Raw genomic sequence first — 57,671 nt, forward strand, 5'->3', positions numbered from 1 at the left:
ATTCAAACTGAAACCGGCAAACACCGGCCCTGCCGCCAGGGTCAGGAGCGATGCCAGGGCAAAACCGCGTGAAATCTTCATTCAGACATCCTCTTGTGGCGTGAAGACCTTCCGTCAAGGGAGGGTCAAACTGCCCGGTTTGACCGGGCATCCGCCGGCATGTTCCGGCGCGGGCCAGCCATTTTCATACCGAAGGCGTGCATGAAACGTGAAAGTCCGAACGCCGGGCGATGAATGGCAGATCCGCGGTTTTGGAACGCAGCACCCCTCATAAAAAACGGCGACCCAGGGTCGCCGTTTTTTTATTGCCTCATCGCTTACGCCGCACTGAACAACTTGTGCGGATCAATCACAAACTTCTTCGGCACGCCGGCATCGAACTCGCCGTAGCCTTCCGGCGCCTGGTCGAGGCTGATGACCTGCACGCCCACCACTTCGGCGATGTTGATGCGGTCCCACATGATCGCCTGCATCAGCTGGCGGTTGTACTTCATCACTGGGGTCTGGCCGGTGTGGAAGCTGTGGGATTTGGCCCAGCCGAGGCCGAAGCGAATGCTCAGGCTGCCCATTTTCGCGGCAGCGTCCACGGCACCCGGATCTTCGGTCACGTACAGGCCCGGAATGCCGATCTTGCCAGCTACGCGCACCACGCCCATCAGCGAGTTGAGTACGGTGGCCGGAGCTTCGGATTTGACGCCGTCGTGACCATGACCACGGGCTTCGAAGCCCACGCAGTCCACCGCGCAATCCACTTCAGGTTCGCCCAGCAGCGCGGCGATCTGTTCGTGCAGCGGGGTGTCTTTCGACAGGTCGACCACTTCAAAACCCTGAGCCTTGGCGTGGGCCAGGCGGATGGTGTTGACGTCGCCGATGATCACCACCGCCGCGCCCAGCAGACGGGCCGAAGCAGCAGCGGCCAGGCCGACCGGGCCTGCGCCCGCGATGTAAACGGTGCTGCCCGGACCAACGCCCGCGGTGACGGCGCCGTGGTAACCGGTCGGCAGAATGTCGGAGAGGCAGGTCAGGTCACGGATTTTCTCCATGGCCTTGTCGCGGTCCGGCAGTTTCAGCAGGTTGAAGTCGGCGTACGGCACCAGCACGTATTCGGCCTGGCCACCGGTCCAGTCGCCCATGTCGACGTAACCGTAGGCACCGCCGGCACGGGCCGGGTTGACGGTCAGGCAGACGCCGGTGTGTTGCTCCTTGCAGGAACGGCAGCGCCCGCAAGCCACGTTGAACGGAACGGACACCAGATCGCCGATTTTCAGGTTCTCGACGTCGGAGCCTTTTTCGATCACTTCACCAGTGATCTCGTGGCCCAGCACCAGACCGGTCTGCGCCGTGGTACGGCCGCGCACCATGTGCTGGTCGGAGCCGCAAATGTTGGTTGAAACCACACGCAGGATGACACCGTGCTCGATCTTCCTGCCGCGCGGATCCTGCATTTTCGGATAGTCGATTTTCTGTACTTCGACCTTGCCAGCGCCGAGATACACCACACCACGATTGCCAGACATGCTTTCACCTCGCTGTTGTTTTTATGGAACCGCGCCGCCCAGGCAGGCAGCGCGTTAAGTGCTCGGGTTATTGCTTGTTGGTTTTGCGTTGTTATGACTTAAAGAACGACGGTGCGATTGGCGTTCAGGAACACCCTCCGCTCAATGTGATAACCCACGGCCCGGGCCAGGGTCAGGCCTTCGATGTCGCGGCCCTTGGCGATCAGGTCTTCGGGGTAATGACTGTGATCCACGGCCTCGACGCCCTGCGCGATGATCGGCCCCTCGTCGAGGTCGTTGTTGATGTAGTGCGCGGTGGCGCCCACCAGTTTCACGCCCTTGTTGTAGGCCTGGTGATACGGCTTGGCGCCCTTGAAGCCCGGCAGCAGCGAGTGATGAATGTTGATCGCCTTGCCATCGAGCTTGCGGCACAGCTCCGGCGACAGCACCTGCATGTAGCGGGCGAGGATCACCAGTTCGGCGCCAGCCTCCTCGATCACTTGCCACACCTGCCGCTCCTGGGCCGGTTTGTCGTTCGGGTCGAGGGGGAAATGGTAGTAGGGAATCTGGTGCCAGTCGGCCAGCGGCTTGAGGTCCGGGTGGTTCGACACCACCGCCGCCACGTCCATCGACAGCTGGCCGATGCGCTGGCGGTAGAGTAAGTCGTTGAGGCAGTGATCGGCCTTGGAGACCATTATCACGACTTTTGGCCGGTAGTTCGGCGCGGTCAGCTCGAAGATCATGCCGAACGCCTGACCGCGTTCGGCGAGGCCGGCGCGGAAGGATTGCTCGTCGAAACCGTCGGGCTGACGGAATTCCACACGAATAAAGAAACGCCCCGAGAGGCGGTCATCGAACGAGTGGTGTTCGGTGACGTAACAGCCCTGCTCGAACAGAAAACGCGTCACCGCGTCCACGGTGCCGAGAACGCTGGGGCAGTCGGCGGTCAGAATCCATGTGTCTGGGGCGCGGCTCATCGTTTTCTCCTGATCAGGCCTGAACGCTAAGGCCGTATTCGGCGGACGCATCCTGCAACCACAACCACCAGTAATCCGAGAAGCTGCGACGGATCAGCAGTTCCCAGGTGTCTTCGGCGGTATGACGGATCATCAGCTGCGACTTGGCGAACACCGTGCCCACAGCCTTGCCGACCGGGAAGTTGTTCGGGTGCACGTCGTAGCTGGTGGATTTCATCAGTACCTGACGTACGTTCGGGCCGCTCAATTCAAGCACTTGCTGGCCGCCGCTGACGTTGACGATTGCGATGTGCAGATCGCCCAGCGCTTCGCGCAGTTTCTGTTCGGCAGCGAACTCTTCACCGCTCGGCACGATCAGCAGCCACTCGTCCGGGCCCATCCATTGCAGGCTGGTTTCGCCTTTGACGATCACACTCAGGGCGCCCGGCAATTCAATGCCCAGCGCCTTGTGCACACCGGCGGCGAACGCGGCATCGTGGCCATCGCCACGGATGGTCAGATGGCCGAGGAGTTTCTTCTCGCGCACGGTGACACCGGCGGTCTTGCGGCCCTTGCCGACCAGGCTGGCGAGGTCGGCGTGATGCAGCGACGACTCGGCCTTGGCCCCGGTGGTCGGGCGTTGTTGGTAAACGTTGGCTGCGGTCATAAAGCACCCTTCCTGAATTCGGTGTCGCTCCCGCGCCAGGCGCGGGAGCGATCAGTTAGATGTTCTGGCGATCACCTTTCGGGTCGAAGAACACCGAAGAAACGATTTCCGCCTCGATCACGCTGCCGTCTGCCAGCGGTGCGAACACCCGCTCGCCCATGCGCTTGAGACCGCCCTTCACCACGCCCATGGCAAACGAATAGCCGAGGGAGTTGTGCGCGTAGCTGGAGGTCACGTGGCCGACCATGGTCATCGGGATCGACTGCTTGGTGTTGAACACCAGTTGCGCACCTTCCGGCAGCCAGACGTTCGGATCGATCGGCTTCAGGCCCACCAGTTGCTTACGCTGGTCACGCACGCAGTCTTCACGGTTCATGCCGCGCTGGCCGATCCACGAGAACGGTTTGGTGCGACCGACGCACCAGCCCATGTTCAGGTCGTCCGGGGTCATCGAGCCGTCGGTGTCCTGGCCGACGATGATGAAGCCCTTCTCCGCCCTCAAGACGTGCATGGTTTCAGTGCCGTACGGGGTCAGGTTGTACTGCTTGCCCGCCTCGACGATTTTTTCCAGCACGCCCATCGCGTAGTCGGCCTGGACGTTGACTTCGTACGACAGCTCACCGGTGAACGAGATGCGGAACACCCGTGCCGGTACACCGCCGACCAGACCTTCTTTCCAGGTCATGAACGGAAACGCTTCGTTGGCCAGGTCGATGTCGGTCACGGCGCTGAGCAGCTTGCGGCTGTTCGGGCCGGACAGGGTCATGGTCGCCCAGTGATCGGTGACGGAGGTGAAGTACACCTTCAGGTCCGGCCATTCGGTCTGGTGGTACAGCTCCAGCCACTGCAGGACGCGAGCCGCGCCGCCGGTGGTGGTGGTCATGACGAAATGGTTGTCGGCCAGACACGCCGTCACACCGTCGTCGAAGACCATGCCGTCTTCCTTGCACATCAGGCCATAACGGGCCTTGCCCACGTCGAGCTTGGTCCAGGCGTTGGTGTACACGCGATTGAGGAACTCGCGGGCGTCCGGGCCCTGGATGTCGATCTTGCCCAGGGTCGAAGCGTCCAGCAGACCGACGCTGTCGCGCACAGCCTTGCATTCGCGTTTGACGGCGGCATGCATGTCTTCGCCGTTTTTCGGGAAGTACCACGGACGTTTCCACTGACCGACGTCTTCGAACTCGGCGCCGTTTTTCAGGTGCCATTGATGCAGTGCGGTGTAACGCACAGGTTCGAAGATGTGCCCGCAGTGACGACCGGCTACCGCGCCGAAAGTGACCGGCGTGTAGTTCGGACGGAACATCGTGGTGCCCATCTGCGGGATGGTCACGTTCAGCGAGCGGGCGGCAATCGCCAGGCCGTTGACGTTGCCGAGCTTGCCCTGATCGGTGCCGAAGCCCAGCGCGGTGTAGCGTTTGACGTGCTCGACCGACTCGAAACCTTCGCGGGTCGCCAGCTCGATGGCCGCGGCGGTCACGTCGTTCTGCAGGTCGACGAATTGCTTCGGCGCCCGCGAAGTGCCCTTCTCGTGCGGCACCTGGAACAGCGCCAACGTCGGCTCTTCCAGACGGCTCAGGGCTTTCGGCAACACGGCTTCAACGGTCTGGAAACCGGCTTCGGACGCAGCGCGCACTCCGCCTTCAAAACCGTCAGCCAGAGAATCGCCAAGACCGTAGACGCCATTGATGCCACCGACGCACACGCGTTTCTGCGGTGCTTCGCCCGGTACGAAGCCGAGGATGTCTTCGCGCCAGATCGGCTTGCCGCCGAGGTGCGACGCCAGGTGAACCACCGGGCTGTAACCGCCGGAGCTGGCGATCAGGTCGCAGTCGAGCCATTCGCCCGGGCTGGTGACCTTGTGGCCTTTGACATCGATCGCCGCCACGCGGGCAGCGGTCACGTGCTTGCTGCCACGGGCCTCGATCACGGCGCTGCCAGTGAGGATGCGAATGCCTTTGGCGCGCGCTTCCTCGACCAATGCGCCACGCGGATTGCTGCGGGCGTCGGCGATGGCGACGACTTGCAGGCTGGCGTCGAGCCAGTCCAGCGCCACGCGGTAGGCGTGATCGTTGTTGGTCGACAGCACCAGCTTTTTGCCCGGTGCCACGCCGTAACGGCGCACGTAAGTCGACACCGCACCGGCGAGCATGTTGCCCGGAACGTCGTTGTTGCCGTAGACCAGCGGACGCTCGTGAGCGCCGGTCGCCAGCACCACACGCTTGGCGCGGACGCGGTGGATGCGCTGACGCACCTGGCCGATCGGCGCGCGGTCACCGAGGTGATCGGTGAGGCGTTCATGAATGGTCAGGAAGTTGTGGTCGTGGTAGCCGTTGACCGTGGCGCGCGGCAACAGCAGCACGTCCGGAGTGTTCTTCAATTCAGCGATGACGCCGGCCACCCATTCCATCGCCGGTTTGCCGTCGAGGCTTTCGCGGGAATCGAGCAGGCTGCCGCCGAACTCTTCCTGTTCATCGGCGATGATCACCCGCGCACCACTGCGGGCAGCAGCCAGTGCTGCGGCTAGACCGGCCGGGCCGGCGCCGACGATCAGCACGTCGCAGTGCTGGTTCATGTAGTCGTAGGTGTCCGGATCGACTTCGGTCGGCGAACGGCCCAGGCCGGCAGCCTTGCGAATGTACTTCTCGTAAGTCATCCAGAACGATTGCGGGTACATGAAGGTTTTGTAGTAGAAACCCGGCGGCATCAGCTTGCCGCCGACCTTGCCGAGAATCCCCATCATATCGTTGTTGACGCTCGGCCAGCCGTTGGTGCTGGTGGCGACCAGGCCCTGGTACAGCGCCTGTTGCGTGGCGCGCACGTTAGGGATCTGGGTGGCTTCGGTAGCACCGATCTGCAGGACAGCGTTCGGCTCTTCGGCGCCGGCGGCGAAGATGCCGCGCGGACGCGAATACTTGAAGCTGCGGCCAATGATGTCGACGCCGTTGGCCAGCAGGGCTGCGGCCAGCGAGTCGCCTTCAAACCCTTTGTAGGTCTGGCCGTTGAAGGTGAAGCTCAGCACTTTGTTGCGGTCGATCCGTCCACCGTTGGACAGGCGATTGGTCTGGCTCATACCTTCTCTCCCAGCGCCGTCGTGGCTGTTTTCGCAGTGTCAGCCTTGTCGGTGAATTGCGGCTTGGTGCCGATCTTGTAGGTTTCGAGAATCTCGTAGGTCACGGTGTCGCGGGTGACGTTGAAGTACTGGCGGCAACCGGCGACGTGATCCCACAGTTCGTGGTGCAGACCGCGCGGGTTGTCGCGGAAGAACATGTAGTCGCCCCACTCCTCGTCGGTGCAGCTGTTCGGATCCAGCGGACGCGGGATGTGCGCCTGGCCGGATGCGTGGAATTCCTCTTCGGAGCGCAGTTCGCCGCAGTGAGGACAGAAGATATGCAACATGGGGATTTCTCCTGTTAGTGGGCGACAGCCGCAGCGCCGTGTTCGTCGATCAACGCACCGTTGTGGAAACGGTCGATGGAGAAAGGTGCGGCCAGCGGGTGCATTTCACCCTTGGCCAGACTCGCGGCAAACACGTTGCCCGAGCCAGGAGTTGCCTTGAAGCCGCCGGTGCCCCAACCGCAGTTGAAGAACATGTTCGGTACCGGGGTTTTCGAAATGATCGGGCAGGCGTCCGGCGTGGTGTCGACGATGCCGCCCCACTGACGGTTCATGCGCACCCGCGACAGCACCGGGAACATCTCGACGATGGCCTGGATGGTGTGCTCGATCACCGGGTACGAACCGCGCTGGCCGTAGCCGTTGTAGCCGTCGATACCGGCGCCGATCACCAGGTCGCCCTTGTCGGACTGGCTGATGTAACCGTGCACGGCATTGGACATGATCACGCTGTCGATAATCGGTTTGATCGGCTCGGACACCAGCGCTTGCAGCGGGTGGGATTCGATCGGCAGACGGAAACCGGCGAGCTTGGCCATGTGCCCGGAGTTACCGGCGGTGACCACACCGACGCGTTTGGCGCCGATGAAGCCCTTGTTGGTTTCAACACCGATGCACACGCCGTTTTCCTTGCGGAAACCGATCACTTCGGTCTGCTGGATCAGGTCCACACCGAGGGCGTCGGCGGCACGGGCAAAGCCCCAGGCCACGGCATCGTGACGGGCCACGCCGCCGCGACGCTGAACGGTCGCGCCCATCACCGGGTAGCGGGTGTTTTTCGAGCAGTCGAGGTACGGAATTTCGTCCGCGACCTGCTTGGCGTTGAGCAGTTCGCCGTCGACGCCGTTGAGGCGGTTGGCGCTGACCCGACGCTCGGAATCACGGATGTCCTGCAGGGTGTGGCACAGGTTGTAGACGCCGCGCTGGGAGAACATCACGTTGTAGTTCAGGTCCTGAGACAGGCCTTCCCACAGTTTCATCGCGTGTTCGTACAGGTGCGCCGACTCGTCCCACAGGTAGTTGGAGCGAACGATGGTGGTGTTGCGCGCGGTGTTACCGCCGCCCAGCCAGCCCTTTTCGACCACGGCCACGTTGGTGATGCCGTGCTCCTTGGCCAGATAGTAGGCGGTCGCCAGACCATGCCCGCCGCCACCGACGATGACCACGTCGTAGACCTTTTTCGGGGTAGGCGTGCGCCACATGCGCTGCCAGTTTTCGTGGTGGCTGAGGGAGTGTTTGAAGAGGCCGAAGCCCGAATAGCGTTGCATAGTCATGTACTCCAGAACGCTCAGCGATAAACCGGGAAGTCAGCGCACAGGGCCGAAACCTGCTGGGCGACGTTGGCCTCGACATCGGCATCGCCGAGGTTGTCGAGGATGTCGCAGATCCAGCCGGCCAGCGTCACGCACTGGGTCACCTTGAAGCCGCGAGTGGTCACCGCCGGGGTGCCGATGCGCAGGCCGGAGGTCACGAACGGCGACTGCGGGTCGTTCGGTACGGCGTTCTTGTTGACGGTGATGTGCGCGCGACCGAGGGCGGCGTCGGCGTCCTTACCGGTGAGGCCCTGACGGATCAGGCTGACCAGGAACAGGTGGTTGTCGGTGCCGCCGGACACTACATCGTAGCCACGTTTGATAAAGACGCTCGCCATCGCCTGGGCGTTGTCGATCACTTGTTGCTGATAGGCCTTGAAGCCAGGCTCCAGTGCTTCCTTGAAGCACACGGCCTTGCCGGCGATGACGTGCATCAGCGGGCCGCCCTGGGCGCCGGGGAATACCGCCGCGTTGAGCTTCTTCTCGATTTCTTCGTTGGCCTTGGCCAGGATCAGCCCGCCACGCGGACCGCGCAGGGTCTTGTGAGTGGTGGTGGTGACCACGTCGGCGTACGGCAGCGGGTTCGGGTACAGACCGGCAGCCACCAGACCGGCGACGTGAGCCATGTCGACGAACAGCAGCGCACCGACCTTGTCGGCGATCTGACGGAAGCGCGGGAAGTCGAGGGTTTTCGAGTAGGCCGAGAAACCGGCGACGATCATTTTCGGTTTGCACTCGACGGCCAGACGCTCGACTTCGTCGTAATCGATCAGGCCGGTCTTGGTGTCGATGCCGTACTGCACGGCGTTGTACAGTTTGCCCGAAGACGAAACCTTGGCGCCGTGGGTCAGGTGACCGCCGTGGGCCAGGCTCATGCCCAGAATGGTGTCGCCCGCTTGCAACAGGGCCAGGTACACGGCGCTGTTGGCCGAGGAACCGGAGTGCGGCTGGACGTTGGCGTAATCGGCGCCGAACAGCTGCTTGGCGCGCTCGATGGCCAGGGCTTCGACCTTGTCGACGTGCTCGCAGCCTCCGTAGTAGCGCTTGCCCGGATAGCCTTCGGCGTATTTGTTGGTCAGGCCGCTGCCTTGCGCTTCCATCACGCGCTTGCTGGTGTAGTTCTCCGACGCGATCAGCTCGATGTGATCTTCCTGACGTTGCTCCTCGGCATTCATCGCCGCCAGCAGTGCATCGTCGTAACCCTGGATCTGGTCTTGCTTGCTGAACATCGCGTCTCTCCCAGCGGCATCTGTGCGCCATTCGTCTCGGTAAGGCACGGCGTTCAGCCAATGCCCTTTGATGCGATGGTATGGCCGGCGCAGGGAGGTCAAATGCCTACGGACGCCACGCAAAGGTGCGTTTACGACATGGCGGCGGCGACGGACTCAAACAAGTAGCTGGCGCAAGGCCAGAAGAACCATGAAATGCGCGGGATAGAGCGCATACGCCCAGCGCCGCATGGGTGGCGCGTGGAGGTAAGTGGCTTGTCGCAACAGGAACATTCCGAGCAGTGGCGCGATCAGGCAAGTCACAATCCCGAGGATGGCGACAATGTTGCCGAACTGCGCGGATTCGTAGAGCGTCCGCCATTGATTCGCGGCCAGACACAGCAGGCCCGGCAGCAGGCTGAAAAACCAGGGTTTGCGAAACACCAGCAACATCGCCAGCGGCAGCAAGACGCCGAACAGACCGAACATCAGTCGCTCCGGAAACAACGCGGCCACCAGCAAAGCACTGACGCCGAGCAGTCGCGAAATCAGCGCTGGATCCTGCCAGCCCCGCGCCACCAGCAAGCCCAGCGCCAGCGTGGGCATCACGTTCAAGGTGTCGGACTCGGGAATGTACAAGCGGTAGGGAATCTCGCTGAGCAGGCTGAACAGCAGCAACCAGCCCAGATAACGCCATTCGGTCTTGCGCGCGCCGTCACGGGCCAGGTTCGCCGCCATCGCCAGACAGAACCACGGGAATGCCAGCCGTCCCGGCCCATACAGCCAATCGGCGCTGATCCCGACATATCGCAAGTGATCGAGCAGCATGCTCAGCAGCGCCAGCCACTTGAGCAGATCGAGTGCGCCGTCGCGCCGGCTCAGGTGCATAATCGGCTCGCATCCTTGTAAAGTTCTGACAGCGACATCCCGTGTGCTCCCCGGATGATCTTCGGTACAGTGCGCACCATCATTGACCCCACGAAGCGCCACAAGCGCCTCGATCACGGAAGCCGGCCATGACCGACAAGAGCCAACAATTCGCCAGCGACAACTACTCCGGTATCTGCCCCGAAGCCTGGGCTGCCATGGAACAGGCCAACCACGGCCACCAGCGCGCCTATGGCGACGATGAGTGGACAGCACGCGCCTCCGATTATTTCCGCAAGCTGTTCGAGACCGACTGCGAAGTGTTCTTCGCCTTCAACGGCACCGCCGCCAACTCCCTCGCGCTGTCGTCGCTGTGCCAGAGTTACCACAGCGTGATCTGCTCGGAAACCGCCCACGTCGAAACCGACGAATGCGGCGCTCCGGAATTCTTCTCCAACGGTTCGAAACTGCTGATCGCCGGTACTGAAAACGGCAAGATCACCCCGGCCTCGATCCGCGAAGTCGCGCTCAAGCGCCAGGATATCCATTACCCGAAACCGCGCGTCGTGACCCTGACCCAGGCCACCGAAGTCGGCAGCGTCTATACCCCGGAAGAAGTCCGCGCCATCAGCGACACCTGCAAGGAACTGGGCCTGAACCTGCACATGGACGGCGCGCGTTTCTCCAACGCCTGCGCATTCCTCGGCTGCTCGCCGGCGGACCTGACCTGGAAGGCCGGCGTCGACGTGCTGTGCTTCGGCGGCACGAAGAACGGCATGGCGGTGGGTGAGGCGATCCTGTTCTTCAACCACAAACTGGCCGAAGACTTCGATTACCGCTGCAAACAGGCCGGGCAACTGGCCTCGAAAATGCGCTTCCTGTCGGCGCCGTGGGTCGGCATCCTGGAAAACGACGCCTGGCTCAAATACGCCCGCCACGCCAACCACTGCGCGCAACTGCTGGCCGAACTGGTCAGCGACATCCCGGGCGTGGAACTGATGTTCCCGGTCCAGGCCAACGGCGTGTTCCTGCAACTCTCGGAACCGGCCATCGCCGCCCTCACCGCGCGCGGCTGGCGCTTCTACACCTTCATCGGCAAGGGCGGCGCCCGCTTCATGTGCTCGTGGGACACCGAGGAAGAACGCGTACGCGAACTGGCACGCGACATCCGCGAAGTCATGTCGGCCTGATCGCCTCCTCCTTGATCGTTCCCACGCTCCGCGTGGGAATGCCTCCCGGGACGCTCCGCGTTCCTGCCGCACCACTGATGTAACGCCAGGCACCGTCATGACGCGGAGCGTCAAAGGCTGCATTCCCACGCGGAGCGTGGGAACGATCGGCGATCAGGCTCCCTCCCGTTTCAGCTCCATCGACTACATTGTCTGTCGAGCCATCGCTCACATAACAATAAGCAGGAGCTTGCGCATGTCGCTAAAAGGCAAAACCTTGTTCATCACCGGCGCCAGCCGTGGCATCGGGCGCGAGATTGCGCTGCGGGCTGCACAGGACGGGGCCAATATCGTGATCGCGGCCAAGAGCGCCGAGCCGCACGCCAAGTTGCCCGGCACCATCCACAGCGTCGCCGCGGAAGTCGAAGCGGCCGGCGGCAAGGCCCTGGCGCTGCAACTGGATGTGCGGGATGAGGAGGCGGTGCGACAGGCGCTGGCCCAGGCCAATCAACATTTTGGCGGGATCGATGCGCTCGTGAACAACGCCGGGGCGATCAAGTTGACCGGTGTGCAGCACATCGAACTCAAGCGTTTCGACCTGATGCATCAGATCAACACCCGCGCGGTGTTGCTGTGCAGCCAGGCCGCCCTGCCCTATCTGAAGAAGTCCTCCGGGCACATTCTCAACCTGTCACCGCCGCTGAATCTGGCCAGCAAATGGTTCGCGCAATACAGCCCCTACACCGTGACCAAGTACGGCATGAGCATGCTGACGGTGGGCATGAGCGAGGAATTCGCCAACTATGGAATCAGCGTCAATTCGCTGTGGCCGCAGACCATGATTGCCACGGCGGCCATCGAGTTTCAGCTGGGCAATCGGGAGTCGTTCAAGCATGCGCGCACGCCAGCGATCATGGCGGATGCCGCGCATGTGATTCTGAGCAGCAGCGGGCGGCGGATTACCGGGCGGTTGTTGATTGATGAAGAGATCTTGCGCGAAAGCGGCGTGAGCGAATTCGACCACTATCGGTTTGAGCCGAAGAGTGACGCGAAATTGATGACGGATCTGTTTATCGACTGAGCATTTTCAGAATCGACCTACACCAGGACCTACATAAACCAAACAGACTTCGCCATAGACTGCCTGCTCCGTTTTCGAGGAGTGCTGACTATGGCGAACCCTGCCTACATGACCATTACCGGCAAGACTCAAGGCCTTATTTCAGCCGGGTGTTCGACCCCGGAATCGGTCGGCAACAAATACCAGAAAGCCCATACCGATGAAATCATGGTGTTCGCCTTGAGCCATGAAATGCGCCGCGACAACAACCTCGGCAAAGCCGTCCACCAACCGGTCATCATCACCAAAGCGGTCGACAAATCCTCCCCCTTGCTGGCCCAGGCGCATTCGAACAGCGAAGAACTCGAATGCACGATCAGCCTCTACCGCACTTCGCCCCAGGGGCAGCAGGAAAAATTCTATTCGATCACCCTCGACGGGGCGGTTCTCGCTGAACTGTCGCAGGATGTGCCGCACGTGATTCTGCAAAATGATGCCCAGCCTCAAGAACAACTGGCCATTCGTTACCGCGGCATCAGTTGGGTACACCACATTGCGGGCACCACCGGCCATACCTCGTGGGGCAGCCAGGATTGAACCCTCGACCACATGATCCCTGCGGCGTTGAGGATGCCGCAGGCAACCTGCTCGGCCAGGCGCTGACCGCCAGTGCTCGCCATCTGGCGTTCGGCATCGCGCGGGTGCAGTTCAATCAACAAGTCGCATATTTCGCCAAGCACATCACCGATGAGGTTGCCGCCGGACGCCTGACTCCGGAGCAGGGAATCCTTGCGCTTGTGCAGGAACAACACAACCTGCTGAACCAGTCTCGGATCCTGCAGCAAAACAGGCACGGAGCGATCACCGGCACGGCCAAGGCACGACGCTTGTCGATGCTCCCACAGCCTGCAGCAACTCCCGATCCGGAACGTCTGCTGCGGGCCGCCCACCAGCAGAACCTGAAAGTGACACGCCCGAACTCAGCCCCGCCCTCCTCTCCGCGTCCGGTCAACGACTTGCGAATGGTTCCCCGCGAGCATTGGCCGCAGGAGCTGCCGGCGCCCGCAGAGCCGGGGTTCTACATCGTGCCGAAAAGCGTGTCCGCCGAGAAACTACAGGCGCAACTGTTTCCGTCGCCCAACCCGAATGTCATCGCCAAATTCAAAAGCCTGAATCCACTGGAGGACGTGGTGAAGGCCGGATCGATGATTGTTCTGAGTGATCCAGACAATCAGCAATGCACTTATGAAGAATCACTGCTGATGGAAACCGCGCACATCGTCAGCATGGCGCTGGCGCCGTTGACGGTGGAAGAGGCGGACTTTTTTGCCCAGCACTATGAGGTCATCAGAAGGACGCTTTCAGATGGGTCAAAAGTTATTGGGGTTGGTACTGCCATGGCGGCTAATCATCTGGATGGCATAAAAGCCGCTTTGAAAGACATTGAGGCATTGCATATCAGCACTATCGAGACCAATGGCAGCCTGAACTCAAAAGCATTCAAAAAGCGGCGCGCCGAATTACTTCAACGGCTGGACGGACAGCTAACCGGATTGACGAAGAAAGTCATTGGCCTCCCTGATCACCCAAACCTCAAGATCGCTCTAGGAATCGAGCATCCGCACCTGGTGCACCGCTGGAGGAAGGCTGGCGGCATCGGCCAGCCGCCCGGGTACGCCACTCACATTCAAGGCGTGGTGAAAGCCTCGCAATACGTAAAATATGGCGGATGGATTGGTACGGCCGTGGCTGGCGGAGCCTCGGCAATGAAGGTTCAGGATGTCTGTACGAACGAGAACGCCGAGGAGTGCGAAAAGATTAAATTCACCGAAACCGGAAGTTTTCTGGGTGGAGCTGTCGGTTCTGCTGTAGGTGCAAGCACGGCCTCCACCATTTGCGTAGCACTCGGGGTATCCAGTGCAGGAATCGGTGGGGCACTGTGCGGGATCGTGGTTGCGGGAGCCGGATCCTTTACGGTCGGCTATATGGGCGAAAAAGGCGGCGAAATCGCCGGTGAATTGATTTACGAGAAAACCCGATGAGTTATGAAACTGCAAGAGATGCCTTTATCATTCTAAACATCATAAACGTCGCCGCACTCATAATAATCAACTGCATCGTTTTATATATCGCAAAAACAAAAATAGAACTAATAATGAACAGCCTTCAAAACAGTTCGATCGCCGGAGGCCTTATGATGCTATGGCATGGAGGCGTGCGGGGGCGGATCTACATGATGGGGGAAATTTTTAGCTTCCTGAAACGTCCAGCAATCTACCTTTACCAAGGGAAACTGAGCGCAAAAGATATTAAAAATTTTCCGCCAGACTTCAAACGCACGCTACTTACACTATATAAATATCAGAGAATTTCCGGCTTAACTTTTTTGCTCTTTGGACTTCTCGCCGCATTAGAGATTATTTAAAAACAGCAACTAATGACTTCATACGATCTCCCCTACGAGAGATCGCCCCCAAGCCTGCAAACTGAATTCAATATTCGATCCGAACATCCCCCTTCGGCACACTGCAGCAAGAAAGAATGTACCCCTCCGCCTCGTCGTCCTCGGTGATCCCGCCGTTGTGATCCATCTCCACCTCGCCGCCCAGCTTGAGTACCTTGCACGTCCCGCAGATCCCCATGCCGCAGGCTTTCGGGATCATCAGGCCGACCTTCGCAGCCGCCGCATGCACGGTCTCGCCCGGCGCAACACGGATGCTCTTGTCCGAAGAGGTGAATTCCACCAGGTGCAGATCCGCCGCCGGCACTTCCGGTGCTTCCGCTGCCTGTTCGGCCTGCTCCACCGCATCGGCGCGGGCTTCCGGTGGCGTGGCGCCGAAGGATTCCTCGTGATAGCGCTTCATGTCGTAGCCGGCGTTTTCCAGCAGGCGTTTGACCGCCGTCATGTACGGCGTCGGGCCGCAGCAGAAGACTTCGCGCTCGAGGAAGTCCGGCACCATCAGTTCCAGCATCTTGTGGTTGAGGTAGCCGCGATAGCCGGCCCACGGCTCGCCCAGCCCATGCTTTTCGCAGATCAGGTGCAGGCTGAAGTTGTCGATCCGCGACGCCATGTGTTCCAGCTCGCGGTGGTAAATGATGTCTTTCGGTGAGCGAGCGCTGTGAATGAACGTCATGTCGACGTTGCCGTTGGTGTCGTAGAACCAGCGCGCCATGGACATCACTGGTGTGATGCCGACACCACCGCTCAGGTACAGCACTTTCGGGCTCGGGAAATCGATGGCGTTGAACAGCCCGACCGGGCCGTGTACCGCCAGCTCCTGGCCTTCATGCAGCGTGTCGTGTAGCCAGTTGGACACCTTGCCCCCCGGCACGCGCTTGATGGTCACCGAAAAGCTGTACGGCACCGACGGCGAGCTGGAGATGGTGTACGAACGCATGATCGGCTGGCCTTCGATTTCCAGCTCCAGGGTCACGAACTGTCCGGGCTTGAAGAAGAACAGGATCGGCTGGTCGGCCATGAAACAGAAGGTGCGCACATCCCAGGTTTCCTGGATGACTTTGACGCAACGGACGATGTGTCGGCCATTGGCCCAGGTCTGGGTGGTGACCGGATTCAGGAAGCTGTTCGACATGCTGTTCTCCACGGCCGACTGTCGGCCTTCATGTGGCGATTCTGCGTATAGCGCGAACGCCCCGTTTACCTATCCGCGACATTCACATACTTATCGCGACCAGCCCCCAACCACCGGGGGTTGCGCGTCGGGAACAGATTGCACCATGTCGCCCATGGATAAGGTTCCGGGCAGCGGCGGCCCCACACTCGCCCCAACACAAACAGATTCTTTACACCTTGCGTAGCACCCCTTAGCCGCACACCCGATCAGCCACTTTCGCGGCCACGCAGATGGCCTTGAGGATTACATCGATGGACACCGCAAAAATCAGCCTGGGCGACCCGCTGGAACCCGCACGCAAGGCCACCGCACAAATGCTGCAGGAACGCGAGCGCACCTACTCCCTGCCGCAGCCGTTCTACAGCGACGAGCGGCTGTTCGATATCGACATGCAGGAGATCTTCCAGAAAGAGTGGTTGATCGCCGGCATGACCTGCGAAATCCCGGCCAAGGGCAACTACATCACCCTGCAGATCGGCAAGAACCCGATCATCGTGATTCGCGGCGCCGAAGGCGTGGTGCACGCCTTCCACAACGTCTGCCGCCACCGAGGCTCGCGCCTGTGCACCAGCGACAAGGGCAAGGTCGCCAAACTGGTCTGCCACTATCACCAGTGGACGTATGAGCTGGACGGTCGCCTGCTGTTCGCCGGCACCGAAATGGGCGCCGACTTCGACATGAAGCAGTACGGCCTCAAACCGGTGAACGTGAAGACTGCCGGCGGCTACATCTTCATCAGCCTGGCGGAGAACCCGCCGGCCATCGATGACTTCCTGTCGACCCTGAACCACTACATGGAACCGTACGACATGGAGAACACCAAGGTGGCGATTACCACCACCTTGATGGAAAAGGCCAACTGGAAACTGGTGCTGGAAAACAACCGCGAGTGCTACCACTGCAGCGGCTCTCACCCGGAACTGTTGAAAACCCTGCTGGAATGGGACGACGTCACCGACCCGCGTGCCGATCAGGCGTTCAAGGATCACGTCGCCGCCTCCGCCGCTGCCTGGGAAGCCGAGAAGATCCCTTACGCCCACGCCAGTTTCGGCCTGCGCAACCGCATCGTGCGCATGCCGCTGCTCAAGGGCACCGTGTCGATGACCATGGACGGCAAACAGGGCTGCGCCAAACTGATGGGCCGGATCAAGAACCCGGACCTGGGCTCGATGCGCATCCTGCACTTGCCGCACTCGTGGAACCACTGCATGGGCGACCACATCATCGTATTCACCGTGTGGCCGATCAGCGCTCAGGAAACCATGGTCACCACCAAATGGCTGGTGCACAAGGATGCGGTCGAAGGCGTGGATTACGACGTCGAACGCATGCGCAAGGTGTGGGACGCGACCAACGATCAGGACCGTCGTCTGGCCGAAGAGAACCAGCGCGGGATCAACTCCACCGCGTACCAGCCGGGCCCGTACTCCAAGACCTATGAGTTCGGCGTGGTCAATTTCGTGGATTGGTACAGCGAGCGGATGCTGAGCAATCTCGGCGCCGAGCCTGCACCGTACCTCAAAGGCGTGCCGGTCCAAGGCTGATTGCATCTGACCGATCGTTCCCACGCTCTGCGTGGGAATGCAGCCGGGGACGCTCTGCGTCCCAAAAGCGGACGCAGAGCGTCCATTGAGGCATTCCCACGCGGACGGTTCGACGCCTCGACGTGGGAACGATCATGGCGTCCTTATAGCAACCGCATCATTGCGATGACCACCTTACCGAGCCATCCTCCCCGATAAACTCCTCGAAAATCTCCTCCCCCACCAACCTGATCTTCGCGTACCCATTCAACACCCGCAGCGGATAGTCCGGATCGTTGGCATCCTGCGTCTCCGAAAACAGCACCCGCGAATGCCCGTTCAGTTCGCTGGTGGTGCCATAGGGAATCGCTCCATGCCCGGCACAGCGCGCATGCAGCCCACCCTGCGGCGCATAGACGATGCCATTGTGCAGATGCCCCCAATACCAGTAATCCGGCTCACGCCCCAGCGCATCGCACACCGGTTGATACAGCGCGGTCTTGTTGTGCCCGGTGATGTCGAAGCCCTGATGGTGGCTGAGCACCATGAGTTTGTTGCGTTTGGGCAGACCTTTCATCCACTCGATCTGCGGCTTGTTCAGGGTGCCATCCATGTACAGGTTCATGACGTCCGAGGCGTACGCCGTGTCCAGTCCGACAATCAGCCAGTCGTCGTTGATCAGGGCAAAGTAGCTGGTGCCCTGCTGCCCCGGAAAACGCGCGGCCAGTTCCTTGAAATAGCCGTGGGCGCCGCTGTACATCTCGTGGTTGGAATTGAGGGTGAACGAACCATGGGTGCCCATCGGCCAGCCCGCCATGTCGGTGTCCTCCTGAGAGTGGGTGCCGGCGTAATAAACATCCCCCAGGTGAATGGTGAAATCGGCATTGGCGAGTTGCATCTGGTTCGCCACCGACACCGCCGGCGCATGGCTGTTGAACGGCCCGGTGCCCCAGTCGCCGGCAATCGCCAGCGTCACTTCGCGATCCATTTTCACCAGCGCCGGATCGGTGCCGAAGGTCGCGTGATGGCGCAGGTTTTCGATCCACTTGAGCAGCGCCTCGCTCCACAGCAGATCCAGCAGCTCCCACTTGCGACAGCCCAGCAGCGTGCCGTCCTTGAGCACCTTGGTCTGCAGTTGATCGGGCGATTGCGGCAGCGGCGTCGCGTTGCCGATACGCAGGATTGACAAACCGTGGGCCAATTCCCATGGCACCGCCGGCTCGTCGTCCGGCAACTCGCCGTGCTTGAGCACGTATTGCGCCTGATCGTGACCGCGCTGGAGCAACTTGATGATGGCCTCGAATTCCTTGGGTTCGAGTTCGCTGATGAGCTTCATCCAGGCCATTTCGATGCGCGTGAACAAGCCGTGCAGGCGCAGCTTGACCTTGTCGTATTCGTGTTTCAGATGTCCGACCGCTGACATGGCGTAATCCTCTATCCGTAAGGGTTCACAGGGTTTTCATGAATTCGATCAGCGCACGCTTGTCGTCGTCCGACAGCGTCGTGCCGTACAGGTGACCGCTGTTGTGGTTGCCTTCCAGGCGCGTGTCGTACGTGAAGTCCGCCGAGGCTTTGGCCTGGGCGCCGCTGGTGACGAAGCCGACGTTGACCGGGTCGTAGACATCGGAGCCGGTGATGAACACCTGCGGACGTTTTTCCGGCGGTTGCAGCAAGTCCCACAGGGTCGGCACCGAGCCGTTGTGCAGGTACGGCGCGCGCAGCCAGATGCCGTCGGTGGGCGTGTTGCTGTAGCTCTGGGTCTTGCGGTAGGCACCGAAATCGAACGGCGGTTTCTTGAAGGTGTGGAAGGCCGCCACCAGCCCGGTGGTGAACGAGTTCAGCCGGTGCTGATCGGTGCCGAGCTGGTCGATGTTGGTGGTGACCTGCCCGGTGTCGACGCGACCGAAATCGTGACAACCCGCGCAGTTAGCCTCCCACACCGGTTTGCCCTGAGCTACCTTGGCCTGATCCAGTGCCCACGGCCACGCCGGCGCCTTGTGCCCAAGCAGCCAGTTGGTCACCCGGTTGAAACTCGGCGGCAGCACCGATTCCGGCGTCGCGCCCACGGCCATCGCAGCCGCGTAGTTGCGCTCGTGGATCTTGTTGTTATTGCCGTCCCAGTGCAGGTACATCGATTCCCGGGGTTTCTGGTTCCACACTTGCGGCAGGTCGACGGTGCCGATGGTCGAGTCATCCGGGAAGCCGAACACCACCATTTTCGTCGGGTTGAAGGTGTCGGTGCGCCCCGGTCCCTGTTGCGGGCGCAGCTTCTGCCAGGCGTAGGCCTGCTTCTGTTTGAGCAGCGCGGTCTTGGCCATCGGGATGATCAGGTAGCGGTTGTAGAGCTTCTCGAAAAAGCCCAGCTGGAACTTGCTGTTGATCGCCGCCATCACCGCGTCGGTGGTGAATTTCGGGTCGCTGGCACAATCGTAGGCGAACCACTGGAAGGCTTGCAGTTGCAGGGTGTTGGCCGGTGCACTCGGCACATTGACGGCAACGTCGCTGGCATTCGCCCGATAGGAGCCGGTATGACACAGCGCGCAGTTCGGCTCGACGGTCGGGTAGCCGATCTGTCGTTTGGCCATGCCGATCGGCAGGTCCTTGCCGTTCTCGAACAGGAAACCGAAGACTTCCCAGCCACCGGGTTTCGGCAGTTTTTCCGGGCACATCTGCGGCAGCACGGAGAACAGGTAATACGGAATTCGCGCTTCGATACCGAGACCGATGGCGGCGTATTTATAGTGATCTTCGTCGGAGGCGTAATCCTGCTCCGGCACCACGCGCAGCATCTGATACCAGGTCTGGTAACCGATGAACGCCAGCAGCGCCACCACGACCAGCGTGCCGACCTTGAACGCGTGACTCTGCCACTGCCGCGCCCACGCTGCGCGCCATTCGCGCCAGCCGTCACAGAGCAGCGTCAGCGGTCGGTTTTCAGGGGTGGTGCCGAGGTACAGCAGGATGCCGAGGATCAGGAAGAAACTCAGGTCGCCCATCAACATCGGTACAAACACCGAACCCTGGCTGCTGGTGTTGATCAGGTAGATCCAGAACGCCACGGCGATCAGCCGTGTCAGCACGCACAGCCAGGAATGCACCACGTAGCGCGGCGCGTTGAAGCCCGACGGCATGTAGAACACGCTGATGCCCACCAGCAGCATCCCGGCGTTTTCCAGCCACGGGTCGGAGAGTTGCGGCGGCAGGCCGACCACCGATGTCAGCAACCCCGGCGCGAACAGCGCCGGGATCGCGAACACCATGTTCATGGCAATGCCGAGCCAGATGAAGCGTTGAAACCAGCGGATGTAGCTGTCCATATCAGTTCCCCAGATCGTTCCCCCGTCGAAGCGTCGAACCGTCCGCGAGGGAATGCATCTCGTGACGCTCCGCGTCACAAAAGCGGACGCAGAGCGTCCATGCGGCGTTCCCACGCAGAGCGTGGGAACGATCGACACGATCGGGGGCTATCCGAGGGCCGTTTTCTCCAGGTGTTCAAGGATGATCGGATACACATCGACCACCGCGTTCTTGCCGAACATGCAATCGATGTGGCCGTAACCCGGTACCACATGCCGGCTGTAGCGCTCCGGCCCGTGCTTCTCGCAAACCCGCTGATAGGTCTTGAGCGTGCTTTCCGGCAGATAACACTGGTTGTCGGCGCCGCTGATGAAACAGATCGGCATGGTCAGCCGGTCAAAGTGCGGCATGTACACGTCGTGCCCTTTGAAATCCACCAGATGCCCTTTGCGTACGATCAGCGCCAGGTGCTCGAAGGTCTCGATGTTCGACTCGCCGAACAGTTCGTGCAGGTTGTCGTGCAGGGTTTCGTTGAGGGTGTCGTGGCGATACAGCGAGGCGTACATGAAGGTGATGCGGTGACACACCGGGTTGGTGCAGTAGCCCTGGGCTTCGATCCGCGCGTAGCCGTTGAGCGCCTTGTCGTAGAGCCGGTTGAACCAGTTCTCCTTGCTGTCGGCGTAGGCGGTCATGGATTTGATACCGATCGCGTCGAGCATTCCCGGCAAGTGCAGACCGGCCTTCAATCCCGTTGCGGTCGCGACCACCGTGTCGGCGGCAATCTGCGAGCAGACCACCGAACGCACGCCCTGCAAACCGGCGAGCAGCGACATGAAGAACGTGGTCGCGCCGTAGCAATGCACCACGCACTGCACGTCCCTGGCTCTGGTTTCCTGCTGGATCTGTGCGATGGCGGCCTTGAAGTCGTACTGGGCGATCTGGTCGCCGTTCCATTCCTTCTTGCTTGCCGGCAGCAGGATGCTCACCCGGAAATCCAGCAGCCACACATCGTAGTCGTGCTTGCAGAGAAACTCCAGCAGGTTGGTCTGGATCGTATCGGTCGAGAAGATATTCGAGCCCACACCCAGACCATGCACCAGCATCACCGGGCCTTTGCTGCCGGCCTGATAACGGGTCAGGCGCAACTGCACGCCGTCTTCAGTAGGGAAGAAATGCACGGCCGGCGTCGGTGCATCCAGTGGCCGTTTCAGCCGTGGCGGCGCGTCGGGATTGAAGTATTTGTCACCGGCAAACACCCCGCCATAACTCTCCCAGAGAATCCCGGCGAAGAACTTGCCGAACCGCGCCAGCCCTTCGATGCGCTCACGCTCGTTGCGCGCATTGAGGACTTTCATGGTGGTCATCTGCTTGGCGAAATCGGTCGGTTTGATGTGCATCACCCCGGAGCCGATCACCTCACCGGACTTGTCCGGCCCGCGATACAGCGTCACGTAGAGGGTGCTGGTGTCGTGCCAGATATTCAGCACGCCGTTGTCTTCCGGCACGGTCTTGAAGGCGCTTAAGAAATAGTCGTGGCCGTCCTCGGCGGTCAGCTTCATGTCGTACTTCATGTGGCGCGTGTCGACCTGCTGCTCGAACTGCTCGAACAGATTGAACACACCGTTGCTGGCGGTCAGCGGTTCCGGCGACAGCGCCGGGGCGATCACCGTGCCGACGATGGTCGCGGCGTGTTCCGGCTCCTTGATCATCCGGTTGAGGTCGTTGGCGGTGATGGTCAGGGTGAAGTCGATCGGCGAGTTGTCCACCTCGCCGCGTTTGGCGGCCGCCTCATAAACCTTGAGGTCGGTGCTTTGCGCGGCGGTGAAGGCGCGGGAGAAGTAGCCCTTCATGGTTTCGGTGAACTGCACGCCAAGGGTCGGCGGCGCGGTCTGTTTGCGCGGCGCCGACGGCAGCGTGTAGTCGATCGTCCAGCCACGATCAGCGGCCAGCAGGCCCATGTTGCGCTCGCTCACGGCGGAGATGGTCAGCAGCGGATTGACTGCCAGTGAGGTCGGGATCACTGCGCCGTCGGTCACGTACAGGTTGGCGTAGACATCGGTGCCACTGGCGCCACTGAACACCTGGCCCTTGTGGTTGACCACGCCTTGCGCGGCGTCTTCGCCCATCACGCAACCGCCCAGCGGATGCACCGAGACGATGCTGTGCTTGAGCAGCTTGGTCCAGATCGGATTCTCGACCCAGATCCCGCCCAGGGCCTTGGTGCTCTGGTACAGCCGCTCGTTGCCGATCTTGAAGTTTTCCTGCTCGCCGACGCCCGGCCAGTCGATGCGCAGTTGATCCTTGCTGTCGAGGACCATGCGTCCCTGGCCGCTGTCGTGGCTCATGATCAGGTAGGTCTGCAGGTTGTGCAGCGCGCCGTGATACGGGCCACGCAGGAAGCTTTCGGCTTCGCGCTCCTTGTACTTCACCTTGCCGCTGAAGCTGTCGTCGGTGGGCTTGCCGATCATCTCGGCGAACCCGGCCATTGCCGGCACCATCGGCCGGCCAAGGGCGCCCGGGATCGAACCTTCCTCGATGACCATGCGACTGCTGCGGTCACCCTCGGTGCGCATGTCGATGATCGAGGTGATGCACGGGCCGACCGGTTGCATTTCCTTGGCCGAGTGCGCGCCGAAGCCGATGCCGTTGATGGTCTGCTCGCAGTTGTGACCGAAGCCGAGGATGTCGCCGTTGCCGCTCATGTTCTCGCCGAGCTGCCCGGACATCACCAGGCCTTTGTCCCGCGAGCGCAGCAGAATCTCGGTGGAGCCGAGGGTGCCGGCGGAGACCACGACGATGTCGGCCTTCACGAACAAGGTCGGCGCGTCGAATTTCTCGCGGCCGCTGTCGAGGTACTGGAAGTGCACGATCCAGCCATTGCCGTCGCGCTCCAGATGCCGCACCTGGGCCTGGCAGAAAATCTCCGCGCCATGATTGGTGGCGTCCGGCAGGTAGTTCATCAGCGTGGTGTTCTTGGCCTTGTTGTTACAGCCCGAAACGCAGTCGCCGCAGTGGTTGCACGGCAGTTGCTCGACGCCGACGTGGTTGAGGTTGTTGGGCAGTTTGTCGAAGGTCACGTTGATCGGCGGCTTGTAGAAGTGCGCGCCTTGCTTGAGGAAATCTGCGGATTTTTTGTTGGCATCAAGCTTCGGCAGGTTCGGCGAGGTGCTCGGGTAGGGATTGGGCTTGAGCATCTCCCGGGCCTTGGCGTAACCCTCCTTGAGCAAGCCGTCGTGGTCCTCACGTACCGCCAGTGGCCAGCGCGGATCCTGGAAAACATCGACGGTCGGCTCCAGGGAAACGTTGGCATTGATCAGCGACGTGCCGCCGAGGCCGCAACCGACCACCACGTTCTGCTGCGCGTTGACGTGCAAGTCGAACAACCCGGTGCGCGAGCCGATGTGGCCGTCCGGATCGTGCACCTGCAATTCCTCGGTCGCGGCGATCATGGTGTTGGGGTATTCGCCGGGCTGGATCTCCCGACCGCGTTCCAGCAGACAGACCTTTTTACCGGCCCGGGACAGGCGCGACGCGGCAATGCCGCCGCCGTACCCGGAGCCAATGACGATGACGTCGTAGTGTTCCTTGATTTCGCTGATGGGCGTTGCGATCCGTGTCATGAGGTGGTTCCTCTCTCAGGCAGATGGGGCAACTCTGCGGTTGCCTGCAATCAATGGGCGAACGGGCACCTGGCCTCCGGGAAATCCCGACGGCAGTACAACGGTTTGGGCAGGAATCAGGCGCTACAGACGGGCGTGCTGATTGGCGGCACGACGCAACGTGCGCTTGCGTGGCGAAGCTGCCGGCAGAGCACGGAGCGTGCAGGGATTGAGGGGTAAGCGGTGGGGCCGGGTATCCATCACGCGTTCTCCCTGAACCAGATGTGGATAAGTGAAGGCTGTCCTTGTGCCATTGCAGTGAAGACAGGCACCGGATCGAAGTCAAGGCAGCCTCTTAGAACTGTATGAAATCTGATCAATTGCCTTTTGGACTAAGCCCGCCGGGGGTTGCAGGGTTTGGCGAACAAGTTATCCACATAGACACCCACAGCTAATGGGGACAACTGTGGATGACCTGGAAAAATAATCGGGATTTTGTGAAGAAAATTCGTGACTTATCCAGAAGCAGGGTTTCCATTGGCGATTGATTGTTTTTTGATCAATCGTCTACATATCAAGGATTACGTGGCTTGTAGAGGATGGCGAACACCTTATCCACAGAAGCGCCAACAGAGTTCGGGGGTAACTTGTCGGGTGCTGTGGAAAAGCGCTGGAGGCGTTGATAAATAGGGGTTTGCGTGGGGATTGGCGGGTTAAAAGACTGAATTGAGCGTTTTTTGATCAGATCTTTGTAAGCCACGGTTTATATGGCTTGCAGCGTACAGCGAACATCTTATCCACAGAAGCGCCAACAGAGATTGGGGGCAAGTCTGGGAGTTAAGCTGGGGAAAAACTCAGAAAAAACCGCGAGTTAGGCTGGTTGTTTTTTGATCTGGGGGCTGAAGGACTTGGTTTGTATGGGGTTGGGAGAGGGGCGAACATGTTATCCACAGAGTGGTTAACAGGGATTGTGTGTAAATTCTGAGGAGTGGATGGCTTGTGACCGCTGCCCTCACCCCAGCCCTCTCCCGGGGGGAGAGGGAGCCTACGGTGGTGATCTCGCGAGGTACATCGACCTGAGCGTTTATCGTGACCTCAAGTTTTCTCAAATCTGGCGAGAGAGTGATCGAGTCTTGGCGAACCAAGGTCACCACCGGAGTCGCAGGTCGATGTAAGTGGCCGGCCCAACTCGGTCAGTCCCCTCTCCCCCCGGGAGAGGGCTAGGGTGAGGGGGCTTCTAGCGGACAACACCTTCTTCGATCAACAACTTCAAAATCGCTTCAGCACCGGCCTGCGCCGTCACACCTTTTAGTACTTGCCCACCACCCCCACTGGCCTTGGCCGTCGCCGCCTTCATCCGGTCCGCCCCGCTCTTGGCCTTGATCACCTTCAACCGTTTCGGCCGAGGCTTGGCTGGTTGCAGGGTCGCCACCGCAAGCAATTCATCATCCACCACTTCCACGTCCTCAGCCTGGAGAACGCCACGTCGCGCCGGGCCATAAGCACTTTGCCGAGGCTTGGGCGCAGCGTTATCCACAGTCGCCAGAAACGGCAGGCGCACCTTCAGCCGGCGCCGCTGCCCACGGGGCAACGCTTGCAGCACCAGTGCCGAACCGTCGTTGATCGACTCAACCTGAGCCAACCCCACCACCAGCGGCCAGCCCAGCCCTTCGGCCAGCAGGAACGGCAACATCCCCGAGCCCTCGCCGGTTTCCGCCTGGCTGCCGGTCAACACGACCTGTGCGCCAGCATCACGCAGATACTCGGTCAACGCCGGCAGCGCATCGGCGCCCGCCGGTTGTTCCAGCACATGCATCTGCGCAAGTCCCATGCCCAGATAGGCGCGCAGCGCCGGTTCCGCGATGTCGCCGGCGTGCAGCACTTGCAGGTTATCCCCTGCCAGTTGCAGGCCGAGTTCCACCGCGCGTGCGTCCTGATCGGCGCGGCGCGGGCGGCCGGAGGTCGGGTGGGCGCCGATTGAAACCAGACTGATGATCTTTGTGCTCATAACCGTTCCTTAAGCCGCATCGCGCTTGGCTTCGTTGCGGTAAGCCTCTACCGCCGCGATCAAGGCCTGAAGAATTTCCGCGCTTTCGCCGATCACCGACAGGTCGGCACGCTTGATCATGTCGCAGCCCGGATCGAGGTTGATCGCCACGACCTTGTCGCAGGCACCGATGCCTTGCAGGTGCTGGATCGCCCCGGAAATCCCCACGGCCACGTAAACCCGCGCGGTGACCCAGGTGCCGGACGCGCCGACCTGACGATCACGAGCCATGAAGCCATCGTCCACCGCCACCCGCGAAGCACCTTCGGTGGCGCCGAGGGCGGCGGCAGTCCTGTGGAAAAGCTCCCAGTCCTTGACTCCGTTGCCGCCGGAGAAGATGAACTCGGCTTCGGCCATCGGAATCGCTGCCGGATCCACCGCTACCGCACCCAGATCCTCAATCCGCGACAGGCTGCGCGCGACGGGTGTGGATAACTCAACCGGCAGCGCTTCGTGACGGGTTTCGCTGACCGGTTCTGCACATTCGGCGGACGCCAGAATCAAACGCGCCACCGGGCGGGCCAGATCCTGTAACCCCGCACCGGCGCGGCCGATGCACTCCTGATCCTTGACCTGCCAGACCCGTGTGGCCGGGCGCTCACCCAGTGCAGCGGCAAAGCGCCGACCGAGTTCGCCGCCACCGCTGCGACTGTCCGGCAGCAGCCAGTGACGCGGGTTGAACTGGTTATCCACAGCCCGCAGGCCCTGGATCCGTTGTTCCGGTGCATAACCGCTGAATTCTTCGCCTTCCAGCACCAGCAAGCGGTCAACGCCTGCGGTGGCGAAAGCGTTTTCCTTGTGCTCGCCGAACACCACGGCCAGTACCGCGCCGTCGCTGCCGGCCAGTTGATGGGCCAGGCCGAGCAAATCACGGTCGTGGCTGCTCAAGCGGCCGCCGACCATGTCCGGCACCACGCTGATGTAGAACGCCGGGGCCGGCACCTGATGCAGCGGCAATTGCACTTCGACCGCGGCCGAACGTTTGACCGCCCCGCCCTGTTGAGCGCCGCTGCGGTCGATGCGCTTGATGCCGTTAGGGCCGATGAAACCGATGCCGTGCGGATTCTTGCGGATGATCCCATTGGGCCCCATCCAGCTGTGTTGCGCCGGTTGCATGGCCGCGTGCAGCGGGTGCAGGCGGTTGCGTGCGATCCATTCGGCGCGGGGGTCGCGGCGGATAATGTCGCTCATCAGTGGGCCTCCGCAGGTTCACGTTTGGCCGGGGTGGCAGGCTTGTTCGGCGCGGCGTCTTCGAGCAGCGCGTCGGCCACCAGTTCGGCGATGTCCTTGATCAGCGGACGCGGTTCGACCACGCCTTCGAGCATCGCCGTGCATTGTGGACAACCCACGGCCACCAGCTCGGCGCCGGTCTCGCGGATGTCTTCCATGCGCATGTCGGGGATCCGCTGCTTGCCCGGAATGTCGGTGATCGGCGCCCCGCCACCGCCGCCGCAGCAGCGCGAACGGAAGCCGGAACGTTGCATTTCCTTGATCTCGATGCCGAGAGCGCGCAGCACTTCGCGCGGCGCCTCGTACTCGCCGTTGTAGCGGCCGAGGTAGCACGGGTCGTGATAGGTCACGCTGTTGCCTTTGTGCTGACCGAGGTTCAGCGCGCCGGCCTGGATGATTTCCGCCAGATAAGTGCTGTGGTGCTGCACGAGGTAGTTGCCATCGAACGCGCCGTACTCGTTTTTCAGCACATGGAAGCTGTGCGGATCGCAGGTGACGATGCGGTTGAAGCTGTATTTGGCCAGGGTCTGGATATTGCGTTTGGCGAGCAACTGGAAGGTCGCTTCGTCACCCAGACGTCGGGCCACGTCGCCGCTGTCGCGCTCTTCCAGACCGAGCACCGCGAAGTCGACCTTGGCCGCTTTCAGCACTTTGACGAACGCACGCAAGGTGCGCTGGTTGCGCATGTCGAAGGCTCCATCGCCGACCCAGAACAGCACGTCGGTGGACTTCTTCTCGCTGAGCAGGTTGAGGTTCAGGTCCGCTGCCCAGTTCATCCGTCCGCCCGGGGCGAAACCGCCGGGGTTGTCGGTGGCAATCAGGTTTTCCAGGACTTCGGCGCCCTTGTTCGGGGTCGCGCCTTTTTCCAGAGTCAGGTGGCGGCGCATGTCGACGATGGCATCGACGTGCTCGATCATCATCGGGCATTCCTCGACGCAGGCGCGGCAGGTGGTGCACGACCACAAGGTTTCGGCGTCGACCAGACCGTTGACGATCGGTTGATGTGGATTGCCGCCGTGTTCGCCCACCGGTTTGCCCGGATACGGGCTGCCGGCGAACTTGGCATCGGTGCCGCCGGCGAGGCCGACGACCATGTCCTGAATCAGCTTTTTCGGGTTCAACGGCTGGCCGGCGGCGAACGCCGGGCACGCCGCTTCGCACTTGCCGCACTGCACGCAGGCGTCGAAACCGAGCAACTGGTTCCAGGTGAAATCCTTGGGTTTCTCCACGCCCAGTGGCGCGGTTGGATCGTTCAGGTCCAGCGGTTTCAAACCCGTGGAACGGCCGCCACCAAAACGTTCGGCGCGACGGTGCCAGGCCAGGTGCAACGCACCGGCGAAGGCGTGCTTCATCGGGCCGCCCCAGGTCATGCCGAAGAACAGTTCCGACACGCCCCACAGCACACCAACCCCGAGAATCGCCGCCAGCACCCAGCCGCCGAAGTTCTCCGGCAGGATCCCGGCCACCGGCAAGGTCACCAGGAAGAACGACGCCGAGAACGCCAGCAGGCTTTTCGGCAGGCGCATCCACGGGCCTTTCGACAGCCGCGACGGCGGGTTGAGCCGACGCCGGTAAACGAAGATCGCCCCGACGAACATCACCGCCGTCATCAGCAGCAACGCGTAGCCGAGAATGCGGTTATGCAAACCGAAACCGTGCACCAGAATCGCCAGCACGATCGACGCCACCGCACCGCCCGCCGTGGCGACGTGGGTGTTGGCGATGTATTTGTCCCGCGCCACCACGTGGTGCAGATCGACCATGTAACGCTTGGGCATGGCGAACAGGCCGCCAATCAGATCGACCTTCGAGGCCCGGCCCCGGCGCCACATGGCCACCCGCCGCAACGCACCCAGCACCGCGAGGGCCAGGGCTGCGAACAACAGGATTGGAAGAAGGGTGTTCAACATCAGAGTCACCTCTGGCGAGGTGCAAGCTACAAGCTACAAGCTGCAAGAAAGAGCAGTGGAAACTGCAGTGCTTTTACTTGCGGCTTGCAGCTTGGGCTCGCAGCTGAGCCGTCAAAAATCCTTACAGAGCCGGAGTGCGTCGTAGATGGCGGCGTGGGTATTACGCTGCGCCACGCAGTCACCGATGCGGAACAGCAAGTAACCGTCGCCGGTGCTGCTCAACGAAGGTTGTGGCTGGATCGCAAACAGTGCCTCGACATCGATCTGGCCCTTGTTGCGCGAACCGTCCTTGAGGGCGTAGTAGATTTCTTCGTCCGGGCGCACGCCGTTCTCGACGACCACCTGATCCACCACCCGCTCCTCTTTGGCGCCGGTGTATTCGTTCTCCAGCACCGCGACGAGCTTGTCGCCTTCGCGGTAGACCTTCTCCAGCATCATGTCGCCGGTCATGATCACTTCTTTCGGGTACATGCTGCGGTAGTAGGTCGGGAACGACGTACCGCCGATGGCCACACCCGGCTTGATGTCGTCGGTGACGATCTCGACCTGGCTGCCCTTGTCGGCGAGGAAGTCGGCCACCGACATCCCGGTGAACTCGCAGATGGTGTCGTAGACCAGCACGTTCTTGCCCGGCGCGACCTTGCCGTCGAGCACGTCCCAGCTGCTGACGACCAGCCCTTCAGCGGCGCCCCAGTGTTCGTTCTGTTCCAGGTACGGGTGACCGCCGACCGCCAGCACCACGATGTCCGGACGCAGGTCCATGATGGTGTCGGCATCTGCGGCAGTGCCCAGGCGCAGGTCGACTTTCAGCCGTGCCAGTTCCAGCTGGAACCAGCGAGTGATACCGGCAATCTGGTCACGCTGCGGTGCTTTCGAAGCCGTAGTGATCTGGCCGCCGATGAATTCCTTCTTCTCGAACAGGGTCACATCGTGGCCACGCTCGGCCGCCACACGGGCAGCTTCCATCCCCGCCGGGCCGGCACCGACGATCACCACCTTGCGTTTCGGCCCGGTGGATTTCTCGATGATGTGCGGCACGCCCATGTATTCACGGGAAGTCGCAGCATTCTGGATGCACAGCACGTCCAGACCTTGATACTGACGGTCGATGCAGTAGTTGGCGCCGACGCACTGCTTGATCTGGTCGATCTGGCCCATCTTGATCTTGGCGATCAGGTGCGGGTCGGCGATGTGGGCGCGGGTCATACCGACCATGTCGACGTAACCGCCCTCAAGAATCCGCGTGGCCTGGTTCGGGTCCTTGATGTTCTGCGCGTGCAGCACCGGAACCTTGACCACTTCCTTGATCCCGGCCGCCAGGTGCAGGAACGGCTCCGGTGGATAACTCATGTTCGGAATCACGTTGGCCAGGGTGTTGTGGGTGTCACAACCCGAGCCGACGACGCCGATGAAATCGAGCATGCCGGTGTCGTCGTAATATTTGGCGATCTGCTTCATGTCTTCGTGGGACAGACCGTCCGGGTGGAACTCGTCACCGCAGATGCGCATGCCGACACAGAAATCGTCACCGACTTCGGCACGCACGGCTTTCAGGACTTCCAGACCGAACTTCATCCGGCCCTCGAAAGTGCCGCCCCATTCGTCGGTACGCTTGTTGACGCGCGGGCTCCAGAACTGGTCGATCATGTGCTGGTGCACGGCCGACAGTTCGACGCCGTCCAGGCCACCGGCCTTGGCGCGGCGCGCGGCTTGCGCGTAGTTGCCGATCACCCGCCAGATCTCTTCCGGCTCGATGGTCTTGCAGGTGGCGCGGTGCACCGGTTCGCGGATACCCGACGGCGACATCAGGGTCGGCCAGTGGAAACCGTCCCAACGGGAGCGACGGCCCATGTGGGTAATCTGGATCATGATCTTGGCGCCATGCTTGTGCATGGCGTCGGCGAGATTCTGGAAGTGCGGGATGATCCGGTCGGTGGACAGGTTCACCGAACTCCACCATTGCTGCGGGCTGTCGATCGCCACCACGGACGAACCGCCACAGATCGCCAGGCCGATGCCGCCCTTGGCTTTCTCTTCGTAATATTTGACGTACCGCTCGGTGGTCATGCCGCCGTCGGTCGCGTAGACCTCGGCGTGCGCGGTGCTGAGCACGCGGTTGCGGATGGTCAGTTTGCCGATCTGGATCGGCTGGAACATTGCTTCGAAAGCCATGGCGGGTTCCTCGACTTACAACGGCTTGACGGTGAACAGGCCGTCGTCGTGGCCTTCTTCGGAGCCACCGTAGACCTGCTCGGCCACGGTGCGGATCTTGCTGCCGCGAGCGGCGAGGATCTGGTCCATGGCACCGGCAAACCAGCCGGTGAACATGTAGTCGACCTTGCGCCCGACCTTGCCGTAGACGTAGACGAACGCCGAGTGTTCGAGCTTGACGCTGGCGGTGCCTTTGTCGAGGTCGATGTCCTGGATCTTGAACAGGCCCCAGCCGCGCTGCGACAGGCGCTTCATGTAGTGCTCGAACACCGCGACGCCTTCCAGGCCGTGGCACTCGGCTTCTTTTTCACACCAGTGCCAGGCGGATTTGTAGCCGGCCTTGTAGAGGATTTCGGCATAGGCGTCAGCGCCCAGTACTTCCTCGATGCCCATGTGGTTGTTGACGAAGAAATGCCGTGGCACGTACAGCATCGGCAGGGCGTCGGAGGTCCAGACACCGGTCTCGCTGTCGACTTCGATTGGCAATTGCGGGGCGATCTTGGCCATGGAAACTTAACTCCAGAAAAATTTTGGTGTTGCCCCCGGCGCAGACGGCCGGGGGGAAGTATTCGGGAAGCGGCGGCTTACTCGCCCCAGACGTCCTTGAGGACGTTGACCCAGTTTTCACCCATGATCTTGCGTACCACGCGCTCGGAGTGGCCGCGCTTGAGCAGGGTTTCGGTCAGGTTCGGGAACTCGCCGACGGTGCGGATGCCCAGCGGGTTGATGATCTTGCCGAAGTTGGTCAGACGGCGGGCGTAGCCCTTGTCGTGGGTCAGATATTCGAAGAAGTCCTGACCGTGACCCTGGGTGAAGTCGGTGCCGATGCCGATGGCGTCTTCGCCGACGATGTTCATGGTGTATTCGATGGCTTCGGCGTAGTCGTCGATGGTCGAATCGATGCCCTTGGCCAGGAACGGCGCGAACATGGTCACGCCGACGAAACCGCCGTGGTCAGCAATAAACTTGAGCTCTTCATCGGACTTGTTGCGCGGGTGCTCTTTCAGCCCCGACGGCAGACAGTGGGAATAGCAGACCGGTTTTTTCGATTCGAGGATGACTTCCTCGGAAGTCTTGGAGCCGACGTGGGACAGGTCGCACATGACGCCGACACGGTTCATCTCGGCGACGATTTCGCGACCGAAGCCCGACAGGCCACCGTCACGTTCGTAGCAACCGGTACCCACCAGGTTCTGGGTGTTGTAGCACATCTGCACGATGCCGACGCCGAGCTGCTTGAACACCTCGACATAGCCGATCTGGTCTTCGAACGCATGGGCGTTCTGGAAGCCGAAGAGGATGCCGGTCTTGCCCTGCTCCTTGGCCTTGCGGATGTCGGCGGTGGTGCGGACGGGGATCACCAGGTCGCTGTTTTCGCGAATCAGTTTCTGGCTGGCAGCGATGTTGTTGACCGTGGCCTGAAAGCCCTCCCACACCGACACGGTGCAGTTGGCCGCCGTCAGACCGCCCTTGCGCATGTCTTCGAACAGCTCGCGGTTCCATTTGGCAATGATCAGACCGTCGATAACGATGCTGTCGGCGTGTAATTCGGCTGGGCTCATCAGGCGTCCCCTTATTGGCGATTCATGCGCCGAATCGTCTGCCGGCGCTTTGGGGCCAGCATATGCCTCGGTGCGCGACCAGCCGGGTGCAAAAACGACAGGGGAATTGCCGAAAGCGTCAATCCGCGACAAAGGGTCGCCAACCGGTCCGACCGGCCACCTGTTCAAGCCCGCGAGCTTGAGCCAGAATCTGCCGCATCCCGGAAACACCACTGGATTAGAGCGGCGACATCAATGAAATCGATCTTCCTGGCCCTGGCCCTGATTGCGACCGGCGTACACGCCGCCGAAGAGTCCGACAACAACCCGTGCGACGCGGTGGAAAACGACATCCAGACCCTGGAATGCTCGACCTACAGCCGCACCACCGCCGAGGACCTGCTCAAGGACAACTACGCCAGCCTGAACGAGCGCATGCAAACGGCCTACGGCAAGAACCCGGCACAACTGGCCGACATCACCGCCAAACTCAAGGCCGCCCAGCAACAATGGCTGAAAACCCGCGACGCGGACTGCGCCGTGGAAGCCTTCCCGGCGACGGACGGCAGCAAGGCGTTCAAGATTGCGCAGAACGACTGCGTGGCGCGTATGAGTGACGAGCGGTCGGAGTTTTTGGAGTCGATCGGGCAGGAGTGAGGACTTGAGCTGTAAGCTGCACCTCTTCAGCCAATCAAGGGATTCACATGAACATCTGCGGTATCGAAATCAAAGGCAGTGAAGCGATCATCGCCGTGGCGTCCCTCGACGGTTCGGTGTTGAGCCATGTCGCGCTGAACACCAAGAAAATCGCGCTGGACGATGACGACGAGGCGGCCAACGTGAAGCTGTTCGCCGCTCAGGTGGCGTCGTTCGTGCGCGAGAACTCGATAGATCGCATCGCGATCAAGAAGCGCAGCAAGAAGGGCGAGTTTGCCGGTGGGCCGACCACGTTCAAGATCGAGGGCGTGTTTCAGTTGCTGGACGGTTGCGAGGTGACGCTGCTGTCGCCGCAGACGATCAATGCCCAGGCCAAGAAGCACAATTTCGAGCTGCCGGGGACGCTGAACAAGTATCAGCATGAAGCCTACAAGGCAGCGTGCTCGGCATTGGTGAAGAAGTAGCTAGCGCGCTTTACGTGCGCTCAGCCAATCACCGAAGGACTTATCCTCCAGCGCATAGCCCCCACGGCTCGACTTCCACACCAGCTCCTTGTCACGCAGGGCATCGATGCAGGCCTGAATGGTCTGGGTGCCCGGCACCACGTCGCTGCCCAGACTCTCCAGTGCCTTGCTGACCGCCATGAGTGTGCTGTCAGTGAACGGTGCAAAAGGCTCGTTGTTCTGTGAGCGCTCCACCATCACCTCCAGCACGGCGCGCTGAGGGATGGTCAGAGCGTTCCAGGCGCTCTCGAACTCGGTCCACACGCCTGCGCGCAACAATTCGGCACGGCTTTGCAGCAGCTGCCCCAGATTGCTGGCCTCGCCCAACTCCAGCGCGACTTCGCCGATGATGGTGCGCAACATTTCCGGGCGTCGCCCCACCAATTCAAAGGCGTCATCGATATCGGCCGCACTGAACTGGTTGGTCTCGGCCAGATGGGCGTTGAGGTGCAAGGTATACGCCTGGGTGAACTCTTTCCCCAGCAATGGAAAGGGCGTGATGCTCGAGCCGAAGAACGGTTGGCTCTTGCCCAGCACCAGATGGGCGAGTTTGTCGCGATTGGAACCTGTGAATACCAGATGCAAACCGCTGCCCTCGCCTTCACGCCCCTGGTTGAGTTGATCCCGTGCAGCCTTAAGGGCAAACATCGCGTTGATGCCCGCGGCGGTGGTTAGCGCGTGCTGGGCCTCATCGATCACCAGCACTACGGATTTTTCGGCGGCACTGTGGAGCAGTTCCAGCGCTTGCGTCAGGGTCGCGCCCGCCGGCAGTTGCGGCTTGGTGAAATCCCAGGACAAGGTGCGCAGGAAGCTGAGTTTCTCGATGCCGATATTCTTCGCCAGTTTGCGGATGCCCTTTTCGAAGGGGACCAACGCGCCTGCAATGGCACTGGCAATCAAGTCAGCAGGATCTTTTTCCTTGTCGGCCCACAGGTCGACGTAGACCGTCAGCCAGCCTCGGGCCCGGCATTCCGGGATCAGGTCCTCGCGCAGAAAGGTACTTTTGCCTGTGCGACGCGGCGCTGCCAGAAAAAGGCCGGAGGTGAAATCCTGCAGACCTGCACCCACCAGACCATCGGCAACGCTGCGGGCCAGAGCGGGGCGGCGGAAGACGAAGCCGTTGTTTCGGGACATGGTTTTACACTCAATTATTCAAACGACTGTAATTTATACCTGTAAGTATAATTAACTATAATCGTCCGTCAAACGGCCTCCCGTCGCCGGTCCTCCCGTGGACACCGGGCAAACTTCGCCCGGTAACTGCGAGTGAAATACGACGGTGATTCGAACCCGCAGGCGATGCTGACTTCCAGCACGCTCATGTCGGTCTGGCGCAACAGCTGCCGGGCCTTTTCCAGTCTCAAGCGCAGATAGAAATTGCGCGGCGTGTCGTTCAGGTGCAGGCGAAACAGGCGCTCCAGTTGCCGGCGCGTCACCTTGATCGATTCCGCCAGTTCCAGAGTGGTCAGCGGAGGTTCGCTGTGCTGCTCCATCTCGCCGATGACATGCACCAGCTTCTTGTTGCTGATGCCGTAGCGCGTGGCGACCTCCATGCGCTGGTGGTCCTTGCGCGGACGAATCCGCCCCAATACAAACTGCTCGCTGACCTGGATCGCCAGTTGCGGGCCGTGGGCCTGGGCGATCAGGTCGAGCATCAGGTCGATGGACGCAGTGCCGCCGGCAGACGTGATGCGCCGACGATCGATCTCGAACAGCTCCTGGGTGACGCTGAGCTGTGGATAAGATTCCTTGAAGGCGTCGATGGCTTCCCAGTGCAGGGTCAAGCGATGACCATCGAGCAGGCCCGCTTCGGCGAGGACGAAGCTGCCGGTGTCGATGGCGCCGAGGGTCACGCCTTCGTTGTCCAGCCGTCGCAGCCAGTGCTCCAGCGCCGGTGTGGCGAATTTCAACGGTTCGAAACCGGCGACCACCAGCAGCGTCGCCCCTTTCTTCAGCGGCTCCAGCGCCGCATCGGCGTTGACCGACATCCCGTTGCTCGCCAGCACCGCCCCGCCATCGGCGCTCAAGACGTGCCAGCGGTACAGCTCGCCGCGAAAGCGGTTGGCCACCCGCAACGGTTCGATTGCCGAGATGAAACCGATGGCGGAAAAACCCGGCATCAACAGAAAGTAGAAATCCTGGGACATGGCGCGCACTCGGTTAGCGGGTAGCGTGCAACGTTGATACGCCAGTTGTCGGCGGCATTCAAGAGCACAGGTCGCTGCAGTGCAAGAGCTGGTCGCCGCAGTGCGTTTTTGCGGGGGCATTGCTGCGTAATTTGAGCATCACCGGCGCACAGACACCGGAACCCACAATAACGACCTGCCGAGGAACCCGACATGAAACGACTGATCAGCAGCTGTGTTCTCGCACTCAGCGGTACCGCGTTTTTAAGCGCCAGTGTCATGGCGGCCGATTCCGCATCGTGTCAGAACGTGCGCATGGGCGTGGTGAACTGGACCGACGTGATCGCCACCAGTGCCATGGCCCAGGTTCTGCTCGACGGCCTCGGCTACAGCACCAAACAGACCAGCGCCTCTCAGCAAATCGTTTTCGCCGGCATCCGCGACCAGCGTCTGGATCTGTTCCTCGGCTACTGGAACCCGCTGATGACCCAGACCATCACCCCGTTCGTCGACGCCAATCAGGTCAAGGTGCTTGAAGCGCCAAGCCTCAAGGACGCCCGCGCCACTCTCGCCGTGCCGACCTACCTGGCGGACAAGGGCCTGAAAACCTTCGCCGACATCGCCAAGTTCGAGAAAGAACTGGGCGGCAAGATCTACGGCATCGAGCCAGGCTCGGGCGCCAACACCCAGATCAAGGCGATGATCGCCAAGAACCAGTTTGGCCTCGGCAAGTTCCAGCTCGTGGAATCCAGCGAGGCCGGCATGCTCGCCGCCGTCGATCGCGCCGTGCGCCGCAAGGAAGCCGTGGTGTTCTTCGGCTGGGCGCCGCACCCGATGAATGTCAACGTGCAGATGACCTATCTGACCGGCAGCGATGACGCCCTCGGCCCGAACGAAGGCATGGCCACCGTGTGGACCGTCACCGCGCCGAAATACGCCGAACAATGCCCGAACGTCAGCCGCCTGCTGAGCAACCTGACGTTCACCGCCGAAGACGAGAGCCGGATGATGCAGCCGCTGCTCGATCACAAGGACGCTTTCGAATCGGCCAAGCAATGGCTCAAGGATCACCCGCAGGACAAACAGCGCTGGCTCGAAGGCGTCACCACTTTCGATGGCAAACCGGCGGCTGAAAACCTCCAGCTCACCAGCAAATAAACCGCAACGAACGAACCACTTCGCAGCCCGCCACGGGCTGCGAACAGACCCATCACGCCTGAAGGAAAACGCACCATGAACCACGACGTCATCATCACCTGCGCACTCACCGGTGCTGGCGACACGACCGCCAAGAGCCCTCACGTGCCGGTCACCCCGAAACAGATCGCCGCAGCCGCAGTGGAAGCGGCCAAGGCTGGCGCAACGGTCGTGCACTGCCACGTCCGTGACCCGCAGACCGGAAAGTTCAGCCGCGACGTGGCGCTGTACCGCGAAGTCATGGAGCGCATCCGCGAAGCCGACGTCGACATCATCGTCAACCTCACCGCCGGCATGGGCGGCGACCTGGAAATCGGCCCGGGCGAGAACCCGATGGAGTTCGGCCCGAACACCGATCTGGTGGGCCCGCTGACCCGTCTGGCTCATGTTGAAGCACTGCTGCCGGAAATCTGCACGCTGGATTGCGGCACCCTGAACTTCGGCGACGGCGACACCATTTATGTCTCCACCCCGGCCCAGCTGCGGGCTGGCGCCAAACGCATCACCGAGCTGGGCGTGAAGGCGGAGCTGGAGATTTTCGACACCGGTCACCTGTGGTTCGCCAAACAGATGATCAAGGAAGGCCTGCTCGATAACCCGCTGTTCCAGCTGTGCCTGGGCATCCCGTGGGGCGCACCGGCCGACACCACCACCATGAAAGCCATGGTCGACAACCTCCCTGCCGACGCGGTGTGGGCCGGCTTCGGCATCGGCCGGATGCAGATGCCGATGGCCGCGCAAGCGGTGCTGCTTGGCGGCAACGTGCGGGTCGGCCTGGAAGACAACCTGTGGCTGGACAAAGGTGTGCTGGCGACCAACGGCCAACTGGTCGAACGCGCCACAGAGATCCTCAGCCGCCTCGGCGCCCGCGTGCTGACCCCGGCTGAAGGTCGCAAGAAGATGGGCCTGACCCAGCGCGGCTGAAATCACCCTTTCCCCCGGTGGGCGGGCCATTGACGCCCACCGTTTTTTTGCCTCATTCCAGGAAGTGACCATGAGCTTTATCACCGAAATCAAAACCTTCGCAGCACTGGGCAGCGGCGTCATCGGCAGCGGCTGGGTCGCCCGCGCCCTCGCCCACGGCCTCGACGTGGTGGCCTGGGACCCGGCGCCGGGTGCCGAAGCGGCGCTGCGCAAACGCGTGGCCAACGCCTGGGGCGCGCTGGAGAAAAACGGTCTGGCGCCGGGCGCGTCGCAGGATCGCCTGCGCTTTGTCGCGACCATTGAAGAATGCGTGCGCGATGCGGACTTCATCCAGGAAAGCGCCCCGGAACGCCTCGAACTGAAACTGGATCTGCACAGCAAAATCAGTGCGGCAGCCAAGCCGAATGCGCTGATCGGGTCCAGCACCTCGGGTCTGTTGCCAAGCGAGTTCTACGAGAGTTCGACCCACCCGGAACGCTGCGTGGTCGGTCACCCGTTCAACCCGGTTTACCTGCTGCCGCTGGTGGAAGTCGTCGGTGGCAAAAACACCGCGCCGGAAGCCGTGCAGGCCGCGATGAAAGTCTACGAATTCCTCGGCATGCGCCCGCTGCATGTGCGCAAGGAAGTCCCGGGCTTCATTGCCGACCGCCTGCTCGAAGCGCTGTGGCGCGAGGCGCTGCACCTGGTCAACGACGGCGTGGCGACTACCGGTGAAATCGACGATGCGATCCGCTTTGGTGCCGGTCTGCGCTGGTCGTTCATGGGCACGTTCCTGACCTACACCCTGGCCGGTGGCGATGCCGGCATGCGCCACTTCATGTCGCAGTTCGGCCCGGCGTTGCAGTTGCCGTGGACGTACCTGCCGGCACCGGAACTGACCGACAAGTTGATCGACGATGTGGTGGACGGCACCAGCGATCAACTGGGCCGGCACAGTATTTCGGCGCTGGAGCGCTATCGTGATGATTGCTTGCTGGCGGTGCTTGAGGCGGTGAAGACCACCAAAGAAAAGCATGGAATGAGTTTCAGCGAGTGATGTGTCTGGCTTGAGACCGCTGCCCTCACCCTAACCCTCTCCGGAGGGGAGAAGGGACTGACCGCGGTGAATGTACGAGCTACGCCGACCTGAAAATCCCAAGTCGAACTCAGCTCTCGAAAAGCTTGAAGATCGGCTCCCTTTCCCCCTCTCCCTGAGGGAGAGGGCTGGGGTGAGGGGGTAGCTTTTGATCTTGAACACCAACTTCCAGCGGAACCCAATCATGCCCACCCTCACCACCTACCAAACCCGCATCATCCCCGACTGGGTCGACTACAACGGCCACCTGCGCGACGCCTTCTATCTGCTGATTTTCAGCTACGCCACCGACGCTCTGATGGATCGTCTCGGCATGGACAGCAACAACCGCGAAGCCAGCGGTCACTCGCTGTTCACCCTCGAACTGCACCTCAATTACCTGCACGAAGTGAAGCTCGACGCCGAAGTCGAAGTGCGCACGCAGATCATCGGCCACGACCAGAAACGCCTGCACCTCTATCACAGCCTGCACCTTGCCGGCGGTGACAAGGAGCTGGCCGGCAACGAACAGATGCTGCTGCACGTCGACCTCGCCGGGCCGCGTTCCGCGCCGTTTCCCCCGGACACCCTGAGCCGTCTGCAAGCCATCGTCGCCGAGCAGGCCGACCTGCCCGCCCCGGCTTACATCGGCCGGATCATCGCCCTGCCCCCAGCCCGGTAAACTCATCCATCGCAAGGAGCCACCATGCAAACCGCCGCCGCAGTTGCCGATTTTCGTACTTATCCGTTGATCAGCGCGCTGAACGGCGTGCAGAACCTGGCGGATCGCGTCCTGATCGAATGGGCTGACGGGCGCGTCAGCCCGTTCCACTACGTGTGGCTGCGGGACAACTGTCCGTGTCCGCACTGCGTCTACAGCGTCACCCGCGAGCAGGTGTTCGAGATCGTCGATGCGGCGCAAGATCTGTCGCCCTCCGCCGCGCACATCGACACCGATGGCTGCCTGCGCATCGACTGGCAGGACGGCCACCTCAGCCGCTTCGATGCCGGCTGGCTGCGGGCCCACGCCTACGATGATGAATCGCGCACCGAACGCCTCGCCTCCAAGCCGAAACCCTTCCTGTGGCGCAGCGATTTGCAGTTGCCGGTGTTCGACTACTCAGCCCTGATGAACGACAACGCCGCGTTGCTGCAATGGTTGCTGGCAGTACGCGATATCGGCTTGACCCAGGTGCGTGGCGTACCCACCGAACCCGGCTCGCTGAAGCTGATCGCCCAGCGCATTTCGTTCATCCGCGAGAGCAACTTCGGCGTGCTGTTCAACGTGCAATCCAAGGCCGATGCCGACAGCAATGCCTACACCGCTTTCAACCTGCCATTGCACACGGATCTGCCGACCCGCGAGCTGCAACCGGGGCTGCAATTTCTGCATTGCCTGGTGAACGACGCCGAGGGTGGCGAGAGCATTTTCGTCGACGGTTTTGCGATTGCCGAAGCGTTGCGTCAGGAAGACCCCGCGTCGTTTCAGGCGCTGTGCGAGATCCCGGTGGAGTTTCGCAACAAGGACCGCCACAGCGATTATCGCTGCCTGGCGCCGATCATCGCCCTGGACGCGTTGGGCCGGGTCGCGGAAATCCGCATGGCCAACTTTCTGCGCGGGGCGTTCGACACGTCTGTGGAGCAAATGCCCTTGCTGTATCGCGCTTACCGGCGCTTCATCGCCATGACGCGCGAGCCACGTTTCCGGGTCATGCAACGACTCAATCCGGGCGAGCTGTGGTGCTTCGATAACCGGCGTACCCTGCACGCGCGCAATGCGTTCGACCCGACCACCGGGGCCCGGCATTTTCAGGGCTGCTACATCGACCGAGACGAGTTGCTGTCGCGGATTCTGGTGTTGCAACGCTAGACCGCATCATCGTAATTCGCAGGTAAAAAAAGCCCCGATACAAGCCGTGACAGGATCGGGGCGAGGGTACTGTTGAGGAGCTGCCGTGGCGAGGGTGACCAAACCTTCGTGAAGCGAGCTGAGGCCAGTGTGCCCACTCCCCTTGCCGGCAAGTTAGCCGAAAACGACATGCTCATAGCCAATGTGGACACTGCGACAAATCGCCCTTGCCGTGCCTGGGCAGGCCTACCAGAATCGAGCCACGACCTCCGTTGCCGAAGAAGGATTCGCGTCATGATGTATGCCGATTTGATCGATCAGGAAGACCTGTTGGGCCAGCTCAAGTCGTTGGGATTCGAAGTACCGTCGGGCTCCACTGCCCAGCAGGCCTGCGAGTGCGCGGTGCGGGGTCTGGACGATGTGCGGGCCAACACGCTGCGCACCATGGTCAAGCAGATGTACACCAGCAGCGCGAGCATTCAGCCGACCGTGCGCGAAGCCATCGACAAGCAGTTGCTGCCGGCCCTGGCGCAGTATCAGCAAACCCGCGCCTGACATCTGACCGAAAAAAAAGATCGCAGCCTGCGACAGTGCCCTTCCTGAAGGCGCTGTCGCAGGCTGCGATCTTTCGTTTTAGAGGCGCACGCTGGCGAAGGTCGACTCGTTGCGTGCCTGGCTCAACGCCGACATCGGCCCGGACAACGGCGACATCACGATGGCCTGCGGCAGCGGCATCATCGCCACCTGCTGGGTGGTGTTGGAGCCGACGCGCTCGTCACGCGGCGGAATGCCGAAGTATTCGCGGTAGCACTTGGAGAAGTGCGGTGTCGACACGAACCCGCAGACCGACGCCACTTCGATGATCGACATCGGCGTCTGCTTCAGCAGTTGCCGCGCGCGGATCAGGCGCAGCTTGAGGTAGTAGCGCGACGGCGAGCAATGCAGGTATTTCTGGAACAGGCGCTCGAGCTGACGACGGGACACGGCGACGTACACCGCCAGTTCGTCGAGGTCGATCGGCTCTTCCAGGTTGGCTTCCATCAGCGCGACGATTTCCTGCAGTTTCGGCTGGTTGGTGCCGAGCATGTGCTTGAGCGGCACACGCTGGTGATCCTGCTCGTTGCGGATACGTTCGTAGACGAACATTTCCGAGATCGCGGCGGACAGTTCACGGCCGTGATCGCGGCTGATCAGGTGCAGCATCATGTCCAGCGGCGCGGTGCCGCCGGAGCTGGTGAAACGGTTACGGTCGAGGGTAAACAGGCGGGTGCTCATCGCAACACGCGGGAAAGCTTCCTGCATCGCCGCCAGACATTCCCAGTGCACGCTGCAATCGAAGCCGTCGAGCAGGCCGGCGCAGGCCAGGGCCCAGCTGCCGGTGCACACGGCGCCGAGGCGACGGGACTGACGCGCCTGGCTTTGCAGCCACGAGACGTGTTCACGGGTAACGGTGCGCTGAATGCCGATCCCGCCGCACACGATAACGGTGTCGAGGGCCGGGGCTTTGTGCATGGAGGCGTCGGGGGTGATCTGCAGACCGTCACTGGCCCAGACCTGGCCGCCATCGACAGTGAGGGTGGTCCAGCGATACAGCTCGCGACCGGACAACTGGTTGGCCATGCGCAGGGGTTCGACTGCGGATGCCAGGGAAATCAGCGTGAAATTGTCCAGCAGCAGAAAGCCGATGGATTGAGGCGCACGGTTCTGGGGTTGAGCCCCGGAGTTGAACGACGTCATCGCGGTATCTCCTCACACAAAGCGGGTGATGGCCTCAGGCGGAGGCTCTTGTTATTGCCATCGTTCTCTTGCGTGAGACGGGCTTTGTTATGACAGAGCAATTGCCATGCCTAAAATTGAATGGCTGTTCAATAACTCCTGAAAACGACGTCGCGACGCGTCTATACAAGCGCTCCGACGGAGGGTAATTCGAAGTGCCATCAGCGGCCGCGAAAGCCCTGCCCCGGAGCGTGTGAGCAAATCGGTAGCACTTGTGGGAACTGGCCTGCGCGCGATTGTCCTACAGTGTCACCGCAGGCACGGGTGACGGACGGTAGCGCCTGCAAATCAGGCGCTGGAGGTGGGAAAGACTCTTATCTGATAGCGACGCGCCAAAAGGTGGCGCGTTTTATTGCCAATGCTCACTTGGTGCGCAGTTTTGACTGGTCCGAGGTTATCGAAGGAATCAGCATTCAACCGCGCTGACCGCCAACCCGCCCCGCGATGTCTCTTTATATTTGTCATGCATGTCGGCGCCGGTATCGCGCATGGTGCGGATCACCCGGTCCAGCGAAATAAAATGCTGACCGTCCCCACGCAAGGCCATCTGCGCCGCGTTGATCGCCTTCACCGCCGCAATCGCATTGCGCTCGATGCACGGCACTTGCACCAGGCCACCCACCGGATCGCAGGTCAGACCGAGGTTGTGTTCCAGGCCGATTTCCGCCGCGTTGCACAACTGCTCAGGGCTCGCACCGAGGATTTCCGCCAGCCCTGCCGCCGCCATTGCGCAGGCCGAACCGACTTCACCCTGACAGCCGACTTCAGCGCCGGAAATCGAAGCGTTCTTCTTGCACAGAATCCCCACCGCCGCCGCCCCGAGGAAGTAATCGACCACGTTGGCGTCGGTCACTGCCTCGCTGAATTTCATGAAGTAATGCAGCACCGCCGGAATGATCCCCGCCGCGCCATTGGTGGGCGCCGTTACCATGCGTCCGCCAGCAGCGTTTTCCTCGTTCACCGCGAGGGCGAACAGGTTGACCCACTCCATCGCGCTGAGGGTCGAGCCGATCACATTGGGCTTGTTCAATTCCTGAAGACTGCGGTGCAACTTCGCCGCGCGGCGGCGCACGTTGAGGCCGCCGGGCAGGATGCCTTCGTGCTTGAGGCCCTGCTCGACGCAATCCTGCATCGCCCGCCAGAGTTTCATCAGGCCGGCGCGGATTTCTTCTTCGCTGCGCCAGACCTTCTCGTTGGCCATCATCAGTTCGGCCACGCGCAGGTTGTGGGTCTTGCACAGTTCCAGCAGTTCCACCGCGCTGGAAAAGTCGTAAGGCAACTCGGTGCGATCCAGATCCACCACACCGCTGGAGGCCTGCGCCTCGTCCACCACAAAACCGCCGCCGACCGAATAGTAGGTGTCGCGATGCAGCTCGCCGTGATCGCCTTCGGCAACCAGGGTCATGGCGTTGGGGTGGAACGGCAGGTTCTCGTCGATCAGGCGCATGTCGCGGCCCCATATAAAGGGCACCGACAAACGACCGTCGAGCAACAGCGTGTGGGTTTCACGCAGAGCCTGGATCCGCGGGCCGATCTGCGACGGGTCGATCGCGTCCGGCCACTCGCCCATCAGGCCCATGATGACCGCGTTGTCGCTGCCGTGACCGACACCGGTGGCCGACAGCGAACCGAACAGCTGCACCTCGATACGGCGCACCTGCTCCAGTAGATGTTTGTCGCGCAACGACTCGACGAACAGGGCGGCGGCGCGCATGGGCCCGACGGTGTGGGAACTGGAAGGGCCAATGCCGATTTTGAACAGGTCGAAAACGCTGATAGCCATTGCTGCAGAGCTCCTGAGAGTGCCGGTCCGGGGCGTGAAGCGCCCGCTGGCGGAGCTGCTACGCTCAAGCTGCGATCCGCCGGAATGCCCGCATCATCGGGCTTTTCCCGGGTCGTTCGGCGTCTGACACCGACGTACTCATGCCCACTAACGCCGTGCCGGTTTCAGCCCGTGTTTTCGCCGTTTTTATGCGGTTCAGATGGCCAGACAGGGCAGAAAAAAGCTGTAAACGACGTCACTGACACTGGATGCGACCATCCCTGTACTGGATACGACGCACCCTGTAGGCGTCAGATTTTCACTGGTACATGATCGTATCGACTCGATTGCAAGGCGCTGCGGTAGAGCTGTCTCCAGAACGCCATCCAACCGCAACCCATAAGTGCGGTGGTCCAATCGGAACACTGCCAAAAAAAACACCAAGGAGTCCATTCATGAAAGGTTCCCCGTCGTTGTTGTTGGCCGCCATGCTGAGTCTGCCGTTACTGGCTCAAGCCGCAGAACCGGCGCAGTGCAGTACCGTGAACTTCTCCGATGTCGGCTGGACCGACATCACCGCAACAACCGCCACCACCTCCGTCGTGCTTCAGGCCCTCGGCTACAAGACCAAGACCACCATGATCTCTGTACCCGTGACCTACAAGTCGCTGGCCGACGGCAAGAACATGGACGTGTTCCTCGGCAACTGGATGCCGACCATGGAAAACGACATCAAGGCCTACCGCGATGCCGGCACCGTGGAAACCGTGCGCACCAACCTCAAGGGCGCCAAGTACACCCTCGCCGTTCCACAAGCCTTGTATGACAAGGGTCTGCACGACTTCGCCGACATCGCCAAATTCAAGAAAGAACTCGACGGCAAGATCTACGGGATCGAGCCGGGCAACGACGGCAACCGTCTGATCCAGAGCATGATCGACAAGAACGCCTTCGGCCTGAAAGACGCCGGCTTCAAGGTCGTCGAATCCAGCGAGGCGGGCATGCTGTCGCAGGTCGACCGCGCGCAGAAACGCGACACCGCCGTGGTGTTCCTCGGCTGGGCGCCGCACCCGATGAACAAGCGCTTCAAGATTCAGTACCTGACCGGCGGCGATGACTTCTTCGGCCCGGATTTCGGCGCTGCCACCGTGGCGACCAACACCCGCAAGGGCTACGCCGAGGAATGCAGCAACGTTGGCCAGCTGCTGAAAAACCTGGAGTTCACCGTCGACATGGAAAGCGAACTGATGGGCAACATCCTGGACGACAAGATGAAGCCTGACGCGGCCGCCAAGGCCTGGCTGAAAAAGAATCCACAGGTGCTCGATACCTGGCTCGCTGGCGTGACCACCATTGACGGTAAACCTGGCCTGGAGGCCGTGAAAGCCAAGATTGCCCAGTAATCGCTTATGCCGGGCGGGCTAGTCCCGTCCGGGCTGTTTATTTCCTTGCATGCGGACGTTCACTACCATGCTGATTGATCAGAAAATCCCTTTAGGCCAGTACATCGCGGGCTTCGTTGAATGGTTGACGCAACACGGCGCCAACACCTTCGACGCAATCGCCGTGACACTGGAAACGATGATCCACGGCGTGACGTTTGCGCTGACCTGGTTCAACCCGCTGGTGCTGATCGGCCTCATCGCCCTGCTAGCCCACTTCATTCAACGCAAATGGGGCCTGACCGCGTTCGTGGTAGCCTCCTTTCTGCTGATCCTCAACCTGGGGTACTGGCAGGAAACCATGGAAACCCTCGCCCAGGTCATGTTCGCGACCCTGGTCTGCGTGGTCATTGGCGTGCCGCTGGGCATCGTCGCCGCGCACAAACCGATGTTCTACACTTTGATGAGGCCGGTACTCGATCTGATGCAGACCGTACCGACCTTCGTTTACCTCATTCCTACCCTGACCCTCTTCGGGCTGGGTGTGGTGCCGGGCCTGATCTCGACGGTGGTGTTCGCCATCGCCGCGCCGATCCGCCTGACCTACCTGGGCATCCGCGATGTCCCGCAAGAACTGATGGACGCCGGCAAGGCCTTCGGCTGCTCGCGTCGCCAACTGCTTTCACGGATCGAACTGCCTCACGCCATGCCGAGCATCGCGGCCGGCATCACCCAGTGCATCATGCTGTCGCTGTCGATGGTGGTGATCGCGGCACTGGTGGGCGCCGACGGACTCGGCAAACCGGTGGTCAACGCACTGAACACTGCTGATATCGCCCTGGGCTTCGAAGCGGGCCTGGCGATCGTACTGCTGGCGATCATGCTCGACCGTATCTGCAAACAACCCGACGCCAAAGTAGGGGGTGACGCATGAGCATAATTCGCTTCGATAACGTTGACGTGATCTTCACCAGGGATCCGCGCGAAGCACTGAAACTTCTCGATCAAGGCCTGACCCGCAGTGAGATCCTGAAAAAGACCGGGCAGATCGTTGGCGTTGAAAAGGCCAGCCTGGACATCAACAAAGGCGAAATCTGCGTGCTGATGGGCCTGTCCGGCTCCGGCAAGTCGAGCCTGCTGCGCTGCATCAACGGCCTCAACACCGTGAGCCGCGGCAAGCTGTTCGTCGAACACGAAGGCAAGCAGATCGACATCGCCTCCTGCACCCCGGCCGAGCTGAAAATGATGCGCACCAAACGCATCGCCATGGTGTTCCAGAAGTTCGCTCTGATGCCGTGGCTGACGGTGCGCGAGAACATCAGTTTCGGTCTGGAAATGCAGGGTCGCCCGGAGAAGGAACGGCGCAAGCTGGTCGATGAAAAACTCGAACTGGTGGGCCTGACCCAATGGCGCAACAAGAAGCCCGACGAGCTGTCCGGCGGCATGCAGCAGCGTGTCGGCCTGGCCCGCGCGCTGGCGATGGACGCCGACATTCTGCTGATGGACGAACCGTTCTCGGCCCTCGACCCGCTGATCCGTCAGGGTCTGCAGGATGAACTGCTGGAACTGCAACGCAAGCTGAGCAAGACCATCGTATTCGTGAGCCACGACCTCGACGAGGCGCTGAAACTCGGCAGCCGCATCGCGATCATGAAAGACGGCCGGATCATCCAGTACAGCGTGCCGGAAGAGATCGTGCTCAACCCGGCGGACGATTACGTGCGCACCTTCGTCGCCCACACCAACCCGCTGAACGTGCTGTGCGGTCGCAGCCTGATGCGCACCCTCGACAACTGCAAACGCATCAACGGTTCAGTGTGCCTGGATCCGGGTGGCGATTCGTGGCTGGACCTGGCCGAAGGCAACACCATCAAGGGTGCGCGGCAGAACGGTTCGGTGCTGAACCTGCAGAACTGGGCACCGGGGCAAGCCGTGGAAGGGCTGGAGCGCAAACCGACGCTGGTGGACTCGAACATCGGCATGCGCGACGCCTTGCAGATCCGTTACCAGACCGGCAACAAACTGGTGCTGCACGACAACAACCATGTGGTGGGGATCCTCGGGGACAGCGAGCTGTATCACGCACTGCTCGGCAAGAACCTGGGGTAAGGCGGGATGAAAAAAAGGGATCGCGGTGAGCGATCCCTTTTTTATTGGGTCAGGGAAAGTCCCCTCACCCTAACCCTCTCCCAGAGGGAGAGGGAACTGATTGGGGGATGCTGCAGATATACGTCGACCTGATCTTGCTTCACCGAATCCATAATCGACTCGATTTTTCAGGTCGATGTACAACGCAAGACACCTCGGTCGGCTCCCTCTCCCCCCGGGAGAGGGCGGGGGTGAGGGAGCTTTTGACTTTAGCTATACACCCGGCCAAGGAGCTGCCGATGGCTTTCAAACTGATCGAGCACATCGCGTGTGATCTGATCCTGTGTGAAGCCCATCAGGTCGTAGTCCTGGCTGCCGTTGTGCAGGTACACCTCGGCGCGGTAGAAACGCTGGCGCGCTTCATCGGACTGGACCGACTCGCTCGGGGTCGCCAGGTAGCCGTCCAGGCTCACTTCGTAGACAAAAGGGTTGCCCTCTTCCATCTCGACCCGCACGCCCATGCAGCGCTTGGATTTGCCCAGCAGCGTCTGCACTTCCAGACCCTGTGCACGCATCTGCGCAGCGGCATCTTCCAGCGCCGGGCTGACGTGTTTGTCCATGAAGCGCTGAACCACCGACTGGCTCGGTTGCAGATCCAGCTGGGTCAGGCGCTCGCTGAAACCACGACGACCGCGTTCAGCCAGTTGCGCCTGCTCCTGTTCGATCTGCATGTCCTGGCGCATCGCCTTGTGCAGGCCGAACATGAAGCACACCAGGACCACCGAGAACGGCAGACCGGCCAGCACCACCATTGTCTGCATGGCTTCGAAGTTACCGGCGAACAGCAGGCCGATGGTCACCAGCGTGATCACGACCGACCAGAAGATCCGCAGCCAGTGCGGGGCGTCTTCGTCGACGTTGCCGCCCTTGCAGGACAGGTTCGCCATCATCACCGCGCCGGAGTCGGCCGGGGTCAGGAACAGCACGAAACCAACAAAGATCGACACGCCGATGACGACTTTCGACGCCGGGTAGTGTTCAAGCAACTGATAGATCGCCATCGACGGCTGTTCCAGCGCCGTCTTGCCGAGTTCCACCGCACCCTGGTTCATCACCAGATCCAGCGCCGAGTTACCGAAGATCGACAGCCACGCCAGGGTGAAACCCAGCGGAATCAGCAGCACACCAGCCACCAGCTCACGCACGGTACGACCACGGGAAATACGCGCGATGAACATGCCGACGAATGGGGCCCAGGAAATCCACCACGCCCAGTAGAACAGAGTCCACAGGCCCAGCCAGCGGTCGGATTTCTCGCTGTCGCCTTCATAGACGTACAGGTCGAAAGTCTTCAGCAACACGCCGTTGAGGTAGTCGCCGATGTTCTGCACGAAGCCGTTGAGCAAGTGCAGGGTCGGGCCGAACAGCAGGACGAAAATCAGCAGGCCACTGAACAGGATGATGTTCAGGTTGGACAGACGACGGATGCCGTTTTCCACACCGGACACGGCAGCGATGGTCGCCACGGTGCTCATCACGATGATCACGATCAGCAGGTTGGTGTTGCTGTGTTCCATGCCGAACAGGTTTTCCAGGCCCGAGGACACTTGCAGCGAGCCGATCCCCAGGTTGGTCACCAGACCCAGCAGGGTCACGAACATGCCGAAACCGTCCACCGCATGACCGGCAGCGCCTTTGACCCAACGCTCGCCCACCAGCGGGTACAGCGCCGAACGCAGGGCCAGCGGCTGGTTATGACGATAAGCGAAATAAGCCACGGCCAGACCGACCAGCGCATAGATCGCCCAGCCGTGCAGGCCCCAGTGCAGGAAAGTCAGCTGAACGGCCTGACGTGCCGCCATGTTGGTCGCGGACGCACCTTCCGGCGGATTGAAGTAGTGATCCAGCGGCTCGGAGGCGCCGAAGTACAGCAGCGAAATACCGATACCCGACGAGAACAGCATCCCCGCCCAGGCACCGTAGCTGAAATCCGGGGTGTCGTCTTTGCTACCCAGTTTGAGTTTGCCGTAGGAGGAAAACGCCAGGCCGACCACGAAAACCAGGTAAGCGGCGATCACCACCATGTAGTACCAGCCGAAGCTGCGGGACAACCAGGCCTGAGCCACTCCCAGCATTCTGCCGGCCTCTTGCGGGGCGATGATCAGAATGGCGGTCAACAACAGAATCAGCGCGGTAGAGGTGTAGAACACCCAACCGTTGACCGTCACCTTCTCGGGCGGGGTCTTTATAAGCGAGGCAGAACTCATGGCACAAATGCTCCAGGCAGTGCGAGAGAAGAACACAAGGCAACACGGAACCCGACCAATCGGTTAGTTGGCAGCCGACCGGCGGGTGATATAAAGACACCCCGAAAAAAGCCCGAACCTGCAGAGATGGCATCGCGAATCGCCGTCGTGGCCGAGGCATGGACGTTCATCCGAAACCTGGCCTTGAGCGTCTTGCCCATTCAACACGTCCATCGAACGTCGAACCGCGCCTTGCCCCGCGCAGGTTTCGAGCCTTTTCGGATGTCGGTCTTATCGCCACTTACACGTAGGAAAAATCTGTAGGCAGCGACGATTTGTCGCAGATCTTATTCTTTGTTGATTGAACGTTCAATCAAAACAAAATAGACTGGCCCTCAATCCGATAGGCGTCATTCGCCCGTCGGAAGGCCTAAGGAGATGTGCAAGATGCCCAAGGTCGGTATGCAACCCATCCGCCGCCAACAACTGATCGAAGCCACTTTGCAGGCGGTTGATCAGGTCGGAATGGGGGACGCCAGCATTGCGCTGATCGCCCGTTTGGCCGGTGTCTCGAATGGCATCATCAGTCACTATTTTCAGGACAAGAACGGCCTGATTGCCGCCACGATGCGGTATCTGATGAGCGTCCTCAGCGAGAACGTCACCGCGCGCCGTCAGGCGCTGGCAGACAGCAGCCCCCGGGCGCATCTGCAGGTGATCATCGAAGGCAACTTCGACGCCAGCCAGGTCAATGGCCCGGCAATGAAAACCTGGCTGGCCTTCTGGGCCACCAGCATGCACCAGCCGTCTTTGCACAGGTTGCAGCGGATCAACGATCACCGTCTGTATTCCAACCTGTGCTGCGAGTTCCGCCGTGTGTTGCCGCTCGAAGATGCGCGCCCCGCCGCCCGTGGACTGGCAGCTCTGATCGACGGTTTGTGGTTGCGCGGCGCGCTGTCGGGAGACGCTTTCGACACTGCGCAGGCGCAACAGATCGCTTACGAATACATGGATTTCCAATTGGCCAAGCAGGTGAGCTAGAGCACAGAGAAAACGCTCGGCACCTGAACTGTCACCGACCAGTGATGCCACAGCTATATGGCTCACCCGGTGACCAACGCCAACCACTAATGCACTTGCGAGGACACTATGGCCCGTTTCGAACTGCAAAAACTCTACATCGATGGCGCGTACTCCGACGCCGGCAGCGATGCCACCTTCGAAGCCATCAACCCGGCTAACGGTGAAGTCCTCGCACAAGTGCAACGTGCGACCAAGGAAGACGTCGAGCGTGCTGTGGTCAGCGCCGAAAAGGGCCAGAAAATCTGGGCCGCGATGACCGCCATGGAGCGTTCGCGCATCCTGCGTCGTGCCGTCGACATCCTGCGCGAGCGCAACGATGAACTGGCTGCCCTGGAAACCCTGGACACCGGTAAAGCCTTCTCCGAAACCAAGTACGTCGACATCGTCACTGGCGCCGACGTGCTGGAATACTACGCAGGCCTGGTGCCCGCCATCGAAGGCGAGCAGATCCCGCTGCGTGACACTTCCTTCGTCTACACCCGTCGCGAGCCGCTGGGCGTTGTCGCCGGTATCGGCGCGTGGAACTACCCGATTCAGATCGCTCTGTGGAAATCCGCTCCAGCCCTGGCGGCCGGTAACGCGATGATCTTCAAGCCAAGCGAAGTCACCTCGCTGACCACCCTGAAACTGGCCGAAATCTACACCGAAGCCGGCGTTCCGAACGGCGTGTTCAACGTGCTGACCGGCAGCGGCCGTGAAGTCGGCACCTGGCTGACCGAGCACCCGCGCATCGAGAAGATCTCCTTCACCGGCGGCACCGACACCGGCAAGAAAGTCATGGCCAGCGCTTCGGCTTCGTCGCTCAAAGACGTGACCATGGAACTGGGCGGCAAGTCCCCGCTGATCATCTGCGACGACGCCGACCTGGATCGCGCCGCCGACACCGCCATGATGGCCAACTTCTACAGCTCCGGTCAGGTCTGCACCAACGGCACTCGCGTGTTCGTGCCGAGCCACCTGAAAGCCGCTTTCGAAGCCAAGATCGTCGAGCGCGTTGCGCGCATCCGCGTTGGCAACCCGGAAGACGAAAACACCAACTTCGGCCCGCTGGTCAGCTTCCCGCACATGGAAAGCGTGCTGGGCTACATCGCCAAAGGTAAAGAAGAAGGCGCCCGCGTTCTGTGCGGTGGCGAACGTTTGACCGACGGCGAATTCGCCAAGGGCGCGTTCGTGGCTCCGACCGTGTTCACCGACTGCACCGACGACATGACCATCGTCCGTGAAGAAATCTTCGGCCCGGTAATGGCGATCCTGAGCTACGAAACCGAAGAAGAAGTGATCCGTCGCGCCAACGACACCGACTTCGGCCTGGCCGCCGGTATCGTCACCCGCGACCTGAACCGCGCCCACCGCGTGATTCATCAACTGGAAGCCGGTATCTGCTGGATCAACGCCTGGGGCGAGTCCGACGCAAAAATGCCGGTTGGCGGTTACAAGCAGTCGGGCGTCGGCCGTGAGAACGGCATCAGCTCGCTGAACAACTTCACTCGCATCAAATCGGTACAGGTCGAGCTGGGCGATTACGTCTCGGTGTTCTAAGACCCGCCATCGTGTGCTGCCCGCGAAGCCGCCTTCGCGGGCAAGCCCGCTCCCACAAGGGAAGCGCTGGCTGTCTGACCTGACCAACTTCAAAGAGGGTGCATTCAATGTCCCAAGAATTCGATTACATCATCGTCGGTGCCGGCTCTGCCGGTAACACCCTGGCGACCCGTCTGACTGAAGACGAAGGCGTCACCGTCCTGCTGCTCGAAGCCGGTGGCCCGGACTACCGTCTCGATTTCCGCACGCAGATGCCGGCAGCCCTGGCATTCCCGCTGCAAGGCCGTCGCTACAACTGGGCGTACGAAACCGATCCTGAGCCACACATGGACGGTCGCCGGATGGAATGCGGTCGCGGCAAAGGCCTCGGCGGTTCCTCGCTGATCAACGGCATGTGCTACATCCGCGGCAACGCAATGGACTACGACGGCTGGGCGAAACTGCCAGGCCTGGAAGACTGGTCCTACCTCGATTGCCTGCCGTATTTCCGTAAAGCGGAAACCCGCGACATCGGCCCGAACGACTACCACGGTGGCGACGGACCGGTCAGCGTGACCACGCCGAAAGCGGGCAACAACCCGCTGTTCCACGCCATGGTTGAAGCTGGCGTGCAAGCCGGTTACCCGCGCACCGAAGACCTGAACGGCTACCAGCAGGAAGGCTTCGGCCCGATGGACCGCACCGTGACGCCGAACGGCCGTCGTGCTTCCACCGCCCGTGGTTACCTGGACGTGGCCAAGAAGCGTTCGACCCTGACCATCGTCACCCACGCCCTGACCGACAAGGTTCTGTTCGAAGGCAAGCGTGCCGTTGGCGTGCGTTACCTGGTCGGCGCCGCTGAAGAACGCGTTGAAGCCCGCGCCCGTAAAGAAGTCATCGTCTGCTCCGGCGCGATCGCTTCGCCGCAACTGCTGCAACGCTCCGGCGTCGGCCCGGCAAAACTGCTGGAAAGCCTCGACATCCCGGTCGTTCACGATCTGCCGGGCGTCGGTGAAAACCTGCAGGATCACCTCGAGCTGTACCTGCAATACGCTTGCACCCAACCGGTCTCGCTGTACCCGTCGCTGCTCTGGTACAACCAGCCGGCCATCGGTGCCGAGTGGCTGTTCAACGGCACCGGCATCGGCGCCAGCAACCAGTTCGAAGCCGGCGGTTTCATCCGTACTCGCGAAGAGTTCGAATGGCCGAACATTCAGTACCACTTCCTGCCGGTCGCGATTAACTACAACGGCAGCAACGGTGTGAAAGAGCACGGCTTCCAGGCGCACATGGGTTCCATGCGTTCGCCGAGCCGCGGTCGCATCCAGGTCAAATCCAAGGATCCGCGCCAGCACCCGAGCATCCTGTTCAACTACATGGCCACCGAGCAGGACTGGCAGGAATTCCGCGACGGCATCCGCCTGACCCGTGAAATCATGCAACAGCCTGCACTGGACGCCTTCCGTGGCCGTGAAATCAGCCCGGGCATCGAAGTGCAAACCGATGAGCAGCTGGACAAGTTCATTCGCGAGCACGCCGAAACCGCGTTCCACCCGTCCTGCTCGTGCAAGATGGGCACCGACGAAATGGCAGTAGTGGACGGCGAAGGCCGCGTGCATGGCATGCAGGGTCTGCGTGTGGTCGATGCTTCGATCATGCCGATCATCACCACCGGCAACCTGAACGCGCCGACGATCATGATCGCCGAGAAAATCGCCGACAAGATCCGTGGCCGCCAGCCGTTGCCGCGCAGCAACGCACCGTACTATGTCGCTGGCGATGCGCCGGTGAAAGGCAAGGCACTGCGTGATGTGAGTGCTGTTGCTCAGTAATTCAGCTACACCGCATCAAGGCTAATCGCTGGCAAGCTCGCTCCCACATTTGGAATGCATTTCAACTGTGGGAGCGAGCTTGCTCGCGATGGGCCCTACTGATCACCACCTATCTCTCTGCTTCCTACAGTAAATCCCCCTACACCCCCTCTTCACTTGATCCTACCCCCTCGCAGGCCTACTCTAGTCCTCGCCCAATCGTTTCACCCCCTCCCCGCCGAATCCGCTTCGCCGTTTCTCCCATGACAAGGAGGTTTCCCTGATGTTCGATTTCCACCCCCAGCTCAAGCAGCGCTTCGCTGCCTTGCGCACGGGCGCCGAGTTTTTTTCCTTGCGGTATGTGCGCGAGTCCGGCCAGTACCTGTCGGTGCGCAAGAATGTCGCCGAGCCGCCGAGCCTGAGCCGCGACGAAGGCGCGATGCTCACCGTCCGGGTCAACGGCGTCGAAGCCTACGCCGCGACCAATGACCTGTCGCAACAAGGCCTGCAAGCCGCCCTCGAGCGCGCCGAGCAGCAGGCCCGGCGGATCAAGCCCCACGCCCTGCTCGACCTGAGCCAGCAGCCGGTGTCCAGCGACCGCGCCGATTACTTTTCACCCAATCTGGAACAACCCTTTCCGTCCCTGAGCGAATGCTTCGAGCTGCTCGGCGCGGAATCCGCCTCGGTGCCAAAGGATGAGCGCCTGGTGAACTGGGAAGTGAGCATCGGCATCACCCACGTCGAACAGATCTATTTGAGCAGCGCCGGCGCCGAATTGCGCCAAGCCCAGCGCTTCGTCTATCCGGGCCTGGACGTCACCGCCTACGACGGCAACGACAGCCAGACCCGCAGCCTCGGCCGCGAGAACTTCGGCCAGCAGGGCGGCGCCGACGTGATCAGCCGCTGCGGTTTGATCGGTGCTGGCCCGCAAGTCGCCGATCAGGCGCTGCAACTGCTGCTCGCACCGAACACCCCGCAAGGCCCGCGTGATTTGCTGCTGATGCCCGACCAGATGATGTTGCAGATCCACGAGTCCATCGGTCACCCGCTGGAGCTCGACCGGATCCTCGGCGACGAGCGCAATTACGCCGGCACCAGTTTCGTCAAAGCCTCGGATTTCGGCAGCCTGCAATACGGTTCGAAACTGCTCAACGTGACGTTCGATCCGGGCATTCCCGAAGAACTGGCGAGTTACGGTCACGATGACGACGGTTCCAAGGCCAGCAAGCAATTTTTGATTCACGAAGGCCTGCTGGTCCGTCCGTTGGGCGGCGCACTGTCGCAGTTCCGCGCGGGGCTGGACGGCGTCGCCAACAGCCGCGCCTGTGGCTGGAACCGCCCACCGATCGATCGCATGGCCAACCTCAACATCGAGCCGGGCGACCAGCCGCTGGAGCAACTGATCGGCGGCATCGAAAACGGCATTCTGATGAGCACCAACCGCTCATGGTCGATCGACGATGCCCGCAACAAATTCCAGTTCGGCTGCGAATGGGGCCAGTTGATCGAAAACGGCGAACTCAAGGGCGTGGTGAAAAACCCGAACTACCGGGGCATTTCCGCGCACTTCTGGAAGAGTCTGCGCGCCGTCGGCAACGCCGGCACCACTCAGGTGCTGGGCACGCCGAACTGCGGCAAGGGCGAACCGAACCAGGTGATCCGCGTCGGCCACGCTTCACCGGCCTGCGTGTTCAGCAATGTTGATGTGTTTGGGGGAGACGCCTGATGAGTATTTCCAAGAGCCAGTCCGAGGCGTTCAAGCTGCTGGTCAACTGGCTGCACGATGCCGTGCGCGAGCCGGAACAGTTCACCCTGAGTTACGACGCCGAATCGTCGGCCTTCGTCCGTTTCAACCACGCCAAGGTGCGTCAGGCCGGGCAGGTGCAGCAAGCCGGTATCGGTCTGAAACTGATCGACGATGGTCGCCATGCGGACCTGCACATCACCTTGTCCGGTGAGCAGGCCACCGACCTGCAACGCCTCGCCGAAGGCTTGCAGCAACTGCGCAAAACCCTGCCGCTGCTGCCGCAGGATCCGTACCTGTTGCTCAACCACAACGGCTGGCAAAGCAAGAATGTGCAGGAGCATCCGCTGCCGGACACCGAGCAGGTTGTCGCTGAAATCGCCCAGGCGGCCGAAGGACTGGATCTGGTCGGCTTCTACGCTGCCGGCCCGATCAGCCGTGGTTTTGCCAGTTCTTCCGGTGCGTTCGGCTGGCATCAGGCCAACAGCTTCAACTTCGACTTCAGCCTGTTCCACGAGAACGGCGAAGCGGTGAAGGCCAGCTACGCCGGGCATGACTGGAACAGCGAAGACTTCGCCAGACGCATCCAGCAGGCCCGCGAACAACTCGAGTTTCTCGGTCGACCGCTGCGCACCTTGCCGCCCGGCCAATACCGCGCCTATCTGGCGCCCGCAGCCCTGGAAGAAATCATGGGCATGCTGTGCTGGGGCGGTTTCTCGGCGCAGTCGATTGCCAGCAAAAGCAGCCCGCTGCAGAAGCTGTATGCCGGCGATCAGGCATTCAGTCCGCTGGTGTCCCTCGACGAGAAAGTCAGCGACTCGCTGAG

46 protein-coding genes (2 of these 46 running past the window's edge) are annotated in these 57,671 nt (G+C 61.4%); 22 read left to right on the forward strand and 24 right to left on the reverse strand.

Annotated features, from left to right (window positions below; all coding sequences use genetic code 11):
- From EIY71_RS14285 to EIY71_RS14325, 9 genes are all read right to left on the reverse strand, one after another.
- On the reverse strand, window positions 1-81 hold the beginning of the coding sequence (locus tag EIY71_RS14285; protein ID WP_007959813.1) for a DUF2780 domain-containing protein. The gene continues 477 nt to the left of window position 1, outside the view; 81 of the gene's 558 nt are visible here — the first part of the coding sequence; its start codon is at window positions 79-81; the stop codon falls past the left edge of the window.
- 236 nt (window positions 82-317) lie between these two features.
- Window positions 318-1,517 (reverse strand): formaldehyde dehydrogenase, glutathione-independent, encoded by a 1,200-nt coding sequence (gene fdhA, locus EIY71_RS14290; RefSeq protein WP_007959809.1) that lies wholly within the window; start codon window positions 1,515-1,517, stop codon window positions 318-320.
- Window positions 1,518-1,615: 98 nt separating this feature from the next.
- Window positions 1,616-2,473 (reverse strand): formyltetrahydrofolate deformylase, encoded by an 858-nt coding sequence (gene purU, locus EIY71_RS14295; RefSeq protein WP_007959808.1) that lies wholly within the window; start codon window positions 2,471-2,473, stop codon window positions 1,616-1,618.
- Window positions 2,474-2,486: 13 nt separating this feature from the next.
- Complete coding sequence (locus EIY71_RS14300; RefSeq protein ID WP_064599941.1) at window positions 2,487-3,119, reverse strand: sarcosine oxidase subunit gamma; 633 nt, start codon at window positions 3,117-3,119, stop codon at window positions 2,487-2,489.
- A 55-nt stretch (window positions 3,120-3,174) separates the two neighbouring features.
- Window positions 3,175-6,192, reverse strand: a complete 3,018-nt coding sequence (locus EIY71_RS14305; RefSeq protein WP_134022055.1) for a sarcosine oxidase subunit alpha — start codon at window positions 6,190-6,192, stop codon at window positions 3,175-3,177.
- Entirely contained in the window at window positions 6,189-6,518 is a 330-nt protein-coding gene (locus EIY71_RS14310; protein WP_011336273.1) for a sarcosine oxidase subunit delta, read from the reverse strand. Before EIY71_RS14310 ends, EIY71_RS14305 begins: the two co-directional genes overlap by 4 nt.
- Window positions 6,519-6,532: 14 nt before the next feature.
- Complete coding sequence (locus EIY71_RS14315) at window positions 6,533-7,783, reverse strand: sarcosine oxidase subunit beta (RefSeq protein WP_003206307.1); 1,251 nt, start codon at window positions 7,781-7,783, stop codon at window positions 6,533-6,535.
- Between the two features lie 20 nt (window positions 7,784-7,803).
- Window positions 7,804-9,057, reverse strand: coding sequence for a serine hydroxymethyltransferase (gene glyA / locus EIY71_RS14320; protein WP_102685725.1), 1,254 nt, complete (start codon window positions 9,055-9,057; stop codon window positions 7,804-7,806).
- 156 nt (window positions 9,058-9,213) lie between these two features.
- Complete coding sequence (locus EIY71_RS14325; RefSeq protein WP_134022057.1) at window positions 9,214-9,924, reverse strand: TraX family protein; 711 nt, start codon at window positions 9,922-9,924, stop codon at window positions 9,214-9,216.
- A 128-nt stretch (window positions 9,925-10,052) separates the two neighbouring features.
- On the opposite strand from EIY71_RS14325, the gene EIY71_RS14330 reads away from it, so the two are divergent.
- The 5 genes from EIY71_RS14330 (at window position 10,053) to EIY71_RS14350 (ending at window position 14,557) form a co-directional block, all read left to right on the forward strand.
- A complete protein-coding gene (locus EIY71_RS14330; protein ID WP_007959802.1) occupies window positions 10,053-11,093 on the forward strand; it encodes a low specificity L-threonine aldolase in 1,041 nt (346 codons plus the stop codon).
- Between the two features lie 235 nt (window positions 11,094-11,328).
- On the forward strand, window positions 11,329-12,153 hold the full coding sequence (locus tag EIY71_RS14335; RefSeq protein WP_129972201.1) for an NAD(P)-dependent oxidoreductase: 825 nt from the start codon (window positions 11,329-11,331) through the stop codon (window positions 12,151-12,153).
- 90 nt (window positions 12,154-12,243) lie between these two features.
- Window positions 12,244-12,729 (forward strand): Hcp family type VI secretion system effector, encoded by a 486-nt coding sequence (locus EIY71_RS14340; protein WP_134022059.1) that lies wholly within the window; start codon window positions 12,244-12,246, stop codon window positions 12,727-12,729.
- Window positions 12,726-14,174, forward strand: coding sequence for a hypothetical protein (locus tag EIY71_RS14345; RefSeq protein ID WP_134022061.1), 1,449 nt, complete (start codon window positions 12,726-12,728; stop codon window positions 14,172-14,174). The genes EIY71_RS14340 and EIY71_RS14345 overlap by 4 nt, the downstream gene beginning before the upstream one ends.
- A complete protein-coding gene (locus EIY71_RS14350) occupies window positions 14,171-14,557 on the forward strand; it encodes a hypothetical protein (protein ID WP_134022063.1) in 387 nt (128 codons plus the stop codon). The genes EIY71_RS14345 and EIY71_RS14350 overlap by 4 nt, the downstream gene beginning before the upstream one ends.
- 67 nt (window positions 14,558-14,624) lie before the next feature.
- Here the strand turns inward: EIY71_RS14350 and gbcB are convergent, their stop codons facing one another.
- Complete coding sequence (gbcB, locus tag EIY71_RS14355; RefSeq protein WP_011336281.1) at window positions 14,625-15,725, reverse strand: glycine-betaine demethylase subunit GbcB; 1,101 nt, start codon at window positions 15,723-15,725, stop codon at window positions 14,625-14,627.
- Between the two features lie 293 nt (window positions 15,726-16,018).
- Here gbcB and gbcA point away from each other — a divergent pair, with 293 nt between their 5' ends.
- Complete coding sequence (gene gbcA / locus EIY71_RS14365; protein ID WP_085746637.1) at window positions 16,019-17,311, forward strand: glycine-betaine demethylase subunit GbcA; 1,293 nt, start codon at window positions 16,019-16,021, stop codon at window positions 17,309-17,311.
- Between the two features lie 157 nt (window positions 17,312-17,468).
- Here gbcA and EIY71_RS14370 read toward each other — a convergent pair whose 3' ends face one another.
- The 9 genes from EIY71_RS14370 to EIY71_RS14410 form a co-directional block, all read right to left on the reverse strand.
- The gene (locus EIY71_RS14370) at window positions 17,469-18,713 is read right to left on the reverse strand and encodes a metallophosphoesterase (RefSeq protein WP_134022065.1); all 1,245 of its coding nucleotides are present in this window, start codon (window positions 18,711-18,713) and stop codon (window positions 17,469-17,471) included.
- Between the two features lie 25 nt (window positions 18,714-18,738).
- On the reverse strand, window positions 18,739-20,607 hold the full coding sequence (locus tag EIY71_RS14375; protein WP_134022067.1) for a hypothetical protein: 1,869 nt from the start codon (window positions 20,605-20,607) through the stop codon (window positions 18,739-18,741).
- 147 nt (window positions 20,608-20,754) lie between these two features.
- Window positions 20,755-24,207, reverse strand: a complete 3,453-nt coding sequence (locus EIY71_RS14380; RefSeq protein WP_134022069.1) for a GMC oxidoreductase — start codon at window positions 24,205-24,207, stop codon at window positions 20,755-20,757.
- A 1,216-nt stretch (window positions 24,208-25,423) separates the two neighbouring features.
- The gene (locus tag EIY71_RS14385; protein ID WP_102716762.1) at window positions 25,424-26,194 is read right to left on the reverse strand and encodes an electron transfer flavoprotein subunit beta; all 771 of its coding nucleotides are present in this window, start codon (window positions 26,192-26,194) and stop codon (window positions 25,424-25,426) included.
- Between the two features lie 9 nt (window positions 26,195-26,203).
- Window positions 26,204-27,424 carry an electron transfer flavoprotein subunit alpha/FixB family protein gene (locus tag EIY71_RS14390; protein ID WP_085746642.1) on the reverse strand — a complete coding sequence of 407 codons (1,221 nt, stop codon included), beginning with the start codon at window positions 27,422-27,424 and terminating at the stop codon, window positions 26,204-26,206.
- Window positions 27,424-29,373, reverse strand: coding sequence for a dimethylglycine demethylation protein DgcB (gene dgcB, locus EIY71_RS14395; RefSeq protein WP_129972206.1), 1,950 nt, complete (start codon window positions 29,371-29,373; stop codon window positions 27,424-27,426). Before dgcB ends, EIY71_RS14390 begins: the two co-directional genes overlap by 1 nt.
- Before the next feature lie 111 nt (window positions 29,374-29,484).
- Window positions 29,485-31,545, reverse strand: coding sequence for a dimethylglycine demethylation protein DgcA (dgcA, locus tag EIY71_RS14400; RefSeq protein ID WP_011336289.1), 2,061 nt, complete (start codon window positions 31,543-31,545; stop codon window positions 29,485-29,487).
- Between the two features lie 15 nt (window positions 31,546-31,560).
- Window positions 31,561-32,091 (reverse strand): DUF5943 domain-containing protein, encoded by a 531-nt coding sequence (locus tag EIY71_RS14405; protein ID WP_007926354.1) that lies wholly within the window; start codon window positions 32,089-32,091, stop codon window positions 31,561-31,563.
- Between the two features lie 77 nt (window positions 32,092-32,168).
- Window positions 32,169-33,146 carry a dipeptidase gene (locus tag EIY71_RS14410; RefSeq protein ID WP_007959776.1) on the reverse strand — a complete coding sequence of 326 codons (978 nt, stop codon included), beginning with the start codon at window positions 33,144-33,146 and terminating at the stop codon, window positions 32,169-32,171.
- Window positions 33,147-33,380: 234 nt separating this feature from the next.
- Here EIY71_RS14410 and EIY71_RS14415 point away from each other — a divergent pair, with 234 nt between their 5' ends.
- Window positions 33,381-33,782, forward strand: a complete 402-nt coding sequence (locus EIY71_RS14415) for a lysozyme inhibitor LprI family protein (RefSeq protein WP_039768003.1) — start codon at window positions 33,381-33,383, stop codon at window positions 33,780-33,782.
- Between the two features lie 47 nt (window positions 33,783-33,829).
- Window positions 33,830-34,246: a DUF3010 family protein gene (locus EIY71_RS14420; protein WP_007959772.1), complete on the forward strand. Its 417-nt coding sequence runs from the start codon at window positions 33,830-33,832 to the stop codon at window positions 34,244-34,246.
- Here EIY71_RS14420 and EIY71_RS14425 read toward each other — a convergent pair whose 3' ends face one another.
- Complete coding sequence (locus tag EIY71_RS14425; RefSeq protein WP_134022071.1) at window positions 34,247-35,419, reverse strand: hypothetical protein; 1,173 nt, start codon at window positions 35,417-35,419, stop codon at window positions 34,247-34,249.
- Window positions 35,420-35,487: 68 nt separating this feature from the next.
- Window positions 35,488-36,432 carry a GlxA family transcriptional regulator gene (locus EIY71_RS14430; RefSeq protein WP_134022073.1) on the reverse strand — a complete coding sequence of 315 codons (945 nt, stop codon included), beginning with the start codon at window positions 36,430-36,432 and terminating at the stop codon, window positions 35,488-35,490.
- 192 nt (window positions 36,433-36,624) lie between these two features.
- Between EIY71_RS14430 and choX the strand changes: the two genes are divergently transcribed.
- The 6 genes from choX (at window position 36,625) to EIY71_RS14460 (ending at window position 41,990) form a co-directional block, all read left to right on the forward strand.
- The gene (gene choX / locus EIY71_RS14435; RefSeq protein ID WP_007959767.1) at window positions 36,625-37,569 is read left to right on the forward strand and encodes a choline ABC transporter substrate-binding protein; all 945 of its coding nucleotides are present in this window, start codon (window positions 36,625-36,627) and stop codon (window positions 37,567-37,569) included.
- A gap of 75 nt (window positions 37,570-37,644) precedes the next feature.
- Window positions 37,645-38,532 carry a 3-keto-5-aminohexanoate cleavage protein gene (locus EIY71_RS14440; protein ID WP_134022075.1) on the forward strand — a complete coding sequence of 296 codons (888 nt, stop codon included), beginning with the start codon at window positions 37,645-37,647 and terminating at the stop codon, window positions 38,530-38,532.
- 70 nt (window positions 38,533-38,602) lie between these two features.
- A complete protein-coding gene (locus tag EIY71_RS14445) occupies window positions 38,603-39,568 on the forward strand; it encodes an L-carnitine dehydrogenase (RefSeq protein WP_134022077.1) in 966 nt (321 codons plus the stop codon).
- A gap of 223 nt (window positions 39,569-39,791) precedes the next feature.
- On the forward strand, window positions 39,792-40,268 hold the full coding sequence (locus EIY71_RS14450) for a thioesterase family protein (RefSeq protein ID WP_134022079.1): 477 nt from the start codon (window positions 39,792-39,794) through the stop codon (window positions 40,266-40,268).
- Window positions 40,269-40,292: 24 nt separating this feature from the next.
- The gene (locus tag EIY71_RS14455; protein ID WP_134022081.1) at window positions 40,293-41,456 is read left to right on the forward strand and encodes a gamma-butyrobetaine dioxygenase; all 1,164 of its coding nucleotides are present in this window, start codon (window positions 40,293-40,295) and stop codon (window positions 41,454-41,456) included.
- 273 nt (window positions 41,457-41,729) lie between these two features.
- A complete protein-coding gene (locus tag EIY71_RS14460; protein ID WP_007959758.1) occupies window positions 41,730-41,990 on the forward strand; it encodes a hypothetical protein in 261 nt (86 codons plus the stop codon).
- A gap of 78 nt (window positions 41,991-42,068) precedes the next feature.
- Here the strand turns inward: EIY71_RS14460 and EIY71_RS14465 are convergent, their stop codons facing one another.
- Together EIY71_RS14465 and EIY71_RS14470 are read right to left on the reverse strand one after the other, a co-directional pair.
- Window positions 42,069-43,172, reverse strand: coding sequence for a GlxA family transcriptional regulator (locus EIY71_RS14465; RefSeq protein ID WP_011336300.1), 1,104 nt, complete (start codon window positions 43,170-43,172; stop codon window positions 42,069-42,071).
- Between the two features lie 445 nt (window positions 43,173-43,617).
- Entirely contained in the window at window positions 43,618-44,994 is a 1,377-nt protein-coding gene (locus EIY71_RS14470) for an L-serine ammonia-lyase (protein ID WP_007959754.1), read from the reverse strand.
- Between the two features lie 434 nt (window positions 44,995-45,428).
- Here EIY71_RS14470 and EIY71_RS14475 point away from each other — a divergent pair, with 434 nt between their 5' ends.
- The 3 genes from EIY71_RS14475 (at window position 45,429) to choV (ending at window position 48,464) form a co-directional block, all read left to right on the forward strand.
- Window positions 45,429-46,376: a choline ABC transporter substrate-binding protein gene (locus EIY71_RS14475; RefSeq protein ID WP_085746647.1), complete on the forward strand. Its 948-nt coding sequence runs from the start codon at window positions 45,429-45,431 to the stop codon at window positions 46,374-46,376.
- Window positions 46,377-46,443: 67 nt separating this feature from the next.
- Window positions 46,444-47,289, forward strand: a complete 846-nt coding sequence (gene choW / locus EIY71_RS14480; protein WP_007959749.1) for a choline ABC transporter permease subunit — start codon at window positions 46,444-46,446, stop codon at window positions 47,287-47,289.
- The gene (gene choV, locus EIY71_RS14485) at window positions 47,286-48,464 is read left to right on the forward strand and encodes a choline ABC transporter ATP-binding protein (protein ID WP_085746648.1); all 1,179 of its coding nucleotides are present in this window, start codon (window positions 47,286-47,288) and stop codon (window positions 48,462-48,464) included. The genes choW and choV overlap by 4 nt, the downstream gene beginning before the upstream one ends.
- Window positions 48,465-48,712: 248 nt before the next feature.
- Here choV and EIY71_RS14490 read toward each other — a convergent pair whose 3' ends face one another.
- Entirely contained in the window at window positions 48,713-50,653 is a 1,941-nt protein-coding gene (locus EIY71_RS14490) for a BCCT family transporter (RefSeq protein WP_236188449.1), read from the reverse strand.
- A 483-nt stretch (window positions 50,654-51,136) separates the two neighbouring features.
- Here EIY71_RS14490 and betI point away from each other — a divergent pair, with 483 nt between their 5' ends.
- From betI to EIY71_RS14515, 5 genes are all read left to right on the forward strand, one after another.
- Window positions 51,137-51,730 carry a transcriptional regulator BetI gene (betI, locus tag EIY71_RS14495; protein WP_134022085.1) on the forward strand — a complete coding sequence of 198 codons (594 nt, stop codon included), beginning with the start codon at window positions 51,137-51,139 and terminating at the stop codon, window positions 51,728-51,730.
- 108 nt (window positions 51,731-51,838) lie between these two features.
- Window positions 51,839-53,311 (forward strand): betaine-aldehyde dehydrogenase, encoded by a 1,473-nt coding sequence (betB, locus tag EIY71_RS14500; protein WP_134022086.1) that lies wholly within the window; start codon window positions 51,839-51,841, stop codon window positions 53,309-53,311.
- Window positions 53,312-53,418: 107 nt separating this feature from the next.
- Window positions 53,419-55,122, forward strand: a complete 1,704-nt coding sequence (gene betA, locus EIY71_RS14505) for a choline dehydrogenase (protein WP_085746650.1) — start codon at window positions 53,419-53,421, stop codon at window positions 55,120-55,122.
- A gap of 262 nt (window positions 55,123-55,384) precedes the next feature.
- The gene (locus tag EIY71_RS14510; protein ID WP_102685745.1) at window positions 55,385-56,827 is read left to right on the forward strand and encodes a TldD/PmbA family protein; all 1,443 of its coding nucleotides are present in this window, start codon (window positions 55,385-55,387) and stop codon (window positions 56,825-56,827) included.
- Window positions 56,827-57,671 carry the 5' portion of a TldD/PmbA family protein gene (locus tag EIY71_RS14515; RefSeq protein WP_134022088.1) on the forward strand. The gene runs 493 nt beyond the window's last position, so the window shows 845 of its 1,338 coding nt (coding positions 1-845); the start codon lies at window positions 56,827-56,829; its stop codon lies off the right edge, out of view. Before EIY71_RS14510 ends, EIY71_RS14515 begins: the two co-directional genes overlap by 1 nt.

This window comes from Pseudomonas sp. CH235, from assembly GCF_004368175.1.
In the GTDB taxonomy this organism is placed as follows: Bacteria; Pseudomonadota; Gammaproteobacteria; order Pseudomonadales; family Pseudomonadaceae; genus Aquipseudomonas; species Aquipseudomonas paraglycinae.

What these genes read in the sequence shown, in the direction of transcription:
- EIY71_RS14460 (WP_007959758.1), top strand. Translation starts at nt 41,730, where the DNA reads ATGATGTATGCCGATTTGATCGATCAGGAAGACCTGTTGGGCCAGCTC.
- EIY71_RS14300 (WP_064599941.1), bottom strand. Translation starts at nt 3,119, where the DNA reads ATGACCGCAGCCAACGTTTACCAACAACGCCCGACCACCGGGGCCAAG.
- EIY71_RS14475 (WP_085746647.1), top strand. Translation starts at nt 45,429, where the DNA reads ATGAAAGGTTCCCCGTCGTTGTTGTTGGCCGCCATGCTGAGTCTGCCG.
- EIY71_RS14445 (WP_134022077.1), top strand. Translation starts at nt 38,603, where the DNA reads ATGAGCTTTATCACCGAAATCAAAACCTTCGCAGCACTGGGCAGCGGC.
- EIY71_RS14335 (WP_129972201.1), top strand. Translation starts at nt 11,329, where the DNA reads ATGTCGCTAAAAGGCAAAACCTTGTTCATCACCGGCGCCAGCCGTGGC.
- EIY71_RS14465 (WP_011336300.1), bottom strand. Translation starts at nt 43,172, where the DNA reads ATGACGTCGTTCAACTCCGGGGCTCAACCCCAGAACCGTGCGCCTCAA.
- betA (WP_085746650.1), top strand. Translation starts at nt 53,419, where the DNA reads ATGTCCCAAGAATTCGATTACATCATCGTCGGTGCCGGCTCTGCCGGT.
- EIY71_RS14325 (WP_134022057.1), bottom strand. Translation starts at nt 9,924, where the DNA reads ATGCACCTGAGCCGGCGCGACGGCGCACTCGATCTGCTCAAGTGGCTG.
- EIY71_RS14415 (WP_039768003.1), top strand. Translation starts at nt 33,381, where the DNA reads ATGAAATCGATCTTCCTGGCCCTGGCCCTGATTGCGACCGGCGTACAC.
- EIY71_RS14305 (WP_134022055.1), bottom strand. Translation starts at nt 6,192, where the DNA reads ATGAGCCAGACCAATCGCCTGTCCAACGGTGGACGGATCGACCGCAAC.
- EIY71_RS14315 (WP_003206307.1), bottom strand. Translation starts at nt 7,783, where the DNA reads ATGCAACGCTATTCGGGCTTCGGCCTCTTCAAACACTCCCTCAGCCAC.
- gbcB (WP_011336281.1), bottom strand. Translation starts at nt 15,725, where the DNA reads ATGTCGAACAGCTTCCTGAATCCGGTCACCACCCAGACCTGGGCCAAT.
- betI (WP_134022085.1), top strand. Translation starts at nt 51,137, where the DNA reads ATGCCCAAGGTCGGTATGCAACCCATCCGCCGCCAACAACTGATCGAA.
- EIY71_RS14430 (WP_134022073.1), bottom strand. Translation starts at nt 36,432, where the DNA reads ATGTCCCAGGATTTCTACTTTCTGTTGATGCCGGGTTTTTCCGCCATC.
- purU (WP_007959808.1), bottom strand. Translation starts at nt 2,473, where the DNA reads ATGAGCCGCGCCCCAGACACATGGATTCTGACCGCCGACTGCCCCAGC.
- EIY71_RS14420 (WP_007959772.1), top strand. Translation starts at nt 33,830, where the DNA reads ATGAACATCTGCGGTATCGAAATCAAAGGCAGTGAAGCGATCATCGCC.
- EIY71_RS14440 (WP_134022075.1), top strand. Translation starts at nt 37,645, where the DNA reads ATGAACCACGACGTCATCATCACCTGCGCACTCACCGGTGCTGGCGAC.
- EIY71_RS14455 (WP_134022081.1), top strand. Translation starts at nt 40,293, where the DNA reads ATGCAAACCGCCGCCGCAGTTGCCGATTTTCGTACTTATCCGTTGATC.
- gbcA (WP_085746637.1), top strand. Translation starts at nt 16,019, where the DNA reads ATGGACACCGCAAAAATCAGCCTGGGCGACCCGCTGGAACCCGCACGC.
- EIY71_RS14385 (WP_102716762.1), bottom strand. Translation starts at nt 26,194, where the DNA reads ATGAGCACAAAGATCATCAGTCTGGTTTCAATCGGCGCCCACCCGACC.
- EIY71_RS14380 (WP_134022069.1), bottom strand. Translation starts at nt 24,207, where the DNA reads ATGACACGGATCGCAACGCCCATCAGCGAAATCAAGGAACACTACGAC.
- choX (WP_007959767.1), top strand. Translation starts at nt 36,625, where the DNA reads ATGAAACGACTGATCAGCAGCTGTGTTCTCGCACTCAGCGGTACCGCG.
- glyA (WP_102685725.1), bottom strand. Translation starts at nt 9,057, where the DNA reads ATGTTCAGCAAGCAAGACCAGATCCAGGGTTACGACGATGCACTGCTG.
- choW (WP_007959749.1), top strand. Translation starts at nt 46,444, where the DNA reads ATGCTGATTGATCAGAAAATCCCTTTAGGCCAGTACATCGCGGGCTTC.
- betB (WP_134022086.1), top strand. Translation starts at nt 51,839, where the DNA reads ATGGCCCGTTTCGAACTGCAAAAACTCTACATCGATGGCGCGTACTCC.
- EIY71_RS14350 (WP_134022063.1), top strand. Translation starts at nt 14,171, where the DNA reads ATGAGTTATGAAACTGCAAGAGATGCCTTTATCATTCTAAACATCATA.
- EIY71_RS14370 (WP_134022065.1), bottom strand. Translation starts at nt 18,713, where the DNA reads ATGTCAGCGGTCGGACATCTGAAACACGAATACGACAAGGTCAAGCTG.
- EIY71_RS14390 (WP_085746642.1), bottom strand. Translation starts at nt 27,424, where the DNA reads ATGAGCGACATTATCCGCCGCGACCCCCGCGCCGAATGGATCGCACGC.
- EIY71_RS14340 (WP_134022059.1), top strand. Translation starts at nt 12,244, where the DNA reads ATGGCGAACCCTGCCTACATGACCATTACCGGCAAGACTCAAGGCCTT.
- EIY71_RS14410 (WP_007959776.1), bottom strand. Translation starts at nt 33,146, where the DNA reads ATGAGCCCAGCCGAATTACACGCCGACAGCATCGTTATCGACGGTCTG.
- EIY71_RS14330 (WP_007959802.1), top strand. Translation starts at nt 10,053, where the DNA reads ATGACCGACAAGAGCCAACAATTCGCCAGCGACAACTACTCCGGTATC.
- dgcB (WP_129972206.1), bottom strand. Translation starts at nt 29,373, where the DNA reads ATGTTGAACACCCTTCTTCCAATCCTGTTGTTCGCAGCCCTGGCCCTC.
- EIY71_RS14425 (WP_134022071.1), bottom strand. Translation starts at nt 35,419, where the DNA reads ATGTCCCGAAACAACGGCTTCGTCTTCCGCCGCCCCGCTCTGGCCCGC.
- EIY71_RS14405 (WP_007926354.1), bottom strand. Translation starts at nt 32,091, where the DNA reads ATGGCCAAGATCGCCCCGCAATTGCCAATCGAAGTCGACAGCGAGACC.
- EIY71_RS14510 (WP_102685745.1), top strand. Translation starts at nt 55,385, where the DNA reads ATGTTCGATTTCCACCCCCAGCTCAAGCAGCGCTTCGCTGCCTTGCGC.
- dgcA (WP_011336289.1), bottom strand. Translation starts at nt 31,545, where the DNA reads ATGGCTTTCGAAGCAATGTTCCAGCCGATCCAGATCGGCAAACTGACC.
- EIY71_RS14450 (WP_134022079.1), top strand. Translation starts at nt 39,792, where the DNA reads ATGCCCACCCTCACCACCTACCAAACCCGCATCATCCCCGACTGGGTC.
- EIY71_RS14375 (WP_134022067.1), bottom strand. Translation starts at nt 20,607, where the DNA reads ATGGACAGCTACATCCGCTGGTTTCAACGCTTCATCTGGCTCGGCATT.
- EIY71_RS14310 (WP_011336273.1), bottom strand. Translation starts at nt 6,518, where the DNA reads ATGTTGCATATCTTCTGTCCTCACTGCGGCGAACTGCGCTCCGAAGAG.
- choV (WP_085746648.1), top strand. Translation starts at nt 47,286, where the DNA reads ATGAGCATAATTCGCTTCGATAACGTTGACGTGATCTTCACCAGGGAT.
- EIY71_RS14470 (WP_007959754.1), bottom strand. Translation starts at nt 44,994, where the DNA reads ATGGCTATCAGCGTTTTCGACCTGTTCAAAATCGGCATTGGCCCTTCC.
- fdhA (WP_007959809.1), bottom strand. Translation starts at nt 1,517, where the DNA reads ATGTCTGGCAATCGTGGTGTGGTGTATCTCGGCGCTGGCAAGGTCGAA.